The organism is Olleya sp. 1-3 (assembly GCF_002836085.1).
GTDB lineage: Bacteria > Bacteroidota > Bacteroidia > Flavobacteriales > Flavobacteriaceae > Olleya > Olleya namhaensis.
The window spans coordinates 115,344-173,014 of sequence record NZ_PJBW01000006.1; the positions used below are offsets into that span (position 1 = coordinate 115,344).

Here is a 57,671-nt window from a genome sequence, read left to right on the forward strand (position 1 = left end):
TAACTCTACTAACATGGTATTTAAACTGATTAAACGTAACAGTAAACGCTTAACAAAGGAGTTATTAGAAAGTAAAGAACTGGTTATTTTATTATCAAAATCGACTGTTAGAGATTTAAGTAAAGAAGAACAAAGAAAAGTTCAGGAACAGTTACTTGACATCTTTAAATCGGTACCAAGTTTGGCTATATTTTTACTACCCGGTGGTGCTTTACTATTACCATTAGTAGTTAAATTTATACCTAAATTATTACCAAGTGCTTTTGATGACAACAGAATTGAAGACGAAGAAGAGTAAACATTACTCTAACCACTCTTTAAAATCCTTTACACGCTCTCTAGCCACAATAACCTCATCTTCATTATAATTGTTAAGCTTTATTTGTAAACGCGAGTTAGTGTAGCTTATAATGTCTTTAATAGCATTTATATTAATAAAGAATTTACGATTGATTCTAAAAAAGGTATCTGGTTCCAATTCATTTTCCAAAGCCTCTAATGTGGTGTCTAATAAATAATTTCGCCCTTCCGTAGTATATAGATAAGTCCCTTTGTTTTCGCTGTAAAAGCACTCTACATCATCAATATTTACTAATTTTAAATGTTGCCCTACTTTAACCGAAAAGCGTTTTTTATAAACCCGATCAATTGGATTAATCAATAACTTTTTAATATCCTCAAAATCTAAGGCAATATTAGTTTTCTGCGGAAGCCTAGTTTTGTATTTAGCAACAGCTGTTTCCAAATCTTCATCATCGATAGGTTTTAATAAATAATCGATACTATTTAGTTTAAAAGCTTGCAAAGCATATTCGTCATAAGCGGTTGTAAATATAATAGCCGATTTAACCTCAACCTGATCAAAAATCTCAAAAGACAAACCATCACTAAGCTGAATGTCTAAAAAGATAACATCTGGATGTGGGTTATTATTAAACCATTGGATAGATTCTTCTACCGAATGCAACATTGTTTCCGCAGTAATATCAATTGCTTCTAACATCCGTTTTAAACGTCTTGCAGATGGTTTTTCATCTTCTATAATTATGACTTTCATTAGTACTATAATTTGGTTGGTTTGTTATATTATTTTACTCTATTATTCTAGATAGGTTTCGATAAAAAAATTAAGACTAATAGGCTATCGCTAGTTCTAATTAATTTTCAACTTATCCCTCACAACTTTAGCCTTTTGCCTTTTGCCTTTTGCCTTTTAAACTTCTTCTAATCGCCTACTCCCAACGTCTATTGTCCTTTTCTTTATTCATGTATCTTTCAATTTTACGCTGTTCCCAGTCTTTTCCAAAGAGGTAATCCGTACCAAAAACGCCTAAAAAATGAAACCCAACGCCTATTCCCCAAAATAAAGGAGTAGACCAGACAGCAAAACTCCAAAACGGTTCTCCTGACTTAGAATAAATCATTACAATTAAAAAAACATTAACGACAATATAGATTGCAAAGTGCCAATAAAAACCGACAATTTTATCCACTTTTTTCTTAGCTCTTAAATACGCTTCTTCTTTTTCAAATCTAGACTGCTGATTGTCTTCCAGATATGTATCAATGTCATTTTTCATAATGCGCTAATTTAATTATAACGTTGTTGATTATCCTCTTCCATAAACTTTCTAATCTTCTTGTCTTCCCATGATTTACCAAGCATACCATCATTTACAAACACTTTATAAGCGTGAAAAGATAAGCCTACCGCCCAACCAAACATTGGAAAGAAAAACCATTTATAGTCCCAACTTGTTTTATAATTAATAAAAATTAAAAACGGAATAACAATACAGTACGATATCAGGTTATAGTAAAACTCTTTTAATTCTTCTACATGTTTACGGGCTCTAACGTAAGAGTCGTCTAACTGTTTTTGTGGTATTTGTTTCATTATCGAAATTTCTTTACTAAGCATTGGTATTGACACTAAAAAACTAGTGCTATTCTGATTAATACTGACACGCTTATTAGTTAATAATTGGTAGCGTTGTTTGATATTTTCTAAGCCAACACCACTACTCTTTTTTACAATTTGTTTAGGTTGCAGATTGTTTTCTACAACTAGATTTTGTTCGGTTTCATAAATCTTAATATGTAACGGTTTGCCACTAGTAACAATATTATGCTTTACAGCATTTTCTAATAACAACTGTAACGCTAATGGCACCACTTTACTTTCTGGGTCTAAAGCCTGTTCTGGAATATCAAAGATGATGCTGTCTTCAAATCTCATTTTAAGTAAAGACATATATGTTTTTGCGAATTTTAACTCTTCATCTACTGTAACTAATTCTTTATTTTTCTGTTCTAAAACATAACGATAAACTTTAGATAAACTAGTCGTAAATTTTTGTGCGCTTTCTGGATTTTCTTCAATTAAACTAGTTAATACATTTAAGCTATTAAATAAAAAATGAGGATCCAATTGGTTTTTTAAAGCATCAAATTTTGCGCTTGCCGTACCAGCAATAACTTTTTGTTCTTTTAATTTATTTTTCTGAAATCTGTTATAAAAATAAACCACATGAAACACAGATACTATGGTCAACGTTATCCATAGCCCAAAGGAGTAACCACTCCATGACTCGTTAGCAATAAAAAATTTAAACGAGTTACCTACGTAAACAATAGATGTAAAAGCTCTTAATAAAAACAAGCCTAAAAGTGTAATTACCGTAGAACCAACAATACCTAGAAGGATTCTTTTAATATACGCTCCAGGTTTCCAATTGATACGTTCCATAAAACCAAAAAACGTCATATTAGAAAACCCTAAAACAAAAGCATATAACTGATAGAATATAAAATCCTCTATAAATTGCCCAACCGAATCGTAGCTAAATCCATTAGACATGTATTGTCCAACAACAAAAACTAAGCACCCAATTACAAAGGTTAAAACAATATTTTTTAAAATTTTATTCATAGTTATTACTTTTAAAACACGCACTATAGCTATTATTTACAAGCTTTAGTTAATTGTTCTGCACGCTCTTGTCCCCAATTTGGATCAAATGCTGTTTCTGGTTTAAAGTTAGCAAAAAGTTGCAGAGATTTTTCTATTTGCTCACAAAATGGCTTAGTATCTTTCCCAAAATACTTTGCGGTCCCCATATCCCATTCTGCTTTACTTAACATAACTCTAGGATTATCAGGCGCTAATTGTGCTGCTTGGCTATATAAAGCATTTATTTTACCAGATAATGTCATCCCATAAGTTGCACCATCACTAACTACATAAACCATGTGCAGCATAGCTTGTAAAACCAATATTTCGGGATTATCTTTAGACTTGGCAGTCGCATTATCCACAAAACCTTGTGCTTTTTTTAACTGAGCATCTAAAACATCTTTCTCTTTTAATTTAGAAAATCCGTCCAAGATTAATACTTGCGCAGCATAATATGAAGGCAACCAATTATCGGTTTCTGCAGTTGCAATGCGCTCAAATAAATTAGAAGCTTCTGTTATTTGACCTTGTTCCCAAAGCTCAAAAGCTTTGTTCATTCCTGATTTATACGTGGTTTGTGCTTGTAACATTGACGTTATAAAAAACACAATAGTAAAAGTTAATTTATACATGATTATAGAGTTATTAATTACACTACAAAGATGCTGAACAAACCGGCTTATTAAAAAAAAGCATGACCCAACTGTTATTTTTTTAGGCTGAATTGTAAACGCTTTAAATTTACGTAGTTCTACGTATTTTATTTATTTTATTTATTTAATCATAGTTGTAGATTTATGTCATTAAATAAAGTTTAACAGATTACGGAAAACCGTAATCTTTTTTGGTGAAAAAGGCTTTGCTTTGAATTATCATTAAGAGCTACAAACCTTGATAAAATAAATTTATGAAATTAGAAAATATATTGGATAGAATGGGTTCTATTGAAAAGAACTCATTTATTAAAATAATTGATACAATCATATCAAAAAACCCTAAAAACATAAAAGAGATTAATAAAATCTTAAGTTCAAGTGATAAAGGATTAAAATCTGTTGACAACCAAAATATCTCTAAAATCTTCGCACTTACAGAAACTGAATTTCAAGAACATATTAAATGTGAATTTCAGGAAATCACATCTCAATTAGACATTTTAATTGATATAATTATCCGTGATGGTAATTGCATAATGAAACAAGATTGGTTTTCGAGATTATATGAAAGTGAAATAAAACAATTAAAAACAAGAATTAAAGGAATTAATTCCGCATTTGAAGATGACAAATCAGAATTAAGTGCATTACGTAAAAGAGATTACAAAATTTATAAATCTTGTTTACACACTGCTTTCAATAATGATATTTCAAATAATAGAGAAGCTAAAGTATCGTCCGATGAATTATCTATAATACTAACTTTATCAAAACAACTTGGTCTTTCTCAGGAAGAAGTAAAATTAATCAACTATTCTATCCTTCCAATACAAAAACTTGATATTCAAGAAGTAATAAAAGGATTAAAAAACATTGGAGTAATCTTCTTTTCTAATAAAGAAAACACAATTTACGTTGCTGATGAAATGGTTCGAATGTTACGTTTCATTAGAGAAAAAGAAGTCGGAGAAAAATTTTATAGAAGAACATTAAAACTACTCAGAGAACCTATTGTTAATCAAATTTGTAGAGAGCATAATATAGACAGAAAACTAAATTATTCTCAAAAAATTGAAGAAATAATAAAAGAAGGTGTGTCATTTTCTAGTCTTCTTTTAGAGGGGATTTATAAGCCTGGAATTACACTAACCGAAAAGAAAAAAACACTTAATGAATTGTGTGAAAAAGGTCTCAACATAAATACTTTAAAAGGGAGTACGTTAGACGAAAAAATAAATAGTTTGATTGAATACTTTGAAACTGTAGAACGCGATGAGAAAGTTGGAATATCCTTAGATGGTTTTGATAAGTTACTTACAGAGTTAAATCAATCATTACCAAAATTAAATAAACAAATCAAAGATCAGTTTGAACTGCAAGATGACTATGTTTTAAAAGCTGACTTCTTGCTAGATTACAACATTAAGCCTAGAGATATTTTAGATCTAATCACTAAAGAAAATCTAACAATTTTTATTAAAGACAATGGTGTTAAACAAAGAGGAGACGATATACTAAATATCTTAGAACACTATAAAGACGTTGAAAATTTATATTTAGAGAACTATGAAAATGTAGCTTATAGAAATCTTAATTTATTAAAAGAAAATGGAATAACCATAAAGGAAAGTGAATTAGGAATTAAGTTTGAAGAATTAACAAAAACTATTTTCACTAGTTTAGGATTTAATATTGATGAAGCTTTTAAAAACAGCTTAAACACTAAAAAGGATATGATTGATATTCTTTTAAATTTAGGTAATGAAGAAATAATTATTGTAGAGTGCAAAACTAGTAAAGAAAGAGGTTACAATAAATTTAGTGCAGTTTCTAGACAGCTTAAATCTTATCAAAACCTTGCCCTTAAAAATCAATTACGTATTGTAAAAATATTATTAGTAGCTCCTGAATTTAGTGATGATTTTGTATCAGATTGTGAAATGGACACTGAAATGAACCTATCATTAATAACTGCTTCCACACTATCTAATATTTTCGATTTTTTCAAAACTTCAAAACATAAAGAATTCCCACATGTTTTATTTAGAGATATTGTAATTAACGAAGAACGTATTTTAAAAGCATTGAGTAAATAATTTAAATTATATACTTTAACTTTACGCAAAACCTAAATCATGTCATCAACATTCGCTGCAATAGATTTTGAAACTGCAAAAAGCCATCATATTTGTTCGGTAGGAATTGTGACGTTTAAAGACGGGGTTATTGTGGACGAGTTTCATGCGTTGATACAACCACCAAACAACGATTATAATTTTCACAACATACAAGTCCATGGAATTACTGAGGATGACACACGATTTGCACCAAATTTTAAAGCGGTATACCCTGAAATAAAAAAACGGATTTCGGGAATCACAACCGTTGCGCACAATGAGTCTTTTGACCGTACTGTTTTACAAAAAACGATGACAGATTATAACATTCCACATTCTGATTTGATTATGGAACATCGTTGGGAGTGTACATTAAAACTATATCGTAATAAAGGCTACAAACCAGCTAAATTAGACGCGTGTTGTAAAGTGCATAATATTGCACTAAAACATCACGACGCGTTATCTGATGCTAGAGCATGCGGTAAGTTGTTTTTAATTGCTCAATTTGAGTCTTTACCTTTGTTTTAACGGTTCTCGATACACTTCTCCTACGTCGAAGTACTGGAACTAACGTTGCGTATTTACTCGCACTTAAACAGAAACCTTATCACATTATACGCAAGCATCGTCACTTCGAGTGGTTTGTGAGGCACGAGCAAATTGTATCGAGAAGTTATTCAAACAGTAACGGTTCTCGATACACTTCTCCTACGTCGAAGTACTGGAACTAACGTTGCGTATTTACTCGCACTTAAACAGAAACCTTATCACATTATACGCACGTATCGTCACTTCGAGTGGTTTGTGAGGTACGAGCAAATTGTATCGAGAAGTTATTCAAACAGTAACGGTTCTTGATACACTTCTCCTACGTCGAAGCACTCGAACTGACGTAATTCGTTTACTCACGCTTAAACAGAAACCTTATCACATTATACGCACGCATCGTCACTTCGAGTGGTTTGTGAGGTACGAGCAAATTATATCGAGAAGTTATTTAAACAGTAACGGTTCTTGATACACTTCTCCTACGTCGAATTACTAAAACTGACGTGGTGTGATTACTCTTGATTACATCAAAAACAAAAAAAATAGCAAACTGAGTTTTATCTCTGCTTACTATTAATTAATACTATTTAAAACGTTGCGTTTATTCAACATTATATGTAATCATACTACTGCATTCTGTAGTGCTTTTTGTTCTGTAATAAGAAATGCTTCTATCGTCATTCTCTTTGGTTACTGAGTATGTGTTATCACAATACACCGTTATAAATCTAGTCCCCACAAAAGCATCATTTGTATTGTCGGCATCTACTGTATAATTGTAAAGATAACGTCCGTCTTCTATTTTCTCCCAGGTTCCAGTTGCTGTTTCTACAGTTGCATAAAACTCCGTAAAAGTCCCATCGGAATTAAAGGTTATTAATATTTCTGAGTCTTCAAAAACACTTTTAAACCATCTGTCAACAAGCGTCCATTCTGTCCCGGTCCATTCGTCTAAAGTAGATTCTAAGCTTTCTGATCGGTACATTTGCCAATCCCCGATGACTTGGTTGACTTCTTCAGGATTGTCCGCAGTATCGTCGTCATTATTACACGACACAACACTAATTAGGGATAAGATAATAAAGGCATTTAAAACATAATTTTTCATAGCAGTGAAAATTTAAAGTTAGTTATTTACTAATATAACCATTATGCACCTTTATTTCCTACCCTAGATGGCTTTTACTTTAAAAACCAAACTTTTAAAGATTATCTAATTGATTGTCTGTTCCCTTCTCACTAATCGTCCAAAAGAAACCTACGAAGAAAAACTGATCCGCTGCCGGACGTAATGCTCGCCTATTAAACTGCCCATTTAAATCTGCTGTGTTAGCATACTGATAGCCATTAATATTTTTAAATCCTAAGGCATTGTTAACTGAAAAATATAAGATTTTTTGGGGACTTAATAAGTATGCCCAATTAACACTTAAGCTATTATAAGATTTAGTTTTTTGATTTAAAAAACCCGTTTGATTAGGATCTGTGTAAGTTCTACCCGAAGCAAAATTATAACTTAAACCTACTTGGCTTTTCCAGCTATCTATCCAATATTTACCAACAACGGATAAGTTATGTGTGTTAGCAAAATTAGGTTGTGCTGAGGTCGTGTAATTTTTATAATTACGTACTGTATCCAAAAATGAATAGCTGACCCAATAATCAATATTATTGATGCTTTTATTATCTCTAAAAAACAAATCTATTCCTTTTGCATAACCACTTCCTGAATTATCAAAATCAGTTTCAAAATTGGTAAAATCTGAATCATATTTAACTAAATCGCTATATTTTTTATAATAGGTTTCTGCTCTAAAAATTTTACCATCGGAATTAAACTGATAATTTAAAATATAATGTTGGGCTTGTTGTGCTTCTAAATTTTGATCAAACTTTAAAATAGCACTGTTAGGTTGTTGGAAAAAATTACCATAAGCTAATGATAATTGGCTTTTACTACCTATTTTATAAGCTAATGATGCTCTTGGAGATACTGTTACTTTATCAAATAACTGACTATACTCTGCACGAAACCCTGCTTTTAAAGCTAGTTTTTTAGAAAAGAAAATATCCGCTTCTGTAAAGGCTGCTGTTAGATTATTATTATACCCATAATTAACATTATCTATAACTTGATCGTTGTAGTTTTCGTTGAATTTAGTAGCAAATTGTTCTGCTCCAAAATTTAATTTAAAACGATTACTGATTCGGTATTTTAGTTTTAGCTTAGCATGTATAGAGTTTTCTGTAGTATTTATTTTACTATCAATTATACTAACCTTTCCTTTGGCGTAGGTATAACTTAAACCTCCAGAAATGGTCCAATCGCTATTTAAAACTTCTTTATAAGACCCATTAAAATAGAAGTTTTTATTATTTAAAGCAAAGGATAATCCATCTTCTAAATTAATGTCTTCCTGAACTAAGCTAAAGTCTGAGGTATCAAAAGCGGAGTATAATTTTAAGATTCCATTGTCTGTTTTATGTCTAAAAACAGCTTCGCCAGAAACGGTTTGGAAAGGCTTTTTCCAATCATTACGATCTTCAAAGAGTTCTAAATATGGTGACAAATTAATATATGATGCATTGACACTTAAACTATTTTTACCCCAAATTTGAGTATTCCCTAAACTTGCTCCAACACTCATAATACCAATATCTGTTTTCTCTTGATCAGGTTGATTTATGGTATTAAGCTCTAAAACACTAGATAAGGCTTGCCCATACTCGGCACTATAACCACCTGTTGAAAAGGTAATTCCGTCAAATAAAAATGGCGAGTAGCGACCACGCGTTGGAATGTTATTTGTGGTTGGAGCATAAGGCGTAAATACACGCATCCCGTCAATAAATATTTGTGTTTCTTCTGCTTCTCCTCCACGTACAAACAAGCGCCCATCCTCGGATACTGTTGTGGTCCCTGGTAAGGTTTGTAATGCGCCTACAAAATCGCCTAAAGCACTTGCTGTAGTAACTACATCCAAGGGTTTTAATACCGATACTTTACTATTATCTCCTGCTGCAAAAGTCCCGGCTGATATAACGACTGCGTCCAAAGTGTTTACGTCTTCTTTTAAGACTATTTTTATGTTTTTTAAAGCTGTTACTGTTTTGACTATTGTTAAGGTCTCAAAAGACACGAAAGACGTAACCAGACGTTGTTGCCCTGTGGCTGTTGTTGTAAAACTAAAACTACCATCGGCTAGTGTACTTGCGCCATCATACGTCCCATCTAGATATACATTTGCTCCTAAAACGGGTTGGTTATTGGTGTCTGTTACGGTACCTGAGATTGTGTTTTGAGATAGTCCTAGCGTACTGATAATTAATGTTAATAGGGTTAGTGCAAGTTTCATAATAAAAAATGGTTTTTGATTGTTTGACTCTGCAAAGATGCACGGAGGACTAAGGGTTTTAAATTATTAAATCCCGAAGTGTTGATTTTTACGGATGGGCTGCACTAAGACAACCTGAGCACACGCGTTAGCGGTTGTAGTGGTATCCTTTTTTTGCTGCCACTTATGGCAAAAAAAGATTTTAACGGAAAACGCGACCCTTGTGGTAACGTCCAAAAAAATAATTCTAAATTTGTGTAACGTCTTTATAATTTTAACTACTAATAGTTAAACTAACCAAATAACCATTGAGTAAACCATTAGAACAAAATTTTGTTGAATTGTTAGAGCAGCACCAGAATATTGTACATAAAGTTTGTAGACTTTATACCAATAACTATGATGCGCACAACGATTTATTTCAGGAAATAACCATCCAGCTATGGAAGGCTTTCCCGAAGTTTAGAGGGGATAGTAAATTTAGCACTTGGATGTATCGTGTGGGCTTAAATACCGCCATTACATTATACAGAAAGTCTAAACGTACTATCAACACTCAGCAATTTGACACAGTACAGTTTAAGATTAGTGCAGAGGAATATGATAGCACTGAGGAGGACCAATTAAAATTATTATACAACGCTGTCCACCAATTAAATGATATTGAAAAGGCTTTAGTCTTTTTGTATCTGGAGGACAAAAATTATAGAGAGATAAGTGAAACAATGGGTATTACTGAGGTTAATGCTAGAGTGAAGATGAACAGAGTGAAAACCAAATTAAGAACCATTTTAAATCCGTAACCTATGGATGAATTAGAATTATTAAAAAAAGACTGGGTTAAGAGTGACGATAAATTTGAAAGAAAATCGACTGCCCAACTATATCCAATGCTATTAAAAAAATCGTCTAGCATTGTAAAGACGTTATTTTATATAAGTATTGCAGAACTGGTGTTTTGGGTCGCCATAAATACAATGCCTTTTTTGATGTCTGATGCTTACAGAGCCAAACATGAAGAAATGTATACTAGTAATATGTTTATAATTTTAAGCCTTTTGTCTTATGCCATTATATTACTTTTTGTGTATTTATTATACCGATCGCACAAATCAATTTCTGTTACAGACAATGCAAAAAAATTGATGCAAAACATATTAAAAACTAGAAAAATCATTAAATACTATGTGCTTTATAATTTAGTTTTGGCATCCGTATCAATGATCTTAGCGTTTATATACACTAGTAGTCATGACCCTTTATTAGCTGAAAAAATTGATCATTTTACTAACAAGCAATATATAGCAATGATTGGAATGTTTATGTTAGTTACTATCGTTTTTGTAGCTGTTATATGGCTGTTTTACAAGTTACTTTACGGTATCCTTTTAAAGCGATTAAATAGAAACTACAAAGAATTAAAGAAGATTGAAGTTTAATCTTTAAATAGTATTAGAATTAAAAAAGCCTCAAAGTAAATTTACTTTGAGGCTTTTTTATGGTTGTATGCTTTTATTGAAGAATAGTGGCTATTAAGTTAAAAACTCACGTTTTTTATTAAGCTCTTCTTGTGCCAATAACTCCTTTTGAGGTATTACTTTTAAGAACGACGGGTGTTGCTCTATTGCATATTCTATTTGCTCTACGATGTCTGCAATAGTATCTTTTTCGTAATCAATTTTTAAAGGTTCTTTAATCTCGAAAGATTGATAAACGTTTTTCTTTTTAATTCGTAATCCCTTTTTATCAAAACTACGTCTAAAACCATCAATTACTATTGGTACTACTATTGGCTTATAACGTTTTATTATATGCGCTGTCCCTTTACGGATTGGCTTAAATGGTGTTGTGGTCCCTTGCGGGAATGTAACTACCCAACCGTCATCCAAAGCTTTTTTAATGGCAGAAATATCAGACATTTTTACTTGCCTGTTTATATCTTTACCTTGACTACGCCAAGTACGCTCTATACTAATAGATCCTGTGTAAGCAAATATTTTTGGTAGCAGACCTGATTTCATGGTTTCTTTAGCTGCCACATAATACATGTTTAGCTTTGGATTCCATAAATACCCCACATTTTTAATATTATCATCTCTCCCTTTTAAGGATGCATTAAATACATGAAACATTGCAATTACATCTGCAAAGTACGTTTGATGATTAGATATAAAAAGTACGTTAGTATCTGGTAAGTTTTTTATAACGTCTGATCCTTCGATTTGCAAATCGTTAAAACCTCTAAAGCGTCTGTGTGTAAACAGACCTAAGATTCTGATTAACCATTTTTTCACAAAAAGAATATGTCCAAAGGGATTTTTTTTAAATAAACCCATAGTTTTTTTTACATTTAGTAATAACAAATATAGAAAAACCTTTAACTTATAGGGTAGCTTTTAACAAGTCTTTGACTTCGCTTAGCATCATTGCTGTTGCACCCCAAACTAAATGTGTCCCTAAATAAAACGCAGGCACCTCAACATCAGTACCGTAACTAGTTTTAACTTTTTTAGAGGTTAGATTACTATCACTTAACAAATCAGAGAGATAAACCTCTAATAAATCCTCCACTTCTGTCTCTTGTTTGATAAAAGTCGGTGTCTTAGTGGCTGCTCCAATATAAGGTTGCACATAAAAATTGCTTGGAGGAATGTATACTTGTGTCATTTTTTTATACACCGTGACTAGCTCTGGATGTACCCCAACCTCTTCATGCGTTTCGCGCAAAGCGGTGTGCATTAAATCACGATCTTCCTCTTCTACTTTACCTCCCGGAAATCCTACTTGCCCTGAGTGAACCCCTTTATAGGTTTTTCTTAAAATTAAAATCAGTTTAGTTTGCGCTTCCAAATCAGGGTAAAACAACGCTAAAACAGCACTTTGCCTTGCATTTTTTATATTATCGCCTTGCTTTTTAACCAACTCTTGTCTGTAAGGTGGTACCATTTTAAGCTGAGAAGCTTCGGCTGGCAAGGGGATATTTTTTATTTTTGGTAACGCTATGATAAATTCATTAAAATTCATTTTAAAAATGCGCGTATTATTATTGGTTGGTTTTTGTTTTTTGTTTCTTAATTGTGAAGATAAACAATCCAAATCTAAAACAAAATCAAACACTCCTAAAACAGAGGTCAAAGTAGTAGAAAAAGATACAACTCCGCAACGCGAATTTCCTTATTTAGATAAGGATAACGTTATGGATTTTTTCTTGGATTACGAGCCTAAAAACCCAGAAAACAAAGTACGCATCTCTACTTCTATGGGTGATATTGACATATTATTGTACGACAAAACTAAATTCCATCGTGCCAATTTTATATTTCTAACTAAACAGCATGCTTTTGATAATACCCAGTTTCATCGTGTGGTAAAAAACTTTATCATTCAAGGAGGTAATACAGACGATTTACAAGTAGCTTCCAGACGTGGTAAAATTGGAAGATACCTTTTACCAACAGATACCAACCGCGGTTACACGCATAAAAGAGGTGTAATATCTATGCCGAGTAGCGATATTGAAAATCCTTATAAATTAGCCTCGCCTTATGAGTTTTTTATAACACAACAAAACGCCTTTCATTTAGATGGCGACTTTACGGTATTTGGAGAAGTTATAAAAGGGATGGATGTTGTAGACAAAATAAACGCTGTTGATATTGATAAAGCAGATTGGCCATTACGTAACATATATATTAAAAAAGTAGAAATTATAGAATAGCTGCTGACTTTTAAGTATTTTTAAACTGAAATTAAATTATCCATTTTATATGAAAAAAAACACTGTTTTCTCTATCCTAACTTGTTCTATTATATTGTTTAGTACAAGTTGCAAGAAAGATACTGATACTACTGAATCCTCTGAAACTATGAGCGACAATTTATTACTTCAAGACTATACGGGACCTTATGGCGGTATTCCTGCGTTTGACAAAATGAAAGTCGAACAAATAGAACCTGCTGTTATTGCTGGAATGGAACAAGGCTTAAAAGATATTGAAGCCATTGCTAATAATACAGCTGCACCTACTTTTAAAAACACTATCGAAGCAATGGAACGTGCTGGTAGTGGTTTAGACAATGTATTTACCTACTACGGGATTTTTGGTAGTAATATGAGTAGTCCCGAATTTAGAGAAGTACAAGGTAAACTAGCACCTAAATTATCTGAATACACGTCAAAAATTAATCAAAACGAAGCGTTATTTAAGCGTATTAAATCGGTTTATGATGCGTCACAAAAAACACCGTTAGAAGCTGACCAACAGCGTGTTTTAGAATTGACTTACAAGCGTTTTGAAATGAATGGTGCCGAATTAGATGACGTTAAGAAAAAGCGTTATGCGGAAATTAATAAAGAGCTATCGTCACTTTACAATAAGTTTGGAGACAATGTTTTACATGACGAAGAAAACTATATTACCTATTTAACAAAAGACCAATTAGACGGTCTAAGTGAAGGATTTATTAAGTCTGCAGCAAAAATAGCAACAGATAATGGTAAAGATGGTCAATATGCCATTACCAACACTAGATCTTCAATGGATCCGTTTTTAACGTATAGCACAAATCGCGAATTACGTAAGCAAGTTTGGACAAACTATTACTCTAGAGGAGATAACGGAGATGAATTTGATAATAATACGCTTATCGCGGAAATTCTAAAACTAAGAAGAGAGCGTGTTGAGTTATTAGGTTATAAAAACTTTGCCGAATGGCGTTTACAAGACCGTATGGCTAAAACACCAGAAAATGCTATGCAATTAATGCTTGCTGTTTGGCCTGCTGCTATTGCGAGAGTAAAAGAAGAGGTTGCAGATATGCAAACGGTTGCAGATGCATCGGGACAAAAATCAGATATTGAAGCATGGGACTACCGTTACTACGCAGAAAAAGTAAGACAAAAAAAGTATAACTTAGATAGTGATGAGGTTAAACAATACTTACAACTAGATAAATTAACGGAAGCTTTATTTTATACTGCTGGTCGTTTATTCAACTATAAATTTACACCTGTTGCAGAAGGTAAAGTACCAGTGTTTCATGAAGATGTAAAGGTTTGGGAAGTAACAGATTTAGATTCTGGAAAAGCAATTGGTTTATGGTATTTAGATCCTTTTGCTAGACCTGGAAAACGTTCTGGTGCATGGGCAACAACTTATAGAAGTCATACTACACTTGACGGACCAAAAACAGTCTTAGCCTCTAACAATTCTAACTTTGTAAAAGCAGCTCCAGGAGAAGCAGTATTAATTTCTTGGGATGATGCGCAAACATTTTTTCATGAGTTTGGACATGCACTTCACTTCTTCTCTTCTAATGTAAAATACCCAACCTTAAATGGAGGTGTTAGAGATTACACAGAGTTTCAAAGTCAGTTGTTAGAACGTTGGTTATCTACAGACGAAGTGATTAATCAATTTTTAGTACATAATAAAACAGGAGAACCAATTCCAGCTAGTTTAGTTGCTAAAATTAAAAAAGCCTCAACTTTTAATCAAGGTTTTGGTACTACCGAATATTTAGCATCTGCATTAATGGACATGAAATTACACCTTGCTGATCCTGAAAATATTGATATTGATAAATTTGAACGTGAAACGTTAGCTGAATTAAAGATGCCTAAAGAATTACCAATGCGTCACAGAACACCGCATTTTGGTCATGTTTTTTCTGGCGAAGGTTATGCAACAGCATATTATGGTTACATGTGGGCAGATGTCTTAACTAGTGATGCATCAGAAGCATTTAAAGATGCTCCAGGTGGTTTTTATGATAAAGAAGTGGCTGACAAATTAGTCAAGTATTTATTTGCTCCAAGAAACAGTATGGATCCTGCTGAAGCGTTTAGAAAATTTAGAGGACGTGATGCTAAGATTGAAGCTTTATTAAGAGATAGAGGGTTTCCTGTGCCAACAGAAAACTAAAACTAATGACCATTAAATAACAAAAGTTTTGATGCTTCTAGATACTTTTCTAGAGTGTTGAAACTTTTGTTTTTTTATATAATATAATACACATGAATTTTATAGATTTTATTATTGGCGCACTTTTAGTTAATGCCATGCCACATCTTGTTTTTGGACTTACCAAAGCACACTTTCTAGGCTTATTTGGATACAGCCCAAAAGGAAACATTGCGTATGCCATATTGCAGTTAATAGCCTGTTGTTTAATTTTTTATTTTAACTATGGGTTTGATGCATTGCTCAATAATGGTATTTTTATGGGCGGATTAACGGTCCTATGTTTGTATTTTATATTCGGAAAACTATTGGTTGGTTTTTATGGAAAACAAAAACCTGAGTAAACTAATAAAAATTGCAAATACAGTAAAAACCCAAAAATAAAAATGGTTTTAAACTACTGAAAAATCTAAAAAGATAGCGCCTAAAAACAAAAAGTAATAATGCCGTATCCTCTTGTTATCAAACCAAATAACTTTAAGCTGGTAAATCATATTTTAAGACGTTTTTTATAATTTCAGACCAACAGAATACGAAATAAAAATTAATTTTAGTCCTTATATAAATTAGGTAAACTAACTTTAAATTTTACAGCAATTAACCTTACGGTGATCACTACAGCTCCTGCAATAATAAATACAAAGTCTGAAGCTAAAGGTAGTTTTATAATTAAAAAATAAGTGGCTCCTCCTAAAATACAGGCAGTAGCATACACCTCTTTTCTAAATATTACAGGGATTTCGTTACACAAAATATCTCTAATAACACCTCCAAAACATGCTGACATTGTTCCTAAAAAGACACAGATAATAGGATGTAAACCTGCAGAAATTCCTTTTTCAACCCCAACAACAGTATATAGTCCAATACCAATGGTATCAAACAATAGTAAAGATTTACGCAAATAATCAATTTTTGATCTAAACGCAACAGCAAAAATAGTAGACAAAATAACAACGTAAATAAACGTCATATCCTTCATCCAACTTACTGGAGTTTCGCCAATTAAAATATCACGCAAAGTACCACCTCCTACTGCTGTAACAAATGCAATAATTAAAATTCCAAAAGCATCCATACGCTTGTTAAGCGCTACCAATACTCCTGAAATAGCAAATGCTATGGTTCCTAAAATGTCTATTATATAAAACATACTCTTTTAATAAAAAGCAAAATTAGCTTTTTAAAAGACAAAACTAACATAATGTAAACTTTTAATCCTATTTGATATTTGTATACTTCAAATACAAAAAAGCTTGCTATACTTAAACCTCCAAAGCAAACACATTACCCATTTCTTTTTCTAATTATATATTTTTAACCTATATTGGCTATGCTATTAATTAAATATTCTAAAAAAATGAAACGATTAGTTTTACTACTAACTGTCATTACCTTATCGTGCCTATCTCAAACTATACAAGCGCAGGATGTATATTCTCCTTGGACCGCAAGTTTAAGTACCAATGCTATTAATAATCCAACCAGATCACTTCCAGGAGATTTAGGTCGTTATAAAACATGGAATTGGGATCCTGCCGGATTTAAAATAGGCCTTGCTAGGCATTTAAAAGGGAGACTATCTTTTGAATCCACAATTTCGCTTAGCGGAATTAAACAAAACTATGTAAATATTGACGAAAAATTCTCTCTAATAGCTTTAGACGGTTTGTTTAAATATAACTTAGCAAATAGTTTTGTCTTAACACCATATCTAGTTTTAGGAGGTGGATATACTTGGCTTGATACTGTTGGAGCAGGAACTTTAAATGCAGGCGTTGGAATTAATGTATGGTTAACCTATAATTTTGGATTAACAGGACAAAGTATTTATAAACATGCTTTTGAGGACTACGGTTTACAACACTACCAACACTCTGTTGGTATAATTTTTAAATTTGGTGGCTCTGATAATGACAACGATGGAATTGTAAATAAGGAAGATGAATGTCCTAATATCTTTGGATTGGCCGATTTTAATGGTTGTCCAGATACTGATAAAGATGGCATTCATGATAGAGAAGATAATTGCCCTGATACACCAGGTACACTTAATGGTTGCCCTGATAGTGACAAGGATGGCGTTCCTGATTTATATGATAATTGTCCAAACCTAGTAGGAGAAAAATCTAACAGAGGGTGTCCAATACCAGATACTGACAAGGATGGTATTATTGACACTTTAGATAAATGTCCGCAAATTAAAGGCTCTAAAAACAATAATGGTTGTCCAGAGGAAAAACCTGAGCAAACCAAAGCAGTCATATCTAAAAAACCTGTTTTAATTTATTTTGAATTGAGTAAGGCCGAAATTGATGCTAAAAGTCAAAAAATATTAGACAATGTTGCTAAATTTATAAAGCAATCAGATATTAAATCCTACGAAATTTCAGGACATACAGATAACACCTCTTCAAAGCAAACTAACTTAAAATTATCTTTGGAACGTGCCAATGTTGTTAGAGCTTATTTAGTTGCGAAAGGTGTTGCTGAAACTAAACTGAAGACCGCTGGCTTTGGTGAAGAATTTCCAATTGATAAAACCAATACAAAAGCTGGAAAGCAAAAAAACAGACGTGTAGAAATTATTCCAATGCATTAAAATTACAATTGGGCAACTAAAAATAACAATTGGGTAATTTGTTTTTGAATACTAACTGTATTTATTTCATTTTTGGAGTGTTAACCAATAAAAACATCACATTATGAAGACTTTAACGACATCAAATCCAATTAGCAACAAGTTAGTATCAACTCTTTTTTTATTTGTATTAAGCATCACTTTTGCTTTTGGACAAACAAAAACAGTGGTAACCGAAGGTAAAAATATAACCATAACCGTAAAGAATGTAAAAAACAATACGGGACAAGTTATGGTTGCATTACATACTGCAGACACATGGATGAAAGGACAAGGTCTACAGAATATTAATAGTAAAATTGAAAATAATCAAGTCTCAATTACGTTTAAAAATGTAACTCCTGGTACGTATGCTATTATGGTATTACATGACGAAAACACCAATAACCGTATGGATTTTGACAATGGGATGCCAACAGAAAACTACGGAATGTCAAACAATCCTATGAGTTATGGACCGCCTCAATTTTCAGAATCTAAATTTGAAATAAACACAGAAGACCTAGAGTTTAATATTAGATTCTAACAGACTAAAAAACTAAAATAGAGAAAGCCACTTTACAGTGGCTTTTTCTATTTTAAACGTTACATTTTAAGTTCTAAATGCTAATTAAAAATTAAGCAGTCTTTTTCTGAGTTGAATTACTCGTACTCAAAATATTTTTAATAATGGTCCGTTTAAAATAATCTAAATCGTATGGCTTAACAATAATATCATTCATACCAGATTCAAAAACAAGCACACGCTCCTCCTCTATCTCAACCGCTGTAAGCGCTATAATTGGAACTGTCTTATTAAAAAGACGTATTTCTCTTGTGGCATCTATTCCGTTTTTTACTGGCATATTAATATCCATTAAAATTAAATCGTAAGTATTCTCCTTTACTTTAGCTATTGCTTCATCTCCGTTTTCGGCAATATCACATTGTACATTACTAATCTTAAGTATTTTTTTAGTGACAATCTGATTAATACGATTGTCTTCCACAATAAGAATTCGTTTGTTATTTAATAGTTTGAGATCAATTATAGGCGCTATCATTTCTTGCTCTTGTGCTACTTCTATTTTAAGAGGCAATGTAAATTTAAAAGTACAGCCTTTTCCTAAGTCACTTTCTACTACTATTTCACTTCCAGCTTGTTCTAATAATTTTTTAACAATAGGCAATCCTAGTCCTGTTCCTTGGTAAGAATTTGGTATGGCATTAACTTGTGAAAATTCATCAAAAATAGAACTCAGTTTAGACGCTTCAATCCCTGGACCTGTATCTTTAATAATAAACTCGACCTCAACAACAGTATCTGTTTTAGCCTTAGCATTAACAATAACGTCAATAACGCCGCGTTCTGTAAATTTACAAGCATTACCTACCAAATTCATTAATACTTGTGACAGTCTTATTAAATTACCTTTTAATAGAGGAGGGACTTCTTCGCTAACCTGAATATTAATCTCGTTATTATGTTGCAAACGGATATATTCAAATGAAGAGACAATGATGCTTATTTGATCTTTTAAATTGAAAGTAGATTCTTCTTTTGTGAAAAATTTATTTTCAATTTTATTAAACTGAAGCAAATCATTAATCAATGCCAATAAGTAATTAGCCGAAAACTTAAGTGTCTTCAAATCTTCTTTATGATCATTAAGTGCTTTATCTTCTAGTAAAATAGAACTTATACCAACCACACCATACAAAGGTGTTCTTAACTCATGACTAATAGTTGCAAAAAACTTTTCTTTAGATTTAGCTAAGTATTCACTTTCTTCTTTAGCCACAAGATATTGGCTGTTTTTTAATTTTAAATCTTTTACTAAAGCCTGCCTTTTCTCGCTTGATAAATAACTTATTACCAAAATAATAAGCAATAAGAAAATAATTAAAAAGACAATAAAAAGCAATCCATTTTTTTGCTCTGCCTTTTGCTCTAATAATTGCTTTTCTAACTCTTTAGATTTAATTTGTTCTTTATAGCGCTCTACATTTAATTCTGCAGTAACCGCTTCAATTATATTATTTTCGACATCTTTTTCTTTCTTATCATCATAAAGACTTAAAAGCTTATCCACTTCATAAATTCCTTTATAATCCTTTTTGACTTCTAAAGCCTTTCTATAACCTTCGTAACCTTCAATCAAGGCGTCAACAAACTCAGTACCTTCACAAATTCTGATGGTCTCTTTAAACTTTAATATGGCTTCATCGGGTTTGTTTAATAATAGTAACATTTGGCCCTGATTATGTATATGACTTGATAAATAATGCGGTGGATTACCCAAATCATTTAAATAACGCTCTGTTTCTTTAATGTAAAAACTACTATTAACGGGATCTTCTATTTCATTATAAATTCTAGCGACATTATGATGTATTACAAATAGACGCGTGGTGTCCTTTAAGCGTTTTGCTATTCCAATACTTTCAATATATTTATCAGCAGCTTTTTTCTTGTAGTCTGTAAAATAATAAACATTAGCCAAATTATTTATAAATCTTAAAAGCACCGTACTGTCATTAGATACTTTAGCCTCTTCAAAAGATTTTAAAAACAAGACCTTGGCCCGAGCAGTATCTTTTATACGCAACATTGTGTTACCAATAACGGTTCTTAAATCATGAAGATATTTAGTACTATCTGTTTTTTTTGCTAGGTAAAGTGCGGTATCCGAATAAATTAAACTTGGCGCATAACTAGACTTATAATGCTCTTCTGTCATCCATGCAATAGTAGCTTCCACATGCTTAATTATCTCTGCGTTTGTTGAGTCTTTTGATATTTTAGGCAGGGATTCATTAATAGCAGTATAAGACGTTAAATCAGGTCCTATATTAGGTACTTCACTTTGAGAACGTCCGGAAATACTATAGAAAAAAATTAGAAAAAGTAGGGTTTTGGTTAAGTTAGTCATAAAAAAGAAATGAAGTTAGGGACTTTAATATAACACTTTTAAAATTATTTCTCAAATTAAACACTTAAAAACACATCGTCAAGTTTCTATATTACAACAAATTACATGTATTTATTTAAGCCAAAAACTAGAAGACAAATAACACTTTACTTACAAATTAAAGGATGCTTTTTTAAAATAAAAAGTGTCGCAAAAAAGATAAGTTATCAAACGCTTTATAGTGGTTTAATGTAATTATAAAAAGATGCTTTTAGCACCTCTAAAAAACAAAACCAACTAACCCTCTGCAACATAGATTGTAATTGTACTACTAATTTGTTTGAAATTGTCAATATTTCTATTAACTTAGTGATAGCTATTACCAAATCAAACCAACCTATGAAATATCGCCGAATTATTTACACCAGTCACGCTACAAAACATTTTAATAAACGTAATTTATTAGACCTATTGCACGACTCCAGAGCTTTTAATGAAATGGATGGTATTAGTGGCGTTTTAATACATAAAGAAGGTTTGTTTTTGCAAGTTATTGAAGGTGAATCTTTATTTCTTGATGATTTATTAGAACGATTAAAAAGAGATCCTAGACACGACGATGTTACAATTATAGATGACCAACCTACGGATACCAAGCTTTTTCCTAAATGGAGCATGGGATGTGCAGATTTTGATGATCCATCATTGAGTTTAATACCAGGAATCCGAACAGACATTAGTAACCCAAAAGTTATAGACGATTTAATTAAACGACTACCCGAAATAGCAACGCTATTAGCAGAAAACATAGAATAATATCCTAAGGCAATTCTAATTAAAACACATTAAAGCGTGTAAATAGAAGTTACAATAACACCTTTACCATCCGTAACTTTTACTGATAGGACTTGCTCTTTAGCTTTTACTTGTAAATTAAACGGAGCAGCTAAAAGATCTACACCACTTTTCTTTTTTAATCTAATACCTTGACCTGAAATAATATCTTTATTAGGCGTAAAATCATCTTCTGGAAGATGTTCTGTTAAAACAACGTATTTAAACCCCTTTAACTTAGGGACAATATTCGATATTTCTGTATTTGACAAATGTTGCAACACCTGTCTTAATATTATACAGTCGGCAGCTGGTAATTGGTCCACTGCAGCATCCAAACACTTAAATTCTAAGTGTGGTGCTTTAAAATTAGTTTTATTAAACGCAATAAGGTCAGACACAATATCTACTGCAACATATTTGCTGGTGTAATTAACCAATGCTTTACCAATATTAAAATCGCCACAACCCATATCACAAACTTCAATTGGCGATTTAAATGATTTTAAAAAATCTATTAAAATAGTAATATATGGTTTTACTAAATCCGGATTATGCGACCCATCTCCCGAGTAAAAATCTGACGTATTACCTCCCCAAAGTTTCATAGCATATACCTGCTCCATAGCAGCCTTAGTTGGCCACGGTGTTTTTATTACTTTAGTTTTATTAGCATTTGTCTTCATTAATTACTTTTTACTTTACACTTTAGATTTAGCAAACCTACAAATTATAAGTAATACTTAAGATTACATAAAATAAGGCATAAAAAAAGAGCAACCTAAGTTGCTCTTTAAATTTATATAATTTGCGCTAATTATAGGCTTTTTCCTAACCAAGCGTTCATCATCCAAATTGTTTTTTCTTGCTCAGAGATAAAATCACTAATCATAGAATTTGTTCCTTCATCATTTGCATCTCCTGCTGCATTTAAAATGCTACGTTCTAATTTTAATAATTCTGTTAAAGACGTTACAATTAATGCTACAGCCTCATCATCTTTAGACACACTATGTCCAACAGGTACTTTTGCAGACTTAATATAATCATCAAATGTATGTAATGGTGTTTCACCTAAAGTTAAAACACGCTCTGCAATTAAATCAACTTTTAAATTTGCATCCGTGTACAATTCTTCAAACTTAACATGTAAATCAAAAAAGTTTTTACCTCTAATATTCCAATGGATACCTCTTAAATTCTGGTAATATATCTGAAAATTAGCCAATAACTGATTTAACTGCCCTGCTAATTCTTTTGTTTTTTCTGTATCTAATCCTAGAGTATTTAATGTCATAATCCTATGTTTTATTTGTTATTCAAATTTACGATTAAATAATACCTTTTAAATATAAGTTTTATTGATAGATGTTATATTTTTATAGTCTTAAACTATAAGCATGACTATAACACAATTATCATATGTTTTGGCTGTCGCAGAAAACCAAAATTTTACTAAAGCTGCTCAAAAGTGTTTTGTAACACAACCCACTTTAAGCATGCAAATTCAAAAATTAGAAGACCAATTGGATGTTTTAATTTTTGATAGAAGTAAAAAACCTATTGAACTGACTGAAGTTGGTAAAAAGATAGTTACTCAGGCTAGAAATATTGTTAATGAGTCTTATAGAATTCAAGATATTGTTGATCAAGAAAAAGGGTTTATTGGAGGTGAATTTAAATTAGGTATCATCCCAACGGTTATGCCAACCTTATTACCTATGTTTTTAAACAACTTTGTTAAAAAATACCCTAAGGTTAAACTGAAAATTGAAGAGTTAACTACAGAAGAAATTATTACACGCATAAACGATGGGCATTTAGATGCGGCTATTGCTGCAACACCTTTAGAAAATGACACGATTAAAGAGCGTGTTTTATATTTTGAACCATTTGTAGCTTACGTCCCGCAGAATCATAGATTACGAGATAAGAAAACGTTAGAAACTTCGGATTTAGAGATTGAAGATATGCTATTGTTAGAAGATGGGCATTGTTTTAGAGACGGTGTAATTAACTTATGTAAAGCATTTAAGAGCCATAACGACGATAAATTTCAATTAGAAAGCGGAAGTATTGAAACCTTAGTCAAACTATCTAACGAAGGCTTAGGGATGACTTTAATGCCATATTTACATACTTTGGATTTAAATGAAAAGGACAAAAAGAATCTACATTATTTCTCAGAACCTTCTCCTGCAAGAGAAGTTAGTTTAATATACCATAAAAGCGAGCTTAAAATGCAAATTATAGAAGCTATGCAAGACGTAATCTCTGGTGTAATCAGAGGTGCTATTGCGTTTCAGAATGTGCAAATTATTAGCCCTATTTCAAAATAAAATCAAGTTATAAAATAAAAAAAAGCGACCTAATGATCGCTTTTTTTATGCCTTAAAGTGCAAAATTAACATAAACAGACAAACGTTGTTTGGACTTTACATTATTACCAAATAGTTTTTGACTAACCGGTAACGTGTAACTAGCTCCAAAAATAAATTTATCAATAGCTAATTCTGATCCCAAACTAGCATTTAAGATGTTTCCATCGGTATCGCTTAAGGTTTCACCGTATTGTGTAATACTATCATAAACATCTCCTGATAATCCAACAAAAGGCATAATGTTCATTTTTTCTTTAGGTATAGCCGTAAAAAAATTAACTGCATAACTAAACTGATTCCCAAATTGATATTCGTTTTTATTCTCTCCTTTTAAATAATAACTTAGTAAAGTATTGACTCCAAATTTGTCACTCCCGTAGTTATATCCTAAAGAAAACACACCATCTACACTTCCTGTTCCTACCTGAAAACCCGGATTAATATTATCTGCCAAGCGTTGCTCAAATTGTCCTGTTGGCAATTTAATACCTAGTCCAAATTGCAGACTATGACCTGTTGGTTCTTTCGTGTTATTAAAATCAACCACATCATCAGATTTCTTTTTATAAAAAACATGTTTATACCAACCAATAACGCTAGCATCTCCTAGCCCATTTAAATTTTCAGTAACGCCATTAAAATCTCGTGTTAGATCTTGATATGGTAAACTTCCTGTAACATAAAACGAGTCGTTTATTGGAATCTGAACCCAAAGTTGATACGTATTAAATGTTTCTTTACTTATTGGCGAATTTTCGAAAATTCCGTTTCTAGATTCAAAATTTTGATAGATATAACGTACACCTACAAAATTAGCATTACTTAAGGTTCCAAAACCAAAACTACCACTACTTGTCGAGCAACCACACAAGTCGCATAACACCTTAAAGGGTTCATGTTTTGTACATGGGTTTGCATGATTATGAGCTTCCGCTTTAGCGAAACCAACCATTAATACTGCGATAATTATATATTTAATATTCTGCAAAACGTTCATCTTCTAGAAATTGAGTATCGGTTAATGTTTTTAAGAAAGCTATTATACTTTCCTTTTCGTAATCTGTTAAGGTAATACCGTAACTGCCGTCAGGTCTTAGTAATAATGGATCCACATTACCATTATCTACTGCGTTAGCATCGTAAAAATCTAGCACGACTTCTAAAGTTGAAAACCGCCCATCATGCATATACGGATAGGTAACTTCTATGTTACGTAAACTTGGGACTTTAAACTTGTATAAATCATTAGGGTCTTCTAAAATATTATAACGCCCTTTATCGTCCAATTGCGGATTTACAGGTAATCCATTATTTCTAAAAGATTGATCTGTAAAAAGGTCGGATGCATGACATCCTGCGCATTTATTCTGAAAGGTATTTAAACCGTCAAGCTCTATAGTTGTTAAGGTAACATTGTCTTCGTTTCTAACATACTTATCGTATTTAGAATTGGAAGACACCATTATTAGCATAAACTGAGACAAGGCTTTTAGCATATTTTCGCTACTAACCTCACCATCATCAAATGCTTTATCAAATTGCTCTTGGTAATAACTTTCTGCTTGTAGTTTAGATATTACATTACTTAAGGTTTCTCCCATTTCTAGTTCGCTAGTTAATGGTATAATAGGTTGTAAATCTAAATGAGATGCTGATCCATCCCACATAAAAGAGGTTTGATACGCTAAGTTTTGAATGGGTTGCGCGTTTCTAAATCCAATACCACCATTAACACCATGGCTTAATGTATGTCCGTGATGTGTAAACGCAAATGCTTGCTCATGACAAAAGGCACAGGCAATAGCACCATTAGAGGATAATTTACCCTCGTAAAACAACTTTTTTCCTAGCTCAAAACCGGCTTCTGTAATTGGATTATTATCCAAATTATAAGTAATGTCTGGAAAATTAGAAGGTAATTCCATTTGTAAAGGTATGGGCACATAATCTTCTTGTTCTGTACTTTTAGAACAAGAAAAAAATGAGACCAAGCCTAAAATAATAAGGCTTAATTTTTTCATAATTATGAGATTTAATACACCATTAAAAACCATTAGATTAATAATGGTGTATTAGTTAAATTAATCGTTGTGTACATGGTGTACTTCAAACATTGTAGCTATGTTAGTTGCGATTATTGGTGTCTCATTAGCATCTGTATGTACTTGATCATAACCATCTGTAATATTTACAGAAGTTGCACCATCAAATACTTTTGCTATATCTGCCTTAATATGTACTTCTGGAGCTTTATCCGCTCTTACAAACACCGTATTAGGAAAATCTAATGTTACTTCTTTGTAATTATCTAAAGCTGTACCAACGCTTCCCATATGTACGTTTAACGGTTGGTCCGTCATTGTAGAAGACGAGTATGTTCCATCTAATCGGATAAATTTATATCCAGAAGCCCAACTCCACATCATACCTTCTGCATCTGCTAAATCTAAAAAGTCTCCTTGACCTTCTGCTCCTAAAGCAAATCTGTCTTGATCAATACCAATACCAAAAGTTACCGATACGTAATCTGCTGCATCTACATTATCTAAACTAACATAGATTTCGCCTGCATTATTACCATCTAATTCGTCGATAATAAATACATTGTCTTCTGTTGGATATTCAAAAACAGTCCCGTTTGTGTCTGTAAATCTTACATTACTAATAATGTACTTCAAATTTTCTAGTGAAAAAGATTCTGAACCAGACTTGCTGTATGATGTCCCAAAGATAAAATCTTGATCACCTACACCGTTATCATATTTTAAAGTTAATGTACCTGATTGTCCTGTTAAATCGTCTTCTTGAATGCCGTCATCGTCTGAGGAACATGCTGTAATTACTGCGCACGCCAATAGTGCAAATGTATATTTGAATAATTTCATTTGTATAATTTTTAATTTTAAGTCGTAAGTTATTAAGCCTATTATGGCTTAAGCCGAAAATAAAAATTATGCAATGGGAGGTTTAAAATGAAAATACTCAAAGTCAAAAGAATAACTTTGATTGTAAACTATAGGGATTTCTTTTTTTAATTGAAACAAGGCATCATTTACTGTAACATATTGATAATTACTATAGAATACCGGAAAAAATGACTCTGCTAAACTACTTATTGCAGTATTATTAGAATCATCAGTAGTCGGAACCTGTAGTTGTTTTGCCAAGTGACATTTACCATTACAAGCCAATTGTGGCTTTTCCTTATTAACACAATAGGTATTAATGATATAATCTATATTTAACTGAAAATAGGCCACATAACCAACGTAATACATAGGTCGTATAGCAAAAGATAAAAACAATACTATTGTAAACAGCTTTTTCAGAAAAAAATATTTTTTTTTTTGCAAATTTATATTAATTAGATGAAAACGGCTCTAAAAACTTGCGTAAACACATAAAAAAAGCGACTAAAAAGTCGCTCTTCAATTATTTTATTAAGGGTTTAAATATATTAAACACTGATCTAGTTTAGGATTTTGTCTTACTAAAGACTCGATATAAAGCTTAAGCTCCTCTACCTCATATGGTAGTAATCGTTCTATAGCTTTTTGCACTTCTTTGCAAAATAAAGTTGTGTCAAAACTAACTTTTTGTAGTACAGTTTTAGTGTACTCAAACATTGCTCTTGCCATAATTAATTTTTAATTTAGTTAAATTTAAAGTAGTGTTGTAGTATAGGCTAAAGCGTTTATAAGTTTCGATTAAAGGTAGCAAAAAAATGTTGTTCAAAACCGTAACCATCTAAACTTTAACAGTTAAAATAAAGTTAAAACGTTCTAACTAGAAGCGATTATCACCATCCAACAAATCACCTAAACCTCCTAAGATACTGCCTTCTCCTTTACTTTTACCACCTCTTGGTACGCTTTGTAAAACACGCCCTGCTAATCTACTAAATGGCAAAGATTGTATGTAAACAACACCTGGACCTTCTAGTTTGGCAAAAAACAAACCTTCGCCACCAAAGACCGTATTTTTAATACCGCCAACAAACTCGATGTCATAATTTATATCCTGTGTAAATCCAACAATACAGCCTGTATCAACTCTAAGTGTTTCGCCACGCTGCAGTACTTTTTTAGCCAAAGTACCACCTGCATGTACAAACGTTAAACCATCACCTTCTAGTTTTTGCATGATAAAGCCTTCACCTCCAAATAATCCTCTCCCTAGTTTTTTACTAAATTCAATCCCTACACTTACGCCTTTAGCTGCGCATAAAAACGCATCTTTTTGACAGATAAATTTTCCTTTAAATTCTAATAAATCTATGGCTACAATTTTTCCTGGATACGGAGAAGCAAAACTAACTTTACGTTTACCGGTAAGGGTATTGTAAAAAGCGGTCATAAATAAACTTTCTCCAGTTAACAAGCGTTTACCTGCACCAAAGACTTTTCCTAAAAAACCAGTATCGTTTTGAGAACCATCACCAAAGATTGTTTCCATTTTAATGCCTTCGTCCATCATCATAAAACTTCCGGCTTCAGCAATAACACCTTCATCTGGATCTAACTCAATTTCTACATATTGCATTTCTTCACCAAAAATTTCATAATCGATGTCGTGTGCATTTAAATTGTTGCCTGATAGTTGCTCTTTTTGATACATATTGTTAAGGGTTTAATTTCTTATATGTTGCGTATTTATAAAATTTGTTACAAATAAAACTAGCTTTTTACTTTTACTGACCACTCAAAATTAAAAGTAGAAACCACTACTCCATCTTCATTAGTACCAACAGACTGCATCCAAAGTGTTTGACCTTTACCTGTTTTTATAGCTTCGGCTAAAGCCTCATCAACTTTTTTACCATCATTACAAACAAATGTAATTCTACCCGTTGCCTTTTTTGTAAACGTAGCATTGTTTGTAGTGACTAGCATAGATATTTTTTTACCAGAGTCTTTGATTTTCATAATCATCATGGCACCTGTAGAGAACTCTGCAGCCATACCCTGAACTGCCCAAAACATAGATTTAAAAGGATTTTGGTTAATCCATCTGTGTTTTACAGTCGTTATACATTGTTCTTCATTTAACACTTTTGTACGCACGCCACAGAAGTAAGCAGATGGTAACTTAAGCATTGTAAAAGTATTGAGTTTACTAGGTGATATCTTCATTTATAAATCTATTTTCAGCTAAATTATCGAAAATAATCGAGAATCCACTATGTTAAAATTATGTTAATATTTAGTACTTTGTATTGCATAATACCTTTCTAAAGATATATATTTGCATAAGAAACTATTATATACTTTTAAATTATGGTTACCAATCATCAAAAAAACTTAGCAACAATTATTCATTTATCGACGTTTTCTAGATTTATATTTCCATTTGGAAACATTATCGCTCCGATAGTTTTATGGGTTGTTAATAAGGATAAATCTGACTTTATTGATACACACGGTAAACAAGCTATTAATTTTCAATTTAGCATATTACTGTACGCACTACTAATTGGTATTGTCTGCGTTCCTTTTTTTGCTTTTAGTGTCTTTAGTCATTTAGATATATTGGATTTTAATGCTTTTGATAGTATTAATATCAATATTACTAAGCCTTCACCCTTATTTTACATTGGAGGTAGTTTAGGAGCATTGGCGGTTATAGGATTTATAATAGAATTGATTCTAATAGTAAAAGCAAGTTTAAAAGCTAAAGACGGAGAAGATTACCACTATCCATTTACGATAGAATTTATAAAATAACAAGTATCATCAATCAATCAATCAATCAAATCATCAAAAAACGAACAGTTAATTATGAAATCACTTACAGAATTATGACATACACATCACAAACCAAATTATCAACAATTACTGATGTCTGTGATGCAAATTGCATAAGACTTGTAAAAAACATTAGAAAAGACTTATGAAAATAGAAAACACAAAAGCACAAATGCGAAAAGGTGTTCTGGAATACTGCATCTTATCTGTCTTAAAAGATCAAGACGCCTATGTTGCAGAAATATTAGGGACACTAAAAGATGCTAAGTTACTAGTAGTAGAAGGTACAATATATCCTTTATTAACACGACTTAAAAACGCAGGATTACTCAACTACCGTTGGGAAGAATCTACATCGGGACCACCACGTAAATATTACGGTTTAACAGAAACAGGCCACCTATTTTTAAAGGAATTAACCACGACCTGGAACGAATTACAAAATGCAGTAAATATAGTAACATCAATTAAATCAACTAACAATGAATAAAACAGTCAACATAAATTTAGCAGGTATATTTTTTCATATAGATGAAGATGCATACTTAAAATTACAACGCTATCTTGAGGCTATAAAACGTTCATTTACTGACTCTCAAGGTCGTTCTGAAATTATAGCAGATATAGAAATTAGAATTGCCGAATTGTTTTCTGAACGCATGAGAACAGACCGTCAAGTTATTAGTAACAAAGAGGTTGATGATGTTATTACTATCATGGGACAACCAGAAGACTATCTTGTAGATGATGCCATTTTTGAAGACGAACCAACTCAAAAAAGCTATACAAGCTCTAGTTCAAAATCTAAAAATAATGGCTCTAAAAAATTATTTAGAGATACTGAAAACAGTTATGTTGGTGGTGTTTGTTCTGGATTAGCACACTATTTTAATATTGAAGTTGTTTGGGTTAGATTAATTTGGGTACTACTTATTTTTGGAGCTGGTACAGGTATTTTCTTATATATCATACTATGGATTTTTATTCCAGAAGCAACCTCTACTGCGGATAAGTTAACCATGACAGGAGAAGATGTCACCATTACAAACATCGAAAAAAAAATTAGAGACGGGTTTGATAGTGTTTCGGAAAATGTAAAAAATATAGATTTTCAAAAACATGCAGACAAATTTAAAGAAGGGTTTGACCAAGCTTCAGATAATATATCAGAGACCGTAAAAAAAATAGATACTAACAAGATTAAATCTAATAGTAAATCGTTTTTTGGAAGTTTAGGAGGCGTAGTTTCATCTTTATTTAAAGTGTTTTCTAAGTTTATAGGTATTGTACTAGTTATATCTTGTGTTGCAGGTATTATAGCTTTAACTGTAGGATTAATTATAGGCACCTTTTTTGATACTGATCTTAGCTTTTTTACCTCAGAATTTGTTAGAACCTATGACAGAACGGATGGTTTATTTTGGTTGTTACCTGTCTTAATTTTTATTGTTAGTGTTATTCCTATTATTTTATTTATCTATTTAGGATTAAAAATATTAGTAAAAAACTTAAAGCCAATGGGTAGCGCTGCTAAATACAGCTTAATTGGATTATGGGTATTAGCAGTAATAGGTATTGCAATTGTAGGTACAAAGCAAGGCTTAAGCTATAAGGAGCAAGCGTCAGATATTAAAACACAGCAGTTAACTAACATTAAAACTAATGACACGCTTGTAGTAAGCATGGATTATAATGACACGTTTGCAGAACGTTTTATTAGAGATTATGGTTTACAGCATACCAACGACGACAATGGTAATGACGTTGTGTTTTCTCAAGGGATTAGGTTAATTGTTAAATCTACAAAGGATAGTGTTGCTAAACTTAGAGTAGAAAAATCTGCCAGAGGTAGCAATATCAACAAAGCAAAAAACAGAGCTAAAAACATAAGTTATAATTACACTTTAGTGGACAACAACTTAATTTTAGACAATTACTTTACGGTTACTAATAACGAAATATCAAGAGATCAAGAAGTTGAGCTAACTTTATACTTGCCAGAAGGAACTGTTTTATATGCAGAAGAAAGCACATATAACTATCACCGAAACAATAGACATTATTACAATGATATTTTAGACAACGGAATGGAAGAGCATTTTTTATTAGTAAAACGTGCTAAATTAGAATGTTTGGACTGCGACACTGAAGAAACGGATGAAACCAAAATAAACAGTAATAATCAGTCAAACACTAATAACCAAAACCAATCTACACTAGTCGTTAATAATGATGGTATTGTTGCTAAAACCGAAAATTTAGATATTATAGTTAATGATGAAGGCGCAAAAGCAAGTACTAAAAACGTAAAAGTAACTATTAATGAAGAAGATGGAATAAATATTACAAACCATAAAAACAATAAATAATATTACAAATTAGTCAATCAATAATCAATCAAAAAAACAAACCGTTATGATCACCTTAATCGAGTATCTAGTAACAACAATCGTTTCTATTTTTATTTAAAAAAGAAATAAAAATCAATCAAAAAAAACCAGCCATTTCAAGCTTTCAAAAAAGTTTGGGATGGTTTTTGCTTATATTTGCATGTAACAAAACATAATAGATAATGACTAAACAAATACTTCTTATATTTTTAATTTTCTCTACGACTTTTGCTGTTGCTCAAAAAAAGCAAAAAGTAAAAGGTAGTCGTGTATTAACGACAGAAACCACCAGTATTAATGATTTTGAACGCTTGGTTTTAAGCGAAAAATTTGAGGTTAGACTAGTCAAAGGAGATTCTGCAAGAATAGATATATTAACGGATGACAACCTACACGAACATATAAAAGTTATCTCTCAAGAAAATACGCTAAGCCTTAAAACAACAGGTAGACTTCAAGAAAAAAAATTAGAAATTATTATTTACTATAACGATGCTTTAAATACAATCGAGCTTAAAGAAGATGCAGAACTTAGCTCTACAAGTAGTTTAAAATTTGATGATCTAACACTAACAACATCTGATAACGCCAAAGCATATTTAACTATTGAAAGTGATTTATTTAAATTAATAAACAACGATAAAGCTAAAGCTGAACTTAATATTACAGCAAAAGCTGCAACATTAGAGCTAAATGGTAACAGTAAAGTTGAAGCGTTAATTAATGCTCCAAAAATAATAGTAGATATGCTAGAAAGTGCTGATGCAAAAATTGAAGGAGAAACTAGTAACTTAATATTGAATGCTGATAACTCTTCAGATTTTCACGGAGAAAAATTAACCTCTAAAACAGGAAAAATAACTACAGAAAACAGAGCACAAGCTAGTATTCAAACAACGGAAGCGCTTAACATTGATGCTTCTGGATCTTCAATTATCGAAATCTATGGTAGTCCAACCATAACAATTGATAATTTTGATGACAACGCGATATTGAAAAAGAAATACTAAGTTTAAATATTAAAACATAAAAAAAACCGAAGCAAATGCTTCGGTTTTTTTTTATTTTATATGTTATTTTTCTAATTGTAATTAGAAGTACTTACTTCAAAAGTAGAATCTTTAGCAGCTAAATAACGTTCTGCATCTAATGCAGCCATACATCCTGTACCAGCAGCAGTAATTGCTTGTCTGTATACGTGATCTGCAGCATCTCCACTTACAAAAACACCAGCGATGTTAGTTTTAGAAGTTCCTGGTTTAGCATTTATAATGTAACCAGTTTCGTCTAAATCTAAGAAGCCTTTAAAAATATCTGTATTTGGTTTATGTCCAATAGCAACAAAAAATCCAGTTGCAGGTATTAAATGTGACGCTTTAGTTTGGTTGTTAAGTACCTTAACACCTGTAACTACTTGTCCATCTCCAATAACCTCTTCTGTTTCCGTATTGAATAAAATCTCAATGTTTTCTGTGTTTTTAACACGTTCAGACATAATTTTAGAAGCTCTAAACTCATCACGTCTTACTAACATTGTAACCTTAGTACATAATTTAGATAAGTAATGTGCTTCTTCACAAGCACTATCTCCTGCTCCAACAATAACAACTTCTTGCTTTCTGTAGAAAAAACCATCACAAACCGCACAAGCAGAAACTCCACCTCCTAGTTTTAAGTATTTTTGCTCAGACTCTAAACCTAAATATTTAGCACTTGCTCCAGTAGATATAATTACTGTATCACAATGGATTTCCTTTTCTCCATTAACCCATACTTTATGTACGTCGCCTGAAAAATCAACTTTAGTAATCCAACCGTTTCTAACATCTGTTTCAAAACGCTCAGCTTGCTTTTGTAACTCCATCATCATAGCTGGACCTGTAATACCATCAGGATATCCAGGGAAATTTTCAACTTCATTTGTCGTTGTTAACTGTCCACCTGGTTGTGTTCCTTGGTATAAAACCGGTTTCATATTAGCTCTAGCTGCATAAATTGCGGCAGTATAACCTGCGGGACCAGAACCTATTATTAAGCATTTTACTTTTTCTATTGTCTCTGACATATTAATTTCATTTTATCTACTACAAAAGTAGAATTTTTATAAGGAAACTTACAACAGTCTTATTAAAAGTTATTATTTAATGATAACCTTTGACTATTGCCTTCCAAAGTACTTGTAGTAATAAGGGTTTGAAGATTATTCTCTAACTTTTTTGTAAACTAAAGTTATAAATAATCCAATAAAAATGAAGAAAAATAGCTTTGCTAAGAAAGCTAAATTACCAACTATATCTCCAAATCCTAAGACTGCAGATATAAACGATAATATAATAAGTGTAATTATCCAGCGTAACATTGTAGTGGGTATAATTTTGTATGATAATAAACGGTATGCTACTTAATTAGTTTTTTAACTAACATAAGCATACCATATTTTGAAAATAACTTTATCCCAGACTGCAACCAGTTTGCTGGTTGTATGGATTCCTTAAAATCGCCTTTCACGGATTTTAATTCTTCTAAAGCAATTTGTCGTTCCAAATTAAGACGCTTCAGACTAAGTTCAATATCTTCTTCTGTTTTATAATTATTCATATTAATTAAAAAAAGTTTTAGCCATAGACTGTATTACTTTATTGTTGATATGCTTTCTAAAAGCATACAATAGTCCCGAACTCAACAAAAATACAAACCCGACAATTACACATCCTAAAGGTTGACTATCCAACTCATTACCAATAGCAATAGCACTAGCAACAGCCAAAAACATCAAACCTATTAGCGCTAAGCTTCCAATAATAAAAGCCTTAAAAACTAAACTAACAGAAGATGTTAATTGTTGAAAAACCTTTAACCTATAGTATTCATGAGACTTTTTTAAATACGTCTCACCTTTATCTACAGCCTCATTAGAAGATTCATTTATAGATTCAAAAACAGTCATACTATTTTTGAAGTTTTTTGTTCTTAGCCTTTAAGTCTTTTAATTTATTCTCTAAGGTAGTAATAACGTCATCCGCTTTATAACTGGCATCAGACACTATAGTTTCTAATTGCACATCTAACGTGTGTTTTTTGTTTGTTAACGTGTCCGTTACTTGATCTTTTAAATGCAATGCTTCATTTGCAATTTTATCTTTAGTAGCAACCGCCTCTTCTTTTAATTTTTGTCTAGTCTTACTTCCTTTATCTGGTGCAAATAAAATTCCTAATGCTGCTCCTACTGCGCCACCTAATAATAATCCTAATGCTGTATTTGTGTTCTTACTCATTGTATAATTTTTTTTTGGTTAATAAATCAACTGATTGTTCTAATATCAGCTTACACAAAGATAAAATTTATAGATTTAATTATTCTTAATAAAAATCTAAATAAAGTGATAAATCTATGTTAAATACCATCCTAAAACATTAAATATTATTGATAATTAATAATTTTAACAAAAACAAAATCATGAAAAAGCAAATAACAACCAAAAACCCTTATACTGGTAAGACTTTAGAAACTTATGATTATCATACCAAAAAAGAGATTGAAACTATTTTAGAATTATCACAATCTACTTTTAATTCTTGGAGTCAAACCGAAATACCTGAACGTACTAAATTACTAAAAAATGTTGCTAATCTCTTAGAGACTAATACACTAGAATATGCGCAATTAATGACAGCCGAAATGGGTAAACCTATTTCGCAAAGTATAGCAGAAATTAAGAAATGTGCCACATTATGTGACTTTTATATTACCAATGCTGATAAATTTTTATCCGATCAAATTATTGAAACAGAAGCGCATGAAAGTTTTATAAGCTACGATCCTTTAGGTACAATACTATCTATAATGCCTTGGAATTATCCATTTTGGCAAGTCTTTAGATTTGCAGTACCAACTTTAACAGCAGGTAACGTCGGATTATTAAAACACGCGTCCAACACAACCGGAACTGCACTAGCAATGGAAAAACTATTTATAGATGCGGGATATCCTAAAGGCTGTTTCCAAACTATTTTAGTAAACCATGACGATATAGAAACAGTAATAGCACATGACACTGTAAAAGCAGTTACCCTAACAGGAAGCGAAAAAGCAGGAAAAAGTATTGCTGTACTAGCTGCTAAAAATCTTAAAAAAACAGTGCTAGAATTGGGTGGTAATAATGCCTGTGTGGTTTTAGACGATGCTAATTTAGACAAGTATATAGACACTATGGTTAGTGCTAGAATGCAAAATAATGGGCAAAGTTGTATTGCTGCAAAACGTTTTATAGTTACTGAGAAAATATATGACACCTTTTTAGAGCAGTTTACAGACAAAGTAAAAGCCCTAAAAATTGGTGATCCAGAACAAAAAGACACCTATACTAGTGTAATGGCCAGAGAAGATTTAGCCGAAGAATTAGAAAACCAAGTTACTAAATCGCTTGAAAAAGGCGCCAAAGTACATTACGGTAATACAAGAAAAGGTGCGGCTTACCAACCTACAATTATCACAGAAGTGACTCCAAATATGCCCATTTTTGATGAAGAAACATTTGGACCTGTAGCAGCTATTATTAAAGCAAAAAACAAAAAAGAAGCTTTAGATTTAGCAAAAAACTCACGATTTGGACTCGGAACAATGATTTTTACCGAAGACATTAAAAGCATTTATCACAATATTAGTGATATTCCGGATGGTGCACTTTTTATTAACGAAATGGTTAAATCGGATCCTAGATTACCTTTCGGAGGAACAAAAGCCTCAGGATATGGCAGAGAATTATCTAAAGAAGGAATATTAGAATTTGTAAACATCAAGACCGTTTACATCAATAAGTAACAATTTTGGTCGATTTTGGCAAAAAAACCGCCGAAACCGTTCAAAAAAGGTCATAAAAAAAGCTTCAGTAAAAACTGAAGCTTTTTTGTCGGGGTGGCAGGATTCGAACCTGCGGCCTCCACGTCCCAAACGTGGCGCGATAACCGGGCTACGCTACACCCCGAGTGATTATCAATTTTCCGCAAAACGATATGTTTTTTGGAGGTGCAAATATACATCTTTTACTTAAACCAAAGCTATATTATTAATTTATTTTTCAAAAAAGATATTTTTTGACGAAAACGATTGAATTATTATTCAAAACTAATTTATAATTCCATAATTTGAGTAACACTCATCCTAAAGATTTTAGTAAATTTGCCTACTAAGATTTAATAAAATAATATGCTGATAATAGGAATTGCAGGAGGTACTGGTTGTGGTAAAACAACTGTTGTTAATCAAATATTAACTCAATTACCGGAAGGTGAAGTGGGAATAATATCACAAGATTCGTACTATAAAGATACGAGCCACCTGTCTTACGACGAAAGAATTAAAATTAACTTTGACCATCCAAGATCTATCGATTTTGACCTTTTAGAACAACATTTAAAAGATTTAAAAGCGGGAGAATCTATAGAACAACCTGTGTACTCTTTTGTAAAACACAACAGAACAGGCGATACCATTAAAACAAAACCAAGAAAAGTAATGATTGTGGAAGGTATTTTAATACTTACACACCCAGAACTTAGAGAGATGTTTGATATTAAAATATTTGTACATGCAGATAGTGACGAGCGTTTAATTAGACGATTAAAACGTGATATTACAGAACGTGGTAGAGATATTGACGAAGTATTAGCACGTTACCAAAACACATTAAAACCAATGCATCAGCAATTTATACAACCAATGATGGAGTATGCTGATATTATTATACCTAACAATAAATACAACACGGTTGCTGTAGACATTGTAAAGACTATAATTAACGAAAAACTACAATAAGCTAAGTCATGAAGTGGTATAAAAACATATATATAATTATCCTAATCATGTTTGGAGTATGGATGGTTTTTTTTGATACCAATTCTTTACTTAGTCATAACGAAGTCAACCAAGAACGTAATAAGTTGGAAGACGAGAAAACGTATTATCGAAAAGAAATAGTAAAAGATAAGAAGGCTATAAAAAAACTGACTAACGAAGACGGTTTAGAAACTTTTGCTAGAGAGAAATACTATATGAAAAAGGAAAACGAAGATATTTATATCATCGAATATGCAGATAGCTTAAAGACCAAAAACAATGAGTAACTCACTTTTTTCCGCATTTGAAAAAGTATCTTCTAAAGCTTGGAAACAAAAAATTCAAGTCGATTTAAAAGGTGCTGACTACAACGACAGCCTAATTTGGAAAACCAATCAAGGTATTGATGTCCGTCCATTTTATCATCAAGATGAAATGGGTGAAACCTTTAAAATCCAACCACAACAGTGGGCTATTGGTCAGATCATTTTTGTTCAAAACGAAAAAGCATCTAACACAAAAGCATTAGACGCGATTGAAAGAGGTGCCGAAACCTTAAAATTTATTATTCCTAATAAAGCAGTTTCAATAGAAAAAACGTTAGAAAACATTGATCTAAGCACGACTACTATTCAGCTAGAGCTTTTATTTTCTGATCAAGACTATTTAAACAACCTGGCCAAAATTTCCGCGAAAGCGTTATTAATTTTTGACCCAATCGGGTTTTTAGCGCAAACAGGAAACTGGTTTGAAACCTCTAATACCAGCTTAATAATTAACAACCAAATTACGGTTAACACCACAGCATATCAAAATGCAGGTGCAACAATTATGCAGCAATTAGCTTACGGACTATCGCATTTAAACGACTATTTTAGTGCGCCAGATTTTGCTAATGCTACAGTAAAAACAGTTAATTTTAATGTCGCTGTAAGTACCAATTACTTTTTTGAAATAGCCAAACTTAGAGCGTTGCGTGTCTTATATAGCACACTGGCTGCAGAATATAATTGTGATGCCAAATTGCTGATACATGCCATCCCGACAAAACGCAATAAAACTATTTACGACTTTAACACCAACATGTTACGCACCACTACGGAATGTATGAGTGCTATTTTAGGTGGCGCAAATACGGTCTATAATTTACCGTACGATGCTATTTACCATAAGGATAACGAGTTTGGAGAGCGTATAGCGCGTAATCAATTATTAATTTTGAAAAACGAAAGCTATTTTGATGTTGTAAATAATGCTGCAGATGGGAGTTATTATATAGAAACGTTAACGTCTCAATTAGCAGAAAAAGCCTTAACTTTATTTAAAGAAATTGAGGCAAATGGTGGTTTTATTGCACAATTAAAAGAAGGTACAATACAGAAAAAGATTAAAGAAAGTGCTACCAAAGAACAAGAACAGTTTGATGACGGTACAATCACACTTTTAGGGACCAATAAGCATCCTAATAAAAATGATAAAATGAAACATGATCTTGAGCTGTTTCCTTTTCTGAAAATTAATCCAAGAAAAACACTAATCCAACCTATCATAGAAAGGCGATTAGCAGAAACTTTAGAACAAAACAGATTAAAAACTGAATAAACTATTATTACACTATGAACACACGTATTTTTAAAATTGCATTAGTATTAGTTATAGCTTTAAATGTAAGCTGTAAAAAAAGTGAAGCAAAATTATCAGAATTTAAATACGCCGACCAACCGGACGCTGTGACTTGCAATTCTGGTTATGACGCTGTTATTAAAGAAGCATTGTATGCTTTTGAAAAAGATATACTTACTAAATACGATCAGAAAGGTCAAAACAAATTAAAAGCATATAGAGCTTATATTAATAATTCGATTTCTAATAGAATTAACTTAGAAGCGACCATTACACCACACTCTAAAGCTATTTATGATGTACTTAAATCAAAACCAGAATTATGGGACGGTACACATTTAAACTACACAAGTCCAGTTGTTACTTGTATTATAGACAATATTAAAGACAAAAAATTACAACAAAGTTTGGTGTCTTTAATTAGTACAAATAGCATGAGATCGGAATTGTTTACGCCAGCATTAAGAAGCAGTTCGTCTTACGCTAGAGATACGTATTTAGCTACTTTTTTAGCTTTAGACTTATACTATTCTAAATTTAATACGGTAGACTTTAGTAAAGTAAACCTATCAAATAATATTGGCGAAGTACTACCAGGAGATCTTGACAAAAAAGCTACTAATGCGACTATAACACCAAATACACCTGCTAAAAAAGACGACCACGCAGGACATAACCACGACTAATATATTGCACGCTTGAAAATAAAAATCATCATACCAATACTTCTAATGTTCTTTTTTTCTTGTAAAGAAGAGACAAAAGAAACGACTGTTAAAGATGATCTTTTTGGGCAATACTTTAATTTAGACAAAGACAATATTGATGTGTATTTACCTAATACATTACAACAATACACTGTAGATCAATATGCTGGATTGTTGGGCGCTATTGAAGACTCGGTTGCCAGACAAACCGAAATTATGCGTTTTAATATTTTAAAATACTCTAAAAAAAACGTGTATTTTTTTAGAACATTAAATCATACTACGGACGTATCTATAAAAATGATGGACTATTATCCTTTTAGTAAAGAAGACTCTAGGTATATGTCGGCTTTAGTATCGCAATCTTGTCAAGAAAGTGCATCAGTATCTAATAGTACTTGTACCAAATTAAAGTCGGGATACTCAGGTAACAAACAGACACAAGCCTTTATGGCTAAATATAAAATTGAGTCAGGGACAGAACCAACAAGTTACGCAACCATTTATGCGGTTAGTTCTAATTATAAATCTTTTATTATAACCTTTCGCTCTATGTTGAATAGGAAGTACAATACATTCATCCAAAAAACTATCGTCAAATAATGGCTAGAAAAGACCTTAAACATATCACCCTAAAATCGCCTATTAAAAAGGAAACGCAACACGTGTCTTCTTTTTTAACTGCGGAAGATATTATGGTTAAATCGGAATATACTAAGGCCGATTTAAAAGACGTCGATCACCTTGACTTTGTGGCTGGATTAGCGCCAAACTTACGTGGACCTTACAGTACCATGTACGTTAGAAGACCTTGGACTATCCGTCAATATGCAGGATTTAGTACCGCTGAAGAAAGTAACGCCTTTTACAGACGTAACTTAGAGGCAGGACAAAAAGGACTATCCGTTGCTTTTGATTTAGCAACACATAGAGGTTATGACTCTGATCACGAGCGTGTGGTTGGAGATGTTGGAAAAGCCGGAGTTGCAATAGACTCAGTCGAAGATATGAAAGTCCTATTTGACCAGATTCCGTTGGATAAAATGTCGGTATCCATGACTATGAATGGTGCTGTATTACCCATCTTAGCGTTTTATATTGTTGCAGCAGAAGAGCAAGGTGTAAAACCAGAACAACTAGCCGGAACCATTCAAAATGATATTTTAAAAGAGTTTATGGTGCGTAATACGTACATCTACCCACCTACTCCGTCCATGAAAATAATTTCGGATATTTTTGAATACACTAGTAAGCATATGCCAAAATACAATAGTATTAGTATTTCTGGTTATCATATGCAAGAAGCAGGTGCCACTTGCGATATCGAGTTGGCTTACACCCTAGCAGATGGACTAGAATATATTAGAAAAGGATTAGCAGCCGGAATGGATATAGACACCTTTGCACCGCGTTTATCCTTTTTCTGGGCAATTGGTATGAATCACTTTATGGAAATTGCTAAAATGCGTGCTGCACGTATGCTTTGGTCAAAATTAGTGAGTCAATTTAATCCAAAAAACCAAAAAAGTTTAGCGTTGCGTACGCATTGTCAAACTAGTGGTTGGAGCTTAACGGAGCAAGACCCGTTTAATAATGTTGCCCGCACCACTATTGAAGCTACCGCAGCTGCTTTTGGAGGTACACAAAGTTTACACACCAATGCACTGGATGAGGCTATTGCATTACCAACAGATTTCTCGGCACGTATTGCACGTAACACACAAATATATTTACAAGAAGAAACCAATATTACAAAAACGGTAGATCCTTGGGCAGGTAGTTATTATGTCGAAAAACTAACACATGATATTACTGAAAAAGCATGGTCTTTAATTGAAGAAGTAGAAGCACTTGGTGGTATGACTAAAGCTATTGAAGCTGGTATACCAAAACTACGTATAGAAGAAGCTGCTGCTAGAAAACAAGCACGTATAGATTCTAGTCAAGACATTATTGTTGGCGTTAATAAATATGTTTTAGATGAAGAAGATGCTATTACAACCTTAGAAGTTGATAATCAAACAGTACGATTACAACAAATTGAAGGATTAGAAAAAATTAAAGCCGAAAGAAACACTGCCAAAGTTAACGATGCCTTAGCAAATTTAACAGAAGCAGCTAAAACAGGTAAAGAAAATTTATTAGCTTTAGCTGTAATTGCAGCGCGAGAGCGTGCAACATTAGGCGAAATTAGTGATGCTTTAGAAGCTGTTTTTGGACGTTATAAAGCACAAATTAAATCTTTTTCTGGCGTGTATAGTAAAGAAATTAAAGACGATAAATCTTTTGCGAAAGCAAAAGCACTAGCAGATCAATTTGCAGAGCAGGATGGTCGTAGACCACGTATTATGATTGCTAAAATGGGGCAAGACGGGCACGATCGTGGCGCAAAAGTAGTCGCTACCGGTTATGCAGATGTTGGTTTTGACGTGGATATAGGTCCTTTATTTCAAACGCCTAAAGAAGCTGCAAAACAAGCAGTAGAAAATGATGTGCACATCCTTGGTGTGTCATCTCTTGCAGCAGGACACAAAACATTAGTCCCACAGGTTATAGAAGAGCTTAAAAAGTATGGCAGAGAAGATATTATGGTAATTGTTGGTGGTGTAATACCAAAACAAGACTACCAATATTTATTTGATGCTGGCGCAGTTGCTGTCTTTGGTCCTGGAACAAAAATTAGCGATGCGGCAATAAAAATATTAGAAATCTTGATTGATTAATCTCGGTTTTTAAATAGCAAATAACATAATAATAGTAAAAAGTGTGAGCTGACATAGCTTGCACTTTTTTTATGCGTTATAATTATACACAGTTTTGTTAATAACTGCACGGTAATTTTATTTAAAATCATTCGGGAATTAATATTAAAAAACTAACTTCGTGACAACAACCAAACCAATTAATTACATTTTTTATTTATAGTTTAGTTACTTAACTAGAACAAAAAGTAATCATATCCCTTAAAAAATAGGGATATGGGGAATAAAAGTGATTATATAACTAGTTATATGCAATTACCTAACAAAAAAAATATTGATGAATAGATACGAACAAACTTCAATTTGGCAAAAAACATTAGGTAAACAACTTGAACCTGACTCTTATCAAAAAGAAAGAGAATTACTAAGAGTACAATTTGAAAATTTTCGAGATAAAGCTAAAATATTAGCAGCAGAAATTGCTAGAGATTTACCTGAATTTACTGTACATGATATTACACATCTTGATGCGTTATGGGAAACTGCGGAATTAGTTGCAAAAGATGACTTTGCATTAACTCCAGCAGAAGCATTTGTTTTAGGAGGAACTTTTCTAATCCATGACCTTGGCATGGGACTAGCTTCTTTTCCCAATGGAATTAATGAATTAAAAAAAGAACCTATTTGGAATGACACTGTTGCGTCAATTCTCAAAAAGAAACTCAAAAGACCAATTGAAGAAAAGGATTTATTAAAATTAGATATTGAAACTGAAAAACTAGCAACAGAAAATGTTCTTAGATCTTTACATGCAAAACACGCTGAAAAACTAGCCTTGGTTTCTTGGAAAAATTCAGAAGACAAAGATGTCTATTTAATTGAAAATAGTGAATTAAGAGAATCATATGCTACAATCATTGGCTTAATTGCCCATAGTCATTGGTGGTCAGTGGGTGAATTAGAAAGTAAGTTACCTAAAGTCCTTGGTGCTCCAGGCATTTTTCCATCTATTTGGACAGTTGACCCAATAAAACTTGCATGTATTTTACGCATTGCTGATGCAACTCAAATTGATGACAGAAGAGCTCCTTCATTTCTTAGAACAATCCGAAAACCATCCACTTTTTCAGATACTCATTGGAATTTTCAACAAAAATTATATCAACCTAGACTTGAGCGAAGCAGATTAGTCTTCACTTCAAAATCACCATTTAAAATTAATGAAGTTGATAGTTGGTGGATTTGCAATGACACATTGAAAATGATAGATAATGAGCTTAAAGAAGTCGATTCGTTATTACTAGATACTAATAGACAAAGATTAAAAGCAAATGGTGTAGCTTCAGTGGAAGATCCAAAAAGACTTTCTAAACTAATAACCGTAGAAGGTTGGAGTCCGGTTGACACAAAAATTAAAGTTTCCAATGTTGCTAAATTGGTTAGCAGTCTTGGAGGTGATCAATTATATGGTAAAAACACCCTTGTTCCTCTGCGAGAATTAATTCAAAATGCATCAGATGCCATAAGAGCAAGGAGAATTCTTGAAAAAGAAAAGCCTGAATTTGGGGATATTACGGTTCGTTTTGATAAAGACGAATTTGGGGATTATATTGAAGTTAAAGATAATGGTGTTGGAATGTCTCAAAAAGTTTTAACAGGTCCATTTTTAGATTTCGGGGAATCATTTTGGGGCACTCCACTAATGCATGAAGAATTACCTAGTTTGGAATCCAAAGGATTTAGTTCAACTGGGAAATATGGCATCGGTTTTTTCTCAATTTTTATGTGGGGAAAAAGAGCTAATATAAGCTCAAAACGTTTTGAAAAAGGAAGGGACACAACAATGGTTCTTGAATTTAATGATGGTGCGACCTCTAGACCTCTATTAAGAAAAGCAAAACTAGAAGAACAAATTAAAGATGGTGGGACAAGAATTAAAGTTTGGTTTTCAAATAGTGAAACACTGAATAAAATATTAGAAGGCACTAAGAGAAATAGAAAACTATCTAAAATAGAATTAATTGAATCATTATGTCCTAGTATAGATTGTAATATTTTTTTAGAAGAAAAAGGAAAATCTAAAAAAGTAATTAAAGCAAATGATTGGATTTCAATTAGCCCTTTAAAATTTATTAAAAGAATAATTGGCAATTCATATTTCAAAATGTTAAATGAGGAAGAAAAAGAATTTGCAACCCAAATTTCTAAAAATATACGTTTAATAAAAGATAAAAATAGTAAGGTAATTGGTAGAGGGTTAATATATAGAGAAGAATATAGGAGTCATAAAAAAAAGGAGAGATTTTCTTTTAATGGTGTCGTTACCGTTGGAGGTATGAGAACTTCTGGTTTAACTGGGTTGTTAGGAATTTTTACTGGCACAAGTCATAGAGCTTCTAGAGATATAGGCATACCTATTGCCTCTGAAGAAGCAATTAAAAAATGGTCAACAGAGCAAGCAAAATTATTAGCTAAACTGCAATTAGATGATGAAATTCAAATCTCTTGTGCTTCTATTATTAGAGCATGTGGTGGATTAACAGGAGATCTAAATATTGCCTATCACAAGACAGGAATAGTGAATTACCCGAAAATAAAAGAAATTATCTCCGCAAGTAAGAGTGAGAATTTTTTAATTATTTGGGACTCTTCTGTTGAAACATATGAAAAAGAGCACACTTGCAAAGTAGAATTATTCGACTATGTTTTTGGTGTTGAATCAGGTATTCCAGGTATTTTACAAACAGGAAGTTCCGACCACTATGTAAGTTGGCCTAAAGATAATTGGGAATGGTTTCACTCAAAAAGTCTACAAGGAATAATAACAGAGACTATGTCTGAATGTTGGGGCATCAAGGTTTCAAAAATTGAAGATCAGTCAGACATCTCTTCAGATGAAAAAGAATTCTCCGCTTCAATCGGTAAAGCTAATGGAAAAGATGTAATTATTGACCATCTAGATATAATGAAAAAAAGCATATAACAACGTATATAAAAAATAGCGGTTATGGTGCTTAAACAAAAGATAAACAATAAAACAAAGGTCAGTTATTAAACGAAAAGTTAGTGTGTAAAATCCGCTACTTTTCATATACAACAACGTTGTGCAACATATGACCAAAACCGAAAGTTAATGACAAACCGAGTTTTAACAGCTCTTACAATTAGAATAGCTGGAATATATTTATTCACGAAAATTTTTGACCATTTTGGTTCATATTTCTTTTCAGTCTTTAATGTTGCTAGTTTATCAAGATTTGATGAGCTATTGAATGAACCGATTGAAAAATTCTATATTACTGGAATCTTTTTGACTATTGCGAATATTGCTGTTTCCTTTTTTCTATTTCTAAAAGCCGATTGGATTTCTAACAAACTAATAAAAACAGACATTGAAATAAAAACGGAACTGAACGCTGAATCACTGACAAAAGTGATTTTATTGACAGTCGGAATTATTTGGTTGGCAAAATTAATTTATCTAATTCCTGACTTAATTGAATACTGCTCTATATTTATTTCGATGCTGAGTGGAAATGAAGAAATTGAATTACCTGATTTTGCGATTGCGAATTATATTCTAAAAACGATTTTGACACTAATTATAATATTCCGAATTGAAAAAATATCGAATTGGATTATTAAGAAAATATAAATACGTTGCACAACAACGTATAAAAATAATTGCTATTTTAGATTAAACAAAGGCAGTTATGTATTTACTAATTCCAATACACTAACACATTGTAAATAGCACGAATGAAAGCGATTTTAAAAATAATATTCATAGTTTTTTTGACTATTTCTAGTTGTAAAACAAAACAAATAGAAAAAACAGAACCGAAAACAAACGCACCAAAAGTTGAGTTTTCTGCATATGATTTAGGCAAAAGTGATTTACCTAAACTGAAAAGACAAGTAAATGATTATGAATTTGTCTTTACTATGGAGCAATTGGAAAAATTGACTTTAACGATTAGAGAATTTGAGAAAAACACAACTAATCAAATAGCAATCGTTTCAATAGAATCTATTGGGAAATACTCGGATTTTGACAAGTTTGCGGTTGATTTATCAAATTATAACGGAATTGGTTTAAAAGAAAAAGACAATGGACTGTCTATTGTTTTCAGTACAAATTTGAGAAAAATAAGAATTACGACAGGATTTGGAACTGAAAAAATTTTGACTGACAAAATTTGTAAAAATATACTTGACCAAACCATTATTCCTGAATTTAAAAACGGAAATTATTACAACGGAATTGAAAAAGGTTTGACGGAAATAATGGCAAAATGGAAATAAAGTACTGTTTACAACAATGTACAAATTAATTATCAAATCAGTTCCTTAAACCACGCAACAAAATCATACACAACAACGATGAATTAACTAAAATGAGGAACTTTAAACTAACATTTGGATTTATTTTTTTAAGCATTTTATGTTTTAATCAAGCATTGGGACAAAATTCAACATCAACACCTAATTGTAATTAATTATGAAAGTTTTTAATTTAATCTTAATCCTTATATTTCTTTTAAGTTGTTCGTTTAATAAACAGACAATTCTAAATGATAAAGAAACTTATTATTTTTATTTTGAGAATAATGATAATACAATGAAGTATATATACAGTAAAAATAAAAACAGAAAAAAATATTTTTATCGTATCGAAATGGCCGATAAAATATTTTTTGATGCAATAAAAAAAAATGACGCATTTAATATAAAAAAATTAAAAGTACAAGATACAATTGGTCTAAATATAAAAGATTATGATTGGTTAAATCAATTTGATAACACATCCAAATATAGATTCTTCAATAAGAAACCTTTTAAAAAATATTATATTATAGAAAAAACTGCTGAAAAAGATGGATTATATTTAATAGAAGTTAAATTTATTGATGAAATTAATTAAATACTAACCACAACAATGGCTATAAGTAATTGCTTGTTCTCGCCTACTTACAAACATTCCTGCGGAATATTCTATCTGTGATTTATTTGCTGAATTAGCTATTTAAATCACATAATTAACCAAACACAATAACGTTACCTGCAAGCTGAAAACCAACATTGAGAATGCCGAAAATCCTATTCATATTATTAACTCTGTTTTTTTTCGTGTGCTTCAAAACCTGACATTAATAACTCAAAACATTGTAATTATAAAATTGAATATGATATTGAAAATCTTGATTCGATAAAACCGATTGGACGAATTGAATTTTCCAGAACAAAATCTATAATAGTAAAATTAAGAGAAGAAACATACAATGAATATTGGTATCCTTTAATAGCTTTTGACACTTATAATATTTCGGACTTAAAATATTGAGAGAAAATATCAAGAAAAATGAAAATGTTTTCAAGCTATCTTAACTCGCATCTTGGTAGAGATTTAATTATAAATGATAGTTATATCTTTTATAATAATTCTAGTTGTTTGAATTGCGCTGGAAGTGAAAACGACATTGATTATTGTAGACCTGTTACGAATAAAATATTGTCAAAGTTGAACTTAACTGAAAACAGTAAACAAAAAGACATTGAAATAGAAATTGGAAAAAAATAAAACGAGCGAAATAAAGCTAGCAGATAAATGACTAAAGAGAAAGTAAAATATGGATTAGAAAACCGAGAACTTAAATTGAGTTTTTGGGAAAAGGTTCAGCATTATGGAATTGTAGGCTTTTGTTTTATAATGCCTGTTACATTTGCCTTTAAGCATCTAAAAGATTATTTTGAGAACTCACCTAAACCCATAAAATCAGGAGAAATTTGGTTTTTAATAATACCAACATTACTAGGAATTCTTTTTTTCTACTTACAAAAAAGCAGATTAAAATTTAAAGAAGTAAATACCAATCTCAATAAATCGCAATTAAAGAAAATCATAGATAAAGTTGCAGAGGAATTGGAATGGCATATATATGTTTCGAATTCAAAAGTAATTATTGCGAAAACACATCCAGGATTTTTGTCTGGTAGTTGGGGCGAACAGATTACAATATTATTTGACTACAAAAAAATACTTGTAAATAGTGTATGTGACCTTGACGAAAAAAGTTCAATAGTTTCAATGGGCAGAAATAGGCAGAATGAAAACAAACTGATTGAAGAAATAAAAAAAGCCAGCAGGTAACACCTTCTATAATTAATGGCTTATTTTAAGCCTACTACCGAACATTCCTGCGGATTTTCTATCTGTGATTTATTTGCTAACTTAGTTCATTAAATCACGCAATTAACCATACACAACAACGTTCTCAACAAGCTTAAAAAATGAACTACGCAAGAAACAAAATAGAACTTGAAGAAAATGGGTTTTCCGTTTTAGCTCACTTATATTCGGACAACGAAATAAGTGAAATTTTAGCTTGTATCGAAAATACTGAACAGGACGGGAATTCGTTTATGAAAACAAAGGATTTATTTGCGATTAGACAATTAATCAAAAATGTACCTGAATTAAGTAATTTGTTGTTTAACAAAAAACTGACTGAATTAATTTCTGACCTTTCAGAATCCAAATATTTCTTGACAAAAGCCATCTATTTTGATAAACCAACCGAATCAAATTGGTTTGTTGCTTACCACCAAGATTTGAGCATATCGGTTGATAAAAAAGCAGATTCAAAAAATTATTTGAATTGGACTTTTAAAAAAGGACAACACGGAGTGCAACCACCAATTGAGATTTTACAAGACACAATAACAATTCGAATTCATTTAGACAAAACGAACAAAAAGAACGGAGCATTAAAAGTAATTCCAAAATCTCATTTAAAAGGAATAGTTCGTGCTGACTCTAAAGATTGGAACATAGATAGCGAATTTGTTTGTGAAGTAAAAAAAGGCGGAGCAATGCTAATGAAACCTTTGACATTACATGCTTCAAATAGAACAACAAACGGAAAGAAAAGACGAGTAATACATTTAGAATTTAATAAACATAAATTAACTAAACCGCTGGCTTGGTTGGAACATTTTGAAATAGAAAAGCCTGTTGCCAACTATGTATAAAATTAATATGCTTGTTTTATACGTGTCTCAAAATTCTGCCGATTTTCACTAATCGTTAGTTATTATTTATTAATTTAGTTACTTAATCACGCATACTAAGTCATGCACAAGCACGTTGTGGTTAATATAAAAAACTCAAACTATGAAAAAAACTTTCCTACTTGTATTTATAATTATAGTTTCTTCTTGTAACCATAATGAAGAAAAACTAACTGCTAAAAAAGAAATTCTAGAAAAAGAAAATGATTCGCTGACTGAATTAATTTCTAAAACAGAAAACAATGTTGGAATGAATTTCACAAAGTTATTGGAACAGGAAACCCAAACTGAATCTGACTCAACTCTGATTCCTGAATACAAAAATCTTTTAGGAGAAAATGAGATATTCGATATTTACATTTGGGATAGAATCCAAACGATTTCGAATTTGAACAGTTACAACCAAATCGTTTCTGAATTTAGCGGAACATATCGTTTAAAACCAATTTATAATGATAAATACGCAGATGTAAATTTGATAAAAATAAAAAACGACAGTTGTTTTTTATTTAAAAACAAAGAACTAATTGTATCGGAAAAATTAAAAATCCGAAATTCTTCCAATAAGAATATTAAGGGAATAATTTATATTAAAAACTTCGGAATGACTTTACACTCTTCTGGATTTGGAACTGGAATATTCCTTAAAGATAGATTTTGTATGGATTGTGAACGTTTAGATTATTATAAAACGAAATAAATACTAACCACAAGACCGTGTATAATTAATTGCTGTAGTAAGTGCTGATCTGGAAAATTCCTGCGGAATTCCCTCTAGTTAATTTAATTTTTGCAAAATTAGTTGCGTAAACACACCACTAATCATAAACTAAAACCAATCCAGTACTACGTTAATGAACGCAAAATACGAAAACTTACAGTCTACAATTAAAAGAAAATACAGTTTTAAATACAAGCCTGAGTTTAAAGAAACATTCAAAACAGACATTGAAAACAATCAAATAATCCCATTAATTATTGAAGTTTTTGAAAAACTAGAATGGCCTATTGTTTACAGTAACAAAACAACTATTGAAGCCAAAAGAAAAAACGATTGGAATAAATTAACAGAGAAGATAACAGTCACAAAAAACGCATCAGGAAGGATTGAGGTGCATAGCAAAACACTACAAGGTAATTTTATTGATTTTGGAAATAACTCTAAAAGAACCGGTCTTTTTATTGCCCTTTTTAAAAAATTGGCTACAGAATATCAACAGACTGGAAAGTTAGATGAGTTACAAACAAAATTAGAAAACGAAAATAGTTGGGCAGATTATAAAATACCATCAGAGTTACCTAAACCAAAAGTAACAAGCCCACCAAATTTGATGTTAACACTACTAGGCGGATTGATTATTGCCATTTTATTTGGTGTTATCGTTGCATTTCTAACCGTACATTTTACTTATTTTATCGGAGTTTATGAATTGGGTCTGGGATTAGGCATCGGATATTTATTCAGTCAAGTTTTAAAAAGCACCAATTATTTAGACTTTAGTATCACAAATATTATACTTGGCGCAATAGTGGTTGTAATGTTTATAACCAATCAATTTACGCAATACCAAATAATAATTTCTGAAAACAATTTTACAGGACTTGGCTTTTTTGAGTTTATGCGACTGCGTATAGAAAATGGTTTAAGCATCAAAAGTTTAAATACAGGTTGGATTGGATTGATCTTAAGTTATATTTTTCAGATGGTATTTCCGTTTTTAATAGCGATTAGTCAAGTTTATATTTCGTCTTCAAAAACTATAATAGAAAAAATCCCAAAAAAAGTACTAGAGTATGCTATTTACCTTTTTGAAATGGAAAAATCAGAAAGCGAAGTTAGAGCACTATTAGCAGAAAAAGGATGGTCTAAAAAGTCTGATCAAGATGACGTTATCCTAGCTATTTTAGAAATTAGCGGATTTAACCAAATGAGACGGGAATAACATTACTTTACAAGCCTTTTGTGCTATTCAATAAAGCGCAGCCAATTTTCTATTCATTTTTTATTTATTAAATTTAATACTTAAAACATACAGCGCAATCATAAATAATACCGCAAGTAATTTGAGAAAATGGCAAAATATTTAACAGACATAAGTATTGAAAGTGAATTTTCGCAAGAATTTTCAAATGGATTTACAAAATTAGACTTTAATAAAACCACCAAAGTTGTTCAAGACATCTTTTGGTATCTAATTCCAAATAAATTCACATTTGACGGCATTGGAAAATTAAATATTAGAATTACATCTAAAATTCCAGATAACACATATAAAGTAACAGCAGTTGGATTTTCTCAATACACTATTGGCGCATTTAATTTTGACAATTATTTTAATTTAAGCCAATACGAAAAAAACAAAGTCATCTTAAAAATACTTCAAAAGGTAATATCTGACACTTTAAAGAACAACACTGAAAAAGCGAAAATTTTACTTACCATTACGCATAAAATAAGTGACCATGGATTTGTATATGAAACAGAGGATAAAAAACTATCTAAGTGGAATAAGAAACGTGATTTGAGAGTTTCTATAATTTATAGAATTGACCAAAATGGAGAAAATGCACATATTAAACTAGCCAATAAAAGTGGAACTAAAATTTTAGAAAAACATCTATTAAAAAATAGAATTTACGACTTTCATAACAATTTGTATAAAACCAAATGGAATGAAAATGAATTTCAGATAATCAATAGAGATGGAGCATTATTTAAAGCATTTGATTTTGGAAAAACTACTAAAAACCCAGCATCTAATTAATTGATAGTTCTAGCCTACATATTAAAATCCGGCTCTATTGTTATATAAATTTAAATAGAACTACAATAATCCCTATTTTTATCTTCATTAAAAACACCAATTATAAAGCATTACAAGTCAAACCGTAAGGAGACTAACTAAACATAAAAATAAAGCGTAATAAAGGTTTTAAGATTTGTATCGTTTTGATTTATCCTAATGTTAACAACTAAGGTTTTTATTCCTCATAATTAATTGTATTTTTACGCTGGACTTTTAGCTTTAGTTAAAAGCTAAATTTTCATTTAAATCAATTTAAATTAATGGGTAAAATAATAGCAATTGCCAATCAAAAAGGAGGCGTTGGAAAAACAACAACCTCTGTTAACTTAGCAGCATCACTAGGTGTTTTAGAAAAAAAAGTACTTTTAATTGACGCAGACCCACAAGCTAATGCAACCTCAGGTTTAGGTATAGATGTAGAGACTGTAGAAGTTGGTACCTACCAATTACTAGAGCATACCAATACAGCAAGAGAGGCCATTTTAAAAACAGAAACGCCTAACCTAGATATAATTCCATCGCATATAGATTTAGTTGCTATTGAGATAGAACTTGTAGATAAGGATCAACGCGAATACATGCTTAAAAAAGCATTACAAGAAATTAAAGACGACTACGATTATATATTAATTGACTGTGCCCCATCTTTAGGCCTATTAACCTTAAATGCGTTAACTGCTGCAGATGCTGTAATTATACCAATCCAATGCGAGTATTTTGCATTAGAAGGTCTTGGAAAATTACTAAACACAGTAAAAAGTGTACAAAAAATACACAATCCAGATTTAGATATTGAAGGCTTATTACTAACCATGTACGATTCGCGCTTACGCTTATCAAACCAAGTTGTAGAAGAAGTGCAAAAGCATTTTAACGATATGGTTTTTACAACCATTATACAACGTAACGTCAAGTTAAGTGAAGCACCAAGTTATGGAGAAAGCATTATAAATTATGATGCATCTAGTAAAGGTGCCAGCAATTATTTAAGTTTAGCGAAAGAAATTATTACAAAAAACTCCTAATTTATGGCGAAAGCAGTTAAAAAACAGGCTTTAGGACGCGGACTTTCTGCATTATTGAAAGACCCAGAAAATGATATACAATCTGCAAAAGATAAAAATGCAGACAAAGTAATAGGTAATATTGTAGAGTTGGATTTGGATTCGATTGAAATGAACCCGTTTCAACCACGTACCAATTTTAACGAAGAAACATTACGCGAGTTAGCCTCTTCTATTAAAGAATTAGGTGTTATACAACCTATTACCGTAAGAAAATTAGGATTTGAAGATTACCAATTAGTCTCTGGAGAGCGTCGTTTTCGTGCTTCAAAATTAATTGGACTAAAAACAATCCCTGCTTACATTAGGATTGCGAATGATCAAGAAAGTCTTGAAATGGCTTTGGTGGAAAATATCCAACGTCAAGACTTAGACCCAATTGAAATAGCATTATCATACCAACGTTTAATTGACGAAATCCAGTTAACGCAAGAGCAAATGAGCGAGCGTGTTGGTAAAAAACGTAGTACAATTGCTAACTATTTGCGTTTATTAAAACTAGATCCAATTATCCAAACGGGTATGCGCGATGGTTTTTTATCTATGGGACATGGTCGTGCTATTATAAATATTGAAGATCAAAACGTACAATTAGATATATACGAAACTATTTTAAGCGAAAAATTATCTGTTAGAGACACAGAAACTTTGGTACGTAACTACAACACAACCAAAGAAGTAAAAGTTCCAGCTAAAAAGGAAACAGAAGAATTGCCAAAATATGTTAAAAAAGGGATTAGCTCTTTTTCAGAATACTTTGGGCATAAAATAGACGTTAAAGTATCCAATAATGGTAAAGGAAAAATAACAATTCCGTTCCATTCTGAAGAAGATTTTAACCGTATCAAAAAGCTAGTTGAAGGTGGTAAATAAGCCCTATTTTGTTTGTATTATATTCTGTTTATTTTGTGCATTATCTTTTGCTCAAGAGGACACTACTGTCAAAAAAACAGATAGTACACAACAAACAGAAGACGTTACTAAAGTATTAAAGCAAAAGAAAAAAAAGAAAGCTGCTAAACCAGTTATCATAGATTCTACTGTATTAAAACCACAAAAAGCTTACGATCCTTTAGCTCCGTCTAGAGCTGCATTTTACTCGGCAATATTACCAGGTTTAGGACAAGCTTACAATGGTAAATATTGGAAAATACCTATTGTATATGCTGCTTTAGGAACAGGTATCTATTTTTACCTTGACAACAACAAACAATACAATCGTGTTAGAGATGCTTACAAAAGGCGTTTGGCTGGTTTTACGGATGACGAATTTCAAGACAGACTAACTGACGACGCGCTAAGAGAAGCACAAAAAAACTTCCGACGTAATAAAGAATTATCCTTACTTGTTACCGTTGGTTTATACGCACTAAACATTATTGATGCCAACGTAGATGCGCATTTATTGCAGTATAACATCAACGACGACTTAAGTTTACGACCGCATTATCAAATTGAAGAATTTGATAATAAAGGACGTGTTGGACTATCTTTAAATTTCCAATTTTAATACACTCATGAAAATCGCTTTACTAGGCTATGGTAAAATGGGTAAAGCAATAGAAACTATTGCTTTACAACGTGGACACACCATAGTAATTAAAACCTCTCGAGACTCAGATTACAATATAAACGATGCAGATGTCGCTATAGATTTTAGCGTACCATCAGCAGCTTTTAATAATATTAGCAATTGCCTTAACAATCAAGTGCCTGTAATTTCTGGTACGACGGGTTGGTTAAAGCAATACGACGACATTGTTTCGCTTTGCGAAAAACAAAAAGGAGCCTTTATTTATGCTTCTAATTTTAGTTTAGGGGTTAATATATTTTTTGAATTAAACGAAACTTTAGCCAAAATGATGGCCAAGCTTAACGATTACAAGCTTGATATAGAAGAAATACACCACACCCAAAAGCTTGATGCACCAAGTGGTACTGCAATTACTTTAGCAGAAGGTATTATTAAAAACAATTCCGCGTATAAAGATTGGCAATTGGATACTGCCTCAGACAAAAACATTCCGATTATAGCAAAACGTATTCCTGAAGTACCTGGAACACATATTATAAGCTACACCAGTCCGATTGACACTATTAAAATAGAACACGAAGCTCATAATAGAGAAGGTTTTGCTTTAGGTGCTGTGATAGCTGCTGAGTGGTTAGCGGATAAAACGGGTGTATTTACTATGAAAGATGTGTTAAATATTGGGTAACTTTAATAAATTTAACAACATTTGCAACAATCAACTTATCAATAGACAATAATTATTACAACTATGGACGTTACACAGTGGATTATCTTTTTCTTAGTTATTCAAGTTTTACATGGATTAGCCACGTGGAAATTATATAAAAAAGCGGATAGACAAGCATGGGAAGCCTTTGTACCTGTTTACAATGCTGTAATATTAATGAAAATTATTAATAGACCTTGGTGGTGGACCATTCTATTATTTTTACCAATTGTAAATCTTATTTTATTCCCTGTTGTTTGGGTTGAGATTGCTAGAAGCTATGGTAAGAATTCGGCATTAGATACATTCCTTGCTATTTTTACATTCGGATTTTACAGCTTTTATTTAAACTATGTAGCAACGGATGTTACGCATAAAAAAGACAGAGATTTACAACCAAGAACAGAATTAGGAGATTGGGTTAGCTCTATTTTATTTGCTATTGTTGCGGCTACCATTGTACACACGTATATTATACAACCTTTTGTTATACCAAGTTCTTCTTTAGAAAAAACCTTATTAGTCGGCGACTTTTTATTGGTAAGCAAACTACATTATGGTCCCAGAGCGCCACAAACTACGGTTGCTGTCCCGATGATACATGATGCCATTCCTGGTACAACAACACCTTCTTATTTTAAATTTCCGCAGTTACCAAAATTCAGATTACCTGCATTTCAGAATATAAAACGTAATGATATTGTTGTGTTTAACTGGCCTGTAGATACTTTAGTAGAAATTAACAAACCATACGGAGCAGTCCGTCATAAACCTATTGACAAAAAAACCAACTACGTAAAGCGTTGTGTTGGATTACCTGGAGATAACCTATCTATTAAAGATGGTTACGTTTATATTGAGGGTGTTAAAAATGAATTACCAGACAGAGCTAAGCTTCAATTTTTTAATTTAGTTGAAACTAATACACCTTTAAATCAAGAATTTATTGATCAGTACAAACTTACTGAATGGGGACAAGTAAAAAGTATAAGTACTGCTAGATGGAATGATGACAAAGTTCAAAATTTAGTTAGAGCAAAAGGGTATCAGTTTGAAGTTATAAAACAAGATTCTGTAAAAACAATCCTTTTAGGAAGTGCAGAAGATGAGTTTATGAAAATAATGGGCATGTCCATTGAAAGTAATGCGGTATATGCAAAT

General features: G+C 31.8%; 61 protein-coding genes and 1 tRNA gene (2 of these 62 cut by a window edge). 38 read left to right on the top strand and 24 right to left on the bottom strand.

Annotated features, from left to right (window positions below; translation table 11 throughout):
- A protein-coding gene (locus tag CXF54_RS08275; RefSeq protein ID WP_101203189.1) for an LETM1-related biofilm-associated protein crosses the window boundary here: on the top strand, window positions 1–298 show its final stretch. The gene continues 884 nt to the left of window position 1, outside the view; the window shows 298 of its 1,182 coding nt (coding positions 885–1,182); its start codon lies off the left edge, out of view; it ends in the stop codon at window positions 296–298.
- Between the two features lie 3 nt (window positions 299–301).
- On the opposite strand, the gene CXF54_RS08280 is transcribed toward CXF54_RS08275, so the two are convergent.
- From CXF54_RS08280 to CXF54_RS08295, 4 genes are all read right to left on the bottom strand, one after another.
- Window positions 302–1,057: a LytR/AlgR family response regulator transcription factor gene (locus CXF54_RS08280; RefSeq protein ID WP_090839744.1), complete on the bottom strand. Its 756-nt coding sequence runs from the start codon at window positions 1,055–1,057 to the stop codon at window positions 302–304.
- 175 nt (window positions 1,058–1,232) lie between these two features.
- A complete protein-coding gene (locus CXF54_RS08285) occupies window positions 1,233–1,580 on the bottom strand; it encodes a 2TM domain-containing protein (RefSeq protein ID WP_101203190.1) in 348 nt (115 codons plus the stop codon).
- An 11-nt stretch (window positions 1,581–1,591) separates the two neighbouring features.
- The gene (locus tag CXF54_RS08290; protein ID WP_101203191.1) at window positions 1,592–2,932 is read right to left on the bottom strand and encodes a 2TM domain-containing protein; all 1,341 of its coding nucleotides are present in this window, start codon (window positions 2,930–2,932) and stop codon (window positions 1,592–1,594) included.
- Between the two features lie 32 nt (window positions 2,933–2,964).
- Window positions 2,965–3,588, bottom strand: a complete 624-nt coding sequence (locus CXF54_RS08295; RefSeq protein WP_101203192.1) for a hypothetical protein — start codon at window positions 3,586–3,588, stop codon at window positions 2,965–2,967.
- Between the two features lie 275 nt (window positions 3,589–3,863).
- Here CXF54_RS08295 and CXF54_RS08300 point away from each other — a divergent pair, with 275 nt between their 5' ends.
- Window positions 3,864–5,708, top strand: coding sequence for a hypothetical protein (locus CXF54_RS08300; protein ID WP_101203193.1), 1,845 nt, complete (start codon window positions 3,864–3,866; stop codon window positions 5,706–5,708).
- Between the two features lie 39 nt (window positions 5,709–5,747).
- A complete protein-coding gene (locus CXF54_RS08305) occupies window positions 5,748–6,260 on the top strand; it encodes a 3'-5' exonuclease (protein WP_090839755.1) in 513 nt (170 codons plus the stop codon).
- A 622-nt stretch (window positions 6,261–6,882) separates the two neighbouring features.
- On the opposite strand, the gene CXF54_RS08310 is transcribed toward CXF54_RS08305, so the two are convergent.
- Together CXF54_RS08310 and CXF54_RS08315 are read right to left on the bottom strand one after the other, a co-directional pair.
- Complete coding sequence (locus CXF54_RS08310) at window positions 6,883–7,389, bottom strand: hypothetical protein (protein WP_101203194.1); 507 nt, start codon at window positions 7,387–7,389, stop codon at window positions 6,883–6,885.
- A gap of 94 nt (window positions 7,390–7,483) precedes the next feature.
- On the bottom strand, window positions 7,484–9,637 hold the full coding sequence (locus CXF54_RS08315; protein ID WP_101203195.1) for a TonB-dependent receptor: 2,154 nt from the start codon (window positions 9,635–9,637) through the stop codon (window positions 7,484–7,486).
- Between the two features lie 287 nt (window positions 9,638–9,924).
- On the opposite strand from CXF54_RS08315, the gene CXF54_RS08320 reads away from it, so the two are divergent.
- Window positions 9,925–10,419, top strand: coding sequence for an RNA polymerase sigma factor (locus CXF54_RS08320; protein WP_101203196.1), 495 nt, complete (start codon window positions 9,925–9,927; stop codon window positions 10,417–10,419).
- 3 nt (window positions 10,420–10,422) lie between these two features.
- Window positions 10,423–11,055, top strand: coding sequence for a hypothetical protein (locus CXF54_RS08325; RefSeq protein ID WP_101203197.1), 633 nt, complete (start codon window positions 10,423–10,425; stop codon window positions 11,053–11,055).
- Window positions 11,056–11,148: 93 nt separating this feature from the next.
- On the opposite strand, the gene CXF54_RS08330 is transcribed toward CXF54_RS08325, so the two are convergent.
- Both CXF54_RS08330 and CXF54_RS08335 read right to left on the bottom strand, forming a co-directional pair.
- Window positions 11,149–11,952: a lysophospholipid acyltransferase family protein gene (locus CXF54_RS08330; RefSeq protein WP_101203198.1), complete on the bottom strand. Its 804-nt coding sequence runs from the start codon at window positions 11,950–11,952 to the stop codon at window positions 11,149–11,151.
- A gap of 46 nt (window positions 11,953–11,998) precedes the next feature.
- On the bottom strand, window positions 11,999–12,640 hold the full coding sequence (locus CXF54_RS08335) for an NUDIX hydrolase (protein ID WP_090839766.1): 642 nt from the start codon (window positions 12,638–12,640) through the stop codon (window positions 11,999–12,001).
- A gap of 7 nt (window positions 12,641–12,647) precedes the next feature.
- Here CXF54_RS08335 and CXF54_RS08340 point away from each other — a divergent pair, with 7 nt between their 5' ends.
- The 3 genes from CXF54_RS08340 to CXF54_RS08350 all read left to right on the top strand — a co-directional run bounded on the left by CXF54_RS08340 (window position 12,648) and on the right by CXF54_RS08350 (window position 15,923).
- Window positions 12,648–13,334 (top strand): peptidylprolyl isomerase, encoded by a 687-nt coding sequence (locus tag CXF54_RS08340; RefSeq protein ID WP_101203310.1) that lies wholly within the window; start codon window positions 12,648–12,650, stop codon window positions 13,332–13,334.
- Window positions 13,335–13,383: 49 nt separating this feature from the next.
- Complete coding sequence (locus CXF54_RS08345; RefSeq protein ID WP_101203199.1) at window positions 13,384–15,540, top strand: M3 family metallopeptidase; 2,157 nt, start codon at window positions 13,384–13,386, stop codon at window positions 15,538–15,540.
- Window positions 15,541–15,632: 92 nt separating this feature from the next.
- Window positions 15,633–15,923 (top strand): hypothetical protein, encoded by a 291-nt coding sequence (locus CXF54_RS08350; protein ID WP_090839770.1) that lies wholly within the window; start codon window positions 15,633–15,635, stop codon window positions 15,921–15,923.
- Window positions 15,924–16,129: 206 nt separating this feature from the next.
- Here CXF54_RS08350 and CXF54_RS08355 read toward each other — a convergent pair whose 3' ends face one another.
- Window positions 16,130–16,732, bottom strand: a complete 603-nt coding sequence (locus CXF54_RS08355) for a trimeric intracellular cation channel family protein (RefSeq protein WP_090839772.1) — start codon at window positions 16,730–16,732, stop codon at window positions 16,130–16,132.
- 207 nt (window positions 16,733–16,939) lie between these two features.
- Between CXF54_RS08355 and CXF54_RS08360 the strand changes: the two genes are divergently transcribed.
- Together CXF54_RS08360 and CXF54_RS08365 are read left to right on the top strand one after the other, a co-directional pair.
- Window positions 16,940–18,181 (top strand): OmpA family protein, encoded by a 1,242-nt coding sequence (locus CXF54_RS08360; RefSeq protein WP_198551052.1) that lies wholly within the window; start codon window positions 16,940–16,942, stop codon window positions 18,179–18,181.
- 103 nt (window positions 18,182–18,284) lie between these two features.
- Window positions 18,285–18,746 (top strand): DUF2141 domain-containing protein, encoded by a 462-nt coding sequence (locus CXF54_RS08365; protein WP_090839776.1) that lies wholly within the window; start codon window positions 18,285–18,287, stop codon window positions 18,744–18,746.
- 91 nt (window positions 18,747–18,837) lie between these two features.
- Here CXF54_RS08365 and CXF54_RS08370 read toward each other — a convergent pair whose 3' ends face one another.
- Complete coding sequence (locus tag CXF54_RS08370; protein WP_101203201.1) at window positions 18,838–21,132, bottom strand: response regulator; 2,295 nt, start codon at window positions 21,130–21,132, stop codon at window positions 18,838–18,840.
- Window positions 21,133–21,510: 378 nt separating this feature from the next.
- Between CXF54_RS08370 and CXF54_RS08375 the strand changes: the two genes are divergently transcribed.
- Complete coding sequence (locus CXF54_RS08375) at window positions 21,511–21,927, top strand: BLUF domain-containing protein (RefSeq protein WP_143067801.1); 417 nt, start codon at window positions 21,511–21,513, stop codon at window positions 21,925–21,927.
- Between the two features lie 29 nt (window positions 21,928–21,956).
- On the opposite strand, the gene CXF54_RS08380 is transcribed toward CXF54_RS08375, so the two are convergent.
- Window positions 21,957–22,631, bottom strand: a complete 675-nt coding sequence (locus tag CXF54_RS08380) for a class I SAM-dependent methyltransferase (protein ID WP_101203203.1) — start codon at window positions 22,629–22,631, stop codon at window positions 21,957–21,959.
- Window positions 22,632–22,762: 131 nt separating this feature from the next.
- A complete protein-coding gene (locus CXF54_RS08385) occupies window positions 22,763–23,242 on the bottom strand; it encodes a Dps family protein (protein ID WP_090839784.1) in 480 nt (159 codons plus the stop codon).
- Window positions 23,243–23,345: 103 nt separating this feature from the next.
- Between CXF54_RS08385 and CXF54_RS08390 the strand changes: the two genes are divergently transcribed.
- Window positions 23,346–24,284: a hydrogen peroxide-inducible genes activator gene (locus tag CXF54_RS08390; RefSeq protein ID WP_090839786.1), complete on the top strand. Its 939-nt coding sequence runs from the start codon at window positions 23,346–23,348 to the stop codon at window positions 24,282–24,284.
- Window positions 24,285–24,336: 52 nt separating this feature from the next.
- Here CXF54_RS08390 and CXF54_RS08395 read toward each other — a convergent pair whose 3' ends face one another.
- The 7 genes from CXF54_RS08395 to CXF54_RS08425 all read right to left on the bottom strand — a co-directional run bounded on the left by CXF54_RS08395 (window position 24,337) and on the right by CXF54_RS08425 (window position 29,458).
- On the bottom strand, window positions 24,337–25,323 hold the full coding sequence (locus tag CXF54_RS08395) for a hypothetical protein (protein WP_101203204.1): 987 nt from the start codon (window positions 25,321–25,323) through the stop codon (window positions 24,337–24,339).
- Window positions 25,301–26,347 (bottom strand): cytochrome-c peroxidase, encoded by a 1,047-nt coding sequence (locus CXF54_RS08400; protein ID WP_101203205.1) that lies wholly within the window; start codon window positions 26,345–26,347, stop codon window positions 25,301–25,303. The genes CXF54_RS08395 and CXF54_RS08400 overlap by 23 nt, the downstream gene beginning before the upstream one ends.
- A gap of 60 nt (window positions 26,348–26,407) precedes the next feature.
- Window positions 26,408–27,211 carry an MbnP family protein gene (locus tag CXF54_RS08405; RefSeq protein WP_101203206.1) on the bottom strand — a complete coding sequence of 268 codons (804 nt, stop codon included), beginning with the start codon at window positions 27,209–27,211 and terminating at the stop codon, window positions 26,408–26,410.
- Window positions 27,212–27,277: 66 nt separating this feature from the next.
- Window positions 27,278–27,604: a hypothetical protein gene (locus tag CXF54_RS08410; protein WP_101203207.1), complete on the bottom strand. Its 327-nt coding sequence runs from the start codon at window positions 27,602–27,604 to the stop codon at window positions 27,278–27,280.
- A 162-nt stretch (window positions 27,605–27,766) separates the two neighbouring features.
- Window positions 27,767–27,964, bottom strand: coding sequence for a hypothetical protein (locus tag CXF54_RS08415; RefSeq protein WP_090839797.1), 198 nt, complete (start codon window positions 27,962–27,964; stop codon window positions 27,767–27,769).
- A gap of 148 nt (window positions 27,965–28,112) precedes the next feature.
- On the bottom strand, window positions 28,113–28,943 hold the full coding sequence (locus tag CXF54_RS08420; RefSeq protein WP_101203208.1) for a TIGR00266 family protein: 831 nt from the start codon (window positions 28,941–28,943) through the stop codon (window positions 28,113–28,115).
- A gap of 59 nt (window positions 28,944–29,002) precedes the next feature.
- Window positions 29,003–29,458 carry a DUF4442 domain-containing protein gene (locus CXF54_RS08425; RefSeq protein ID WP_090839801.1) on the bottom strand — a complete coding sequence of 152 codons (456 nt, stop codon included), beginning with the start codon at window positions 29,456–29,458 and terminating at the stop codon, window positions 29,003–29,005.
- Window positions 29,459–29,602: 144 nt separating this feature from the next.
- On the opposite strand from CXF54_RS08425, the gene CXF54_RS08430 reads away from it, so the two are divergent.
- The 4 genes from CXF54_RS08430 to CXF54_RS08445 all read left to right on the top strand — a co-directional run bounded on the left by CXF54_RS08430 (window position 29,603) and on the right by CXF54_RS08445 (window position 33,470).
- Window positions 29,603–30,049 carry a DUF4870 domain-containing protein gene (locus tag CXF54_RS08430; protein WP_101203209.1) on the top strand — a complete coding sequence of 149 codons (447 nt, stop codon included), beginning with the start codon at window positions 29,603–29,605 and terminating at the stop codon, window positions 30,047–30,049.
- 166 nt (window positions 30,050–30,215) lie between these two features.
- Complete coding sequence (locus CXF54_RS08435) at window positions 30,216–30,560, top strand: PadR family transcriptional regulator (RefSeq protein ID WP_090839805.1); 345 nt, start codon at window positions 30,216–30,218, stop codon at window positions 30,558–30,560.
- A complete protein-coding gene (locus CXF54_RS08440; RefSeq protein ID WP_101203210.1) occupies window positions 30,553–32,439 on the top strand; it encodes a PspC domain-containing protein in 1,887 nt (628 codons plus the stop codon). Before CXF54_RS08435 ends, CXF54_RS08440 begins: the two co-directional genes overlap by 8 nt.
- 203 nt (window positions 32,440–32,642) lie before the next feature.
- A complete protein-coding gene (locus tag CXF54_RS08445) occupies window positions 32,643–33,470 on the top strand; it encodes a GIN domain-containing protein (protein ID WP_090839809.1) in 828 nt (275 codons plus the stop codon).
- 71 nt (window positions 33,471–33,541) lie between these two features.
- Here CXF54_RS08445 and trxB read toward each other — a convergent pair whose 3' ends face one another.
- On the bottom strand, window positions 33,542–34,525 hold the full coding sequence (trxB, locus tag CXF54_RS08450) for a thioredoxin-disulfide reductase (protein ID WP_101203211.1): 984 nt from the start codon (window positions 34,523–34,525) through the stop codon (window positions 33,542–33,544).
- A gap of 184 nt (window positions 34,526–34,709) precedes the next feature.
- On the opposite strand from trxB, the gene CXF54_RS15860 reads away from it, so the two are divergent.
- Window positions 34,710–34,865 (top strand): hypothetical protein, encoded by a 156-nt coding sequence (locus tag CXF54_RS15860; RefSeq protein WP_232782602.1) that lies wholly within the window; start codon window positions 34,710–34,712, stop codon window positions 34,863–34,865.
- On the opposite strand, the gene CXF54_RS08460 is transcribed toward CXF54_RS15860, so the two are convergent.
- Genes CXF54_RS08460 through CXF54_RS08470 form a run of 3 tightly spaced genes read right to left on the bottom strand, consistent with a single transcriptional unit; the run spans window position 34,858 to window position 35,735 of the window.
- Window positions 34,858–35,058: a hypothetical protein gene (locus CXF54_RS08460; RefSeq protein WP_090839816.1), complete on the bottom strand. Its 201-nt coding sequence runs from the start codon at window positions 35,056–35,058 to the stop codon at window positions 34,858–34,860. The genes CXF54_RS15860 and CXF54_RS08460 overlap by 8 nt on opposite strands.
- Window position 35,059: 1 nt before the next feature.
- Complete coding sequence (locus CXF54_RS08465) at window positions 35,060–35,407, bottom strand: hypothetical protein (RefSeq protein WP_101203212.1); 348 nt, start codon at window positions 35,405–35,407, stop codon at window positions 35,060–35,062.
- 1 nt (window position 35,408) lies between these two features.
- Window positions 35,409–35,735, bottom strand: coding sequence for a YtxH domain-containing protein (locus CXF54_RS08470; RefSeq protein WP_090839820.1), 327 nt, complete (start codon window positions 35,733–35,735; stop codon window positions 35,409–35,411).
- A gap of 182 nt (window positions 35,736–35,917) precedes the next feature.
- Between CXF54_RS08470 and CXF54_RS08475 the strand changes: the two genes are divergently transcribed.
- Window positions 35,918–37,282, top strand: coding sequence for an NAD-dependent succinate-semialdehyde dehydrogenase (locus CXF54_RS08475; RefSeq protein ID WP_101203213.1), 1,365 nt, complete (start codon window positions 35,918–35,920; stop codon window positions 37,280–37,282).
- A gap of 88 nt (window positions 37,283–37,370) precedes the next feature.
- Here the strand turns inward: CXF54_RS08475 and CXF54_RS08480 are convergent.
- Window positions 37,371–37,445 (bottom strand) — tRNA-Pro (locus CXF54_RS08480).
- 221 nt (window positions 37,446–37,666) lie between these two features.
- Between CXF54_RS08480 and udk the strand changes: the two genes are divergently transcribed.
- From udk to lepB, 20 genes are all read left to right on the top strand, one after another.
- Window positions 37,667–38,275, top strand: a complete 609-nt coding sequence (gene udk / locus CXF54_RS08485) for a uridine kinase (protein ID WP_090839824.1) — start codon at window positions 37,667–37,669, stop codon at window positions 38,273–38,275.
- Between the two features lie 8 nt (window positions 38,276–38,283).
- Window positions 38,284–38,583: an FtsB family cell division protein gene (locus tag CXF54_RS08490; protein WP_090839826.1), complete on the top strand. Its 300-nt coding sequence runs from the start codon at window positions 38,284–38,286 to the stop codon at window positions 38,581–38,583.
- The gene (locus CXF54_RS08495; RefSeq protein WP_101203214.1) at window positions 38,576–39,898 is read left to right on the top strand and encodes a methylmalonyl-CoA mutase subunit beta; all 1,323 of its coding nucleotides are present in this window, start codon (window positions 38,576–38,578) and stop codon (window positions 39,896–39,898) included. Before CXF54_RS08490 ends, CXF54_RS08495 begins: the two co-directional genes overlap by 8 nt.
- Before the next feature lie 14 nt (window positions 39,899–39,912).
- The gene (locus tag CXF54_RS08500) at window positions 39,913–40,605 is read left to right on the top strand and encodes a hypothetical protein (RefSeq protein WP_090839830.1); all 693 of its coding nucleotides are present in this window, start codon (window positions 39,913–39,915) and stop codon (window positions 40,603–40,605) included.
- A 12-nt stretch (window positions 40,606–40,617) separates the two neighbouring features.
- On the top strand, window positions 40,618–41,229 hold the full coding sequence (locus CXF54_RS08505; protein WP_157823419.1) for a hypothetical protein: 612 nt from the start codon (window positions 40,618–40,620) through the stop codon (window positions 41,227–41,229).
- A complete protein-coding gene (gene scpA, locus CXF54_RS08510; RefSeq protein ID WP_090839834.1) occupies window positions 41,229–43,349 on the top strand; it encodes a methylmalonyl-CoA mutase in 2,121 nt (706 codons plus the stop codon). Before CXF54_RS08505 ends, scpA begins: the two co-directional genes overlap by 1 nt.
- 316 nt (window positions 43,350–43,665) lie before the next feature.
- Complete coding sequence (locus CXF54_RS08515) at window positions 43,666–46,311, top strand: ATP-binding protein (protein WP_101203216.1); 2,646 nt, start codon at window positions 43,666–43,668, stop codon at window positions 46,309–46,311.
- Window positions 46,312–46,461: 150 nt separating this feature from the next.
- A complete protein-coding gene (locus CXF54_RS08520; RefSeq protein WP_232782597.1) occupies window positions 46,462–46,983 on the top strand; it encodes a hypothetical protein in 522 nt (173 codons plus the stop codon).
- Window positions 46,984–47,087: 104 nt separating this feature from the next.
- The gene (locus CXF54_RS08525) at window positions 47,088–47,633 is read left to right on the top strand and encodes a TPM domain-containing protein (protein ID WP_101203217.1); all 546 of its coding nucleotides are present in this window, start codon (window positions 47,088–47,090) and stop codon (window positions 47,631–47,633) included.
- Window positions 47,634–47,949: 316 nt separating this feature from the next.
- Window positions 47,950–48,252 carry a hypothetical protein gene (locus CXF54_RS08530; protein ID WP_101203218.1) on the top strand — a complete coding sequence of 101 codons (303 nt, stop codon included), beginning with the start codon at window positions 47,950–47,952 and terminating at the stop codon, window positions 48,250–48,252.
- A gap of 684 nt (window positions 48,253–48,936) precedes the next feature.
- Window positions 48,937–49,479 (top strand): hypothetical protein, encoded by a 543-nt coding sequence (locus CXF54_RS08540; RefSeq protein ID WP_101203220.1) that lies wholly within the window; start codon window positions 48,937–48,939, stop codon window positions 49,477–49,479.
- Window positions 49,480–49,619: 140 nt separating this feature from the next.
- On the top strand, window positions 49,620–50,360 hold the full coding sequence (locus tag CXF54_RS08545; RefSeq protein WP_101203221.1) for a phytanoyl-CoA dioxygenase family protein: 741 nt from the start codon (window positions 49,620–49,622) through the stop codon (window positions 50,358–50,360).
- A 142-nt stretch (window positions 50,361–50,502) separates the two neighbouring features.
- Entirely contained in the window at window positions 50,503–51,099 is a 597-nt protein-coding gene (locus CXF54_RS08550) for a hypothetical protein (protein ID WP_101203222.1), read from the top strand.
- A 154-nt stretch (window positions 51,100–51,253) separates the two neighbouring features.
- Window positions 51,254–52,342, top strand: a complete 1,089-nt coding sequence (locus CXF54_RS08555) for a hypothetical protein (protein WP_101203223.1) — start codon at window positions 51,254–51,256, stop codon at window positions 52,340–52,342.
- Between the two features lie 129 nt (window positions 52,343–52,471).
- On the top strand, window positions 52,472–53,164 hold the full coding sequence (locus CXF54_RS08560; protein WP_101203224.1) for a hypothetical protein: 693 nt from the start codon (window positions 52,472–52,474) through the stop codon (window positions 53,162–53,164).
- 302 nt (window positions 53,165–53,466) lie between these two features.
- Window positions 53,467–54,231, top strand: a complete 765-nt coding sequence (locus tag CXF54_RS08565) for a ParA family protein (protein ID WP_090839866.1) — start codon at window positions 53,467–53,469, stop codon at window positions 54,229–54,231.
- A gap of 3 nt (window positions 54,232–54,234) precedes the next feature.
- A complete protein-coding gene (locus CXF54_RS08570; protein ID WP_090839868.1) occupies window positions 54,235–55,143 on the top strand; it encodes a ParB/RepB/Spo0J family partition protein in 909 nt (302 codons plus the stop codon).
- Complete coding sequence (locus CXF54_RS08575) at window positions 55,133–55,780, top strand: DUF5683 domain-containing protein (RefSeq protein WP_101203225.1); 648 nt, start codon at window positions 55,133–55,135, stop codon at window positions 55,778–55,780. The genes CXF54_RS08570 and CXF54_RS08575 overlap by 11 nt, the downstream gene beginning before the upstream one ends.
- Before the next feature lie 7 nt (window positions 55,781–55,787).
- On the top strand, window positions 55,788–56,489 hold the full coding sequence (gene dapB / locus CXF54_RS08580) for a 4-hydroxy-tetrahydrodipicolinate reductase (protein ID WP_101203226.1): 702 nt from the start codon (window positions 55,788–55,790) through the stop codon (window positions 56,487–56,489).
- 63 nt (window positions 56,490–56,552) lie between these two features.
- Window positions 56,553–57,671: the 5' portion of a signal peptidase I gene (lepB, locus tag CXF54_RS08585; RefSeq protein WP_101203227.1), read on the top strand. Its footprint extends 567 nt past the window's final position; the window shows 1,119 of its 1,686 coding nt (coding positions 1–1,119); the start codon lies at window positions 56,553–56,555; its stop codon lies beyond the right edge, outside the window.

What these genes read in the sequence shown, in the direction of transcription:
- dapB (WP_101203226.1), top strand. Translation starts at nt 55,788, where the DNA reads ATGAAAATCGCTTTACTAGGCTATGGTAAAATGGGTAAAGCAATAGAA.
- CXF54_RS08470 (WP_090839820.1), bottom strand. Translation starts at nt 35,735, where the DNA reads ATGAGTAAGAACACAAATACAGCATTAGGATTATTATTAGGTGGCGCA.
- CXF54_RS08495 (WP_101203214.1), top strand. Translation starts at nt 38,576, where the DNA reads ATGAGTAACTCACTTTTTTCCGCATTTGAAAAAGTATCTTCTAAAGCT.
- CXF54_RS08410 (WP_101203207.1), bottom strand. Translation starts at nt 27,604, where the DNA reads ATGTATTACGTTGGTTATGTGGCCTATTTTCAGTTAAATATAGATTAT.
- CXF54_RS08440 (WP_101203210.1), top strand. Translation starts at nt 30,553, where the DNA reads ATGAATAAAACAGTCAACATAAATTTAGCAGGTATATTTTTTCATATA.
- CXF54_RS08420 (WP_101203208.1), bottom strand. Translation starts at nt 28,943, where the DNA reads ATGTATCAAAAAGAGCAACTATCAGGCAACAATTTAAATGCACACGAC.
- trxB (WP_101203211.1), bottom strand. Translation starts at nt 34,525, where the DNA reads ATGTCAGAGACAATAGAAAAAGTAAAATGCTTAATAATAGGTTCTGGT.
- CXF54_RS08445 (WP_090839809.1), top strand. Translation starts at nt 32,643, where the DNA reads ATGACTAAACAAATACTTCTTATATTTTTAATTTTCTCTACGACTTTT.
- CXF54_RS08550 (WP_101203222.1), top strand. Translation starts at nt 50,503, where the DNA reads ATGAAAAAAACTTTCCTACTTGTATTTATAATTATAGTTTCTTCTTGT.
- CXF54_RS08360 (WP_198551052.1), top strand. Translation starts at nt 16,940, where the DNA reads ATGAAACGATTAGTTTTACTACTAACTGTCATTACCTTATCGTGCCTA.
- CXF54_RS08295 (WP_101203192.1), bottom strand. Translation starts at nt 3,588, where the DNA reads ATGTATAAATTAACTTTTACTATTGTGTTTTTTATAACGTCAATGTTA.
- CXF54_RS08375 (WP_143067801.1), top strand. Translation starts at nt 21,511, where the DNA reads ATGAAATATCGCCGAATTATTTACACCAGTCACGCTACAAAACATTTT.
- CXF54_RS08315 (WP_101203195.1), bottom strand. Translation starts at nt 9,637, where the DNA reads ATGAAACTTGCACTAACCCTATTAACATTAATTATCAGTACGCTAGGA.
- CXF54_RS08280 (WP_090839744.1), bottom strand. Translation starts at nt 1,057, where the DNA reads ATGAAAGTCATAATTATAGAAGATGAAAAACCATCTGCAAGACGTTTA.
- CXF54_RS08405 (WP_101203206.1), bottom strand. Translation starts at nt 27,211, where the DNA reads ATGAAATTATTCAAATATACATTTGCACTATTGGCGTGCGCAGTAATT.
- CXF54_RS08340 (WP_101203310.1), top strand. Translation starts at nt 12,648, where the DNA reads ATGCGCGTATTATTATTGGTTGGTTTTTGTTTTTTGTTTCTTAATTGT.
- CXF54_RS08330 (WP_101203198.1), bottom strand. Translation starts at nt 11,952, where the DNA reads ATGGGTTTATTTAAAAAAAATCCCTTTGGACATATTCTTTTTGTGAAA.
- CXF54_RS08520 (WP_232782597.1), top strand. Translation starts at nt 46,462, where the DNA reads ATGACAAACCGAGTTTTAACAGCTCTTACAATTAGAATAGCTGGAATA.
- CXF54_RS08355 (WP_090839772.1), bottom strand. Translation starts at nt 16,732, where the DNA reads ATGTTTTATATAATAGACATTTTAGGAACCATAGCATTTGCTATTTCA.
- CXF54_RS08560 (WP_101203224.1), top strand. Translation starts at nt 52,472, where the DNA reads ATGGCAAAATATTTAACAGACATAAGTATTGAAAGTGAATTTTCGCAA.
- CXF54_RS08400 (WP_101203205.1), bottom strand. Translation starts at nt 26,347, where the DNA reads ATGAAAAAATTAAGCCTTATTATTTTAGGCTTGGTCTCATTTTTTTCT.
- CXF54_RS08475 (WP_101203213.1), top strand. Translation starts at nt 35,918, where the DNA reads ATGAAAAAGCAAATAACAACCAAAAACCCTTATACTGGTAAGACTTTA.
- CXF54_RS08325 (WP_101203197.1), top strand. Translation starts at nt 10,423, where the DNA reads ATGGATGAATTAGAATTATTAAAAAAAGACTGGGTTAAGAGTGACGAT.
- CXF54_RS08425 (WP_090839801.1), bottom strand. Translation starts at nt 29,458, where the DNA reads ATGAAGATATCACCTAGTAAACTCAATACTTTTACAATGCTTAAGTTA.
- CXF54_RS08345 (WP_101203199.1), top strand. Translation starts at nt 13,384, where the DNA reads ATGAAAAAAAACACTGTTTTCTCTATCCTAACTTGTTCTATTATATTG.
- CXF54_RS08490 (WP_090839826.1), top strand. Translation starts at nt 38,284, where the DNA reads ATGAAGTGGTATAAAAACATATATATAATTATCCTAATCATGTTTGGA.
- CXF54_RS08390 (WP_090839786.1), top strand. Translation starts at nt 23,346, where the DNA reads ATGACTATAACACAATTATCATATGTTTTGGCTGTCGCAGAAAACCAA.
- CXF54_RS08370 (WP_101203201.1), bottom strand. Translation starts at nt 21,132, where the DNA reads ATGACTAACTTAACCAAAACCCTACTTTTTCTAATTTTTTTCTATAGT.
- CXF54_RS08545 (WP_101203221.1), top strand. Translation starts at nt 49,620, where the DNA reads ATGAACTACGCAAGAAACAAAATAGAACTTGAAGAAAATGGGTTTTCC.
- CXF54_RS08435 (WP_090839805.1), top strand. Translation starts at nt 30,216, where the DNA reads ATGAAAATAGAAAACACAAAAGCACAAATGCGAAAAGGTGTTCTGGAA.
- CXF54_RS08460 (WP_090839816.1), bottom strand. Translation starts at nt 35,058, where the DNA reads ATGAATAATTATAAAACAGAAGAAGATATTGAACTTAGTCTGAAGCGT.
- CXF54_RS08380 (WP_101203203.1), bottom strand. Translation starts at nt 22,631, where the DNA reads ATGAAGACAAATGCTAATAAAACTAAAGTAATAAAAACACCGTGGCCA.
- CXF54_RS08565 (WP_090839866.1), top strand. Translation starts at nt 53,467, where the DNA reads ATGGGTAAAATAATAGCAATTGCCAATCAAAAAGGAGGCGTTGGAAAA.
- CXF54_RS08555 (WP_101203223.1), top strand. Translation starts at nt 51,254, where the DNA reads ATGAACGCAAAATACGAAAACTTACAGTCTACAATTAAAAGAAAATAC.
- CXF54_RS08335 (WP_090839766.1), bottom strand. Translation starts at nt 12,640, where the DNA reads ATGAATTTTAATGAATTTATCATAGCGTTACCAAAAATAAAAAATATC.
- CXF54_RS08385 (WP_090839784.1), bottom strand. Translation starts at nt 23,242, where the DNA reads ATGACATTAAATACTCTAGGATTAGATACAGAAAAAACAAAAGAATTA.
- CXF54_RS08530 (WP_101203218.1), top strand. Translation starts at nt 47,950, where the DNA reads ATGAAGTATATATACAGTAAAAATAAAAACAGAAAAAAATATTTTTAT.
- CXF54_RS08430 (WP_101203209.1), top strand. Translation starts at nt 29,603, where the DNA reads ATGGTTACCAATCATCAAAAAAACTTAGCAACAATTATTCATTTATCG.
- CXF54_RS08300 (WP_101203193.1), top strand. Translation starts at nt 3,864, where the DNA reads ATGAAATTAGAAAATATATTGGATAGAATGGGTTCTATTGAAAAGAAC.
- CXF54_RS08365 (WP_090839776.1), top strand. Translation starts at nt 18,285, where the DNA reads ATGAAGACTTTAACGACATCAAATCCAATTAGCAACAAGTTAGTATCA.
- CXF54_RS08350 (WP_090839770.1), top strand. Translation starts at nt 15,633, where the DNA reads ATGAATTTTATAGATTTTATTATTGGCGCACTTTTAGTTAATGCCATG.
- CXF54_RS08305 (WP_090839755.1), top strand. Translation starts at nt 5,748, where the DNA reads ATGTCATCAACATTCGCTGCAATAGATTTTGAAACTGCAAAAAGCCAT.
- CXF54_RS08465 (WP_101203212.1), bottom strand. Translation starts at nt 35,407, where the DNA reads ATGACTGTTTTTGAATCTATAAATGAATCTTCTAATGAGGCTGTAGAT.
- CXF54_RS08570 (WP_090839868.1), top strand. Translation starts at nt 54,235, where the DNA reads ATGGCGAAAGCAGTTAAAAAACAGGCTTTAGGACGCGGACTTTCTGCA.
- CXF54_RS08415 (WP_090839797.1), bottom strand. Translation starts at nt 27,964, where the DNA reads ATGGCAAGAGCAATGTTTGAGTACACTAAAACTGTACTACAAAAAGTT.
- CXF54_RS08310 (WP_101203194.1), bottom strand. Translation starts at nt 7,389, where the DNA reads ATGAAAAATTATGTTTTAAATGCCTTTATTATCTTATCCCTAATTAGT.
- CXF54_RS08515 (WP_101203216.1), top strand. Translation starts at nt 43,666, where the DNA reads ATGAATAGATACGAACAAACTTCAATTTGGCAAAAAACATTAGGTAAA.
- scpA (WP_090839834.1), top strand. Translation starts at nt 41,229, where the DNA reads ATGGCTAGAAAAGACCTTAAACATATCACCCTAAAATCGCCTATTAAA.
- CXF54_RS08500 (WP_090839830.1), top strand. Translation starts at nt 39,913, where the DNA reads ATGAACACACGTATTTTTAAAATTGCATTAGTATTAGTTATAGCTTTA.
- udk (WP_090839824.1), top strand. Translation starts at nt 37,667, where the DNA reads ATGCTGATAATAGGAATTGCAGGAGGTACTGGTTGTGGTAAAACAACT.
- CXF54_RS08290 (WP_101203191.1), bottom strand. Translation starts at nt 2,932, where the DNA reads ATGAATAAAATTTTAAAAAATATTGTTTTAACCTTTGTAATTGGGTGC.
- CXF54_RS08395 (WP_101203204.1), bottom strand. Translation starts at nt 25,323, where the DNA reads ATGAACGTTTTGCAGAATATTAAATATATAATTATCGCAGTATTAATG.
- CXF54_RS08540 (WP_101203220.1), top strand. Translation starts at nt 48,937, where the DNA reads ATGACTAAAGAGAAAGTAAAATATGGATTAGAAAACCGAGAACTTAAA.
- CXF54_RS15860 (WP_232782602.1), top strand. Translation starts at nt 34,710, where the DNA reads ATGAAGAAAAATAGCTTTGCTAAGAAAGCTAAATTACCAACTATATCT.
- CXF54_RS08525 (WP_101203217.1), top strand. Translation starts at nt 47,088, where the DNA reads ATGAAAGCGATTTTAAAAATAATATTCATAGTTTTTTTGACTATTTCT.
- CXF54_RS08285 (WP_101203190.1), bottom strand. Translation starts at nt 1,580, where the DNA reads ATGAAAAATGACATTGATACATATCTGGAAGACAATCAGCAGTCTAGA.